Raw genomic sequence first — 57,044 nt, 5'->3', positions numbered from 1 at the left:
CACGGCAGCATCACGAACGAGCTATGGCTGAATGAAGCTGCGCGCGATCCGCTTGCCGCCGACATCGATCGAGGCTTGACGGTTTACCGCCGCACCATGCTGCTGCTCGCCGGCATCCTTGCGATCCTGGCCTTCGCGTGAAAGAACAGCGCATGCGCGAGCACGGTGGAAATCTCGATCAGGCCCAGCAGCGCTTCGGCGGTCGCGCGGAGGACTGGATCGATCTGTCGACCGGTATCAACCGCCTGCCTTATCCCGTGGGCGAGGTGAGTTCGCGCGCGTGGAGCGCGTTGCCGTCGCGCGCCGAGATCGAGGCGCTGCATCAGGCGGCGCGGCACGCTTACCGCACGAGCGCGGCGGTTGTCGCGCTCGGCGGCGCACAGGCGGCGATTCAACTGCTGCCGCAACTTGCGCCACCCGGCCGCGCGCGCATCCTCGCCCCGACCTACAACGAATATGCCGGGGTCCTCTCGGCCGCGGGCTGGGAGGTCCAGGAGGTCGGGGACTTCGACGCATTGGCGGGCGCGGACCTCGCCATAGTCGTCAATCCCAACAATCCCGACGGTCGATGCCACCCACCAAGGGATTTGCTGACGCTGCTGCCGCGCGTCGGTCGTCTCGTCGTCGACGAGAGTTTCGCCGATGTAGCCCCGCAGCTATCGCTTGCATCCGGGGACCGGCCGGGGCTGCTGATCCTGCGCTCCTTCGGAAAGTTCTATGGCCTTGCCGGCCTGCGGCTAGGCTTCGCGCTCGGCAATTCGTCCGACATCGCCAGGGTCGCGGCGATATCGGGACCTTGGCCGGTCTCGGGAGCGGCGATCGCGATCGGCTGCCGCGCGCTGCGTGACGATGCCTGGGCCGAGGCCACGTCCGCGCGGCTCGCGCGAGACTGCGTTCGCCTCGACGGCATGGTGCAGTCGCAAGGCTGGACGCTCGTTGGCGGGACGCAGCTGTTTCGTCTCTACGAGACGCCTGACGCGCCTGCCGCGCAGGAGAAGCTGGCGCGTCGCCATATCTGGTCTCGCGTGTTCGCGCGAGAGCCGACATGGCTGCGCCTCGGGCTTCCGGGCAGCGAATCCGAATGGACCCGCCTGGCCGAGACTCTAGCGCGCTAGAGCGAGCAGGCCGTCGACATCGAGATGGGCTTCGATGTGATCGGCGAGCGCATCGAGCGCGCTCTCGACCCTTGCGTGATAGGGCTCGTCGCCGGCGGGAATGTCGAGCTTCGCCAAAAAGGCCTTGCGGAAATCATCCGACGTGAACAGGCCGTGCAGATAGCTGCCCTGCACGCGTCCGTCGCGCGAGATCGCGCCTTCCGGTTCGCCATTCAGCCTTGCGAATGGCCGCGCGCGATCCGGCCCATCAGTGCGGCCGATGTGGATTTCATAAGCCTCGATCGGCTGATTGGTGGCGGCATGCAGCGCCGCGACGCGTGTCAACGTCTTCTCCGAGCTCATCACCGTTTCCACATCCAGAAGTCCGAGACCCGGTGTGTCGCCGGCGGGGCCCTCGATCCCCTCGGGATCAGCGACGCTGCGTCCGAGCATCTGATAGCCGCCGCAGAGGCCGAGCACATGGCCGCCTCTGCGGTAATGCGCCAGGAGATCGATGTCCCAGCCCTGCGCGCGCAGAAAGGCGAGGTCGCCACGAGTGGATTTCGAGCCGGGAATGATGACGAGGCGCACGTCGCCGGGAATGGCCTCGCCCGGCCGCACCATCACGAGATCGACGCCAGGCTCGAGCTTGAGCGGATCGAGATCGTCGAAATTGGCGATTCGCGACAGCGCGAGACAGGCGATCTTGCATTGGCCCGGTTTGCGCGCATCGCTCAGGCCCAGCGCATCCTCGGCCGGCAGCTCGCCGGCGCGCGCGAACCAGAGCAGCACGCCGAGGCCGCGCCATGCGGTCTTTTCTTCGATCAGTCTGTAGCCGTCGTCGAACAATGTGGGATCGCCGCGGAACTTGTTGATGACAAATCCCTGGATCATCGCGGCATCGTCCGGGTCGATCACCGTCTTGATGCCGACGAGTTGCGCGATGACACCGCCGCGGTTGATGTCGCCAACCAGCACGACCGGCACGTCGGCCTTGCGCGCAAAACCCATATTGGCGATGTCGGCCTTGCGCAGGTTCACTTCGGCCGGACTGCCGGCACCCTCCACCAGAACGAGATCGGCGCGCGCCTTCAGCCGCTCGAAGCTCTCCAGCACGGCGCCCATCAATGACGGTTTCATCGCCGCATATTCACGCGCACGCGCGGTCGCGATGCGTTTTCCTTGCACGATCACCTGCGCGCCGACATCGGTCTCGGGCTTGAGCAGCACCGGGTTCATGTCGGTGTGCGGCTCGACGCCGGCGGCGAGCGCCTGGAGTGCCTGGGCGCGGCCGATCTCGCCGCCGTCAACGGTGACGGCTGCATTGTTCGACATGTTCTGCGGCTTGAACGGGACCACGCGCAGGCCGCGTCGCACAAAGGCGCGTGCGAGGCCGGCAACGATGAGCGACTTGCCCACGTCCGAGCCGGCTCCCTGGATCATCAATGCGCGCGCCATCGCGAGTTTCTTAGAACTCGACGCCGGCTTGCGCCTTGATGCCCGAGCGGAAGGGATGCTTGACCAGCGTCATCTCGGTGACGAGATCGGCGATCTCGATCAGCTCGTCCTTGGCGTTGCGGCCGGTGAGCACGACATGCGTCATCGGCGGCTTCTGCGTCGTGAGGAATTCGACGACCTCCGCGATGTCAAGATAGTCGTAGCGCAGCGCGATGTTGATCTCGTCGAGCACGACCATGCGGAGATTCTGGTCGAGGATCAGCTCCTTGGCCTTCTCCCAGCCGGCGCGCGCGGCGGCGATGTCGCGGGCGCGGTCCTGCGTCTCCCAGGTAAAACCCTCGCCCATGGCGTGGAATTGGCATAGGTCGCCGAAATGGCCGGTCAGCATGCGGCGCTCGCCGGTGTCCCAGGCGCCCTTGATGAACTGCACGACCGCGCAGGGGAAGCCATGGGCGACGCAGCGGACGATCATGCCGAAGGCCGAAGAGGACTTGCCCTTGCCGGCCCCGGTGTGGACGATGATCAGGCCCTTTTCGCCGCTCTTGGTCGCCATGATCTTGTCGCGGGCGACCTTCTTCTTCGCCATTTTCGAGGCGTGGCGGGCGTCGGTTTCGTCGGCCGTCTGGGTATCCGGTTCGGGCGTCATCGGACGGGGTCCTTCGGCTTGACAAGAGGCGGTCGGGGGCAAATGGTGGCCCGGCGTTGGTTCCTGTCCTACGACAGGCGAAGAGGGAATGCGATAGGGTCCGAATCGGCAAGATTTGGTTCCAAAATGCAGCCGCCCCCGCGACCGTGACCGGAGAGATGCCCGAAGCCACTGATCCCCTGGGGATCGGGAAGGCGGGGATCGAAGGGGAAACCCTGCTCCGCAAGCCGGGAGACCTGCCAACGCGGACGATTTTGGACCGGCGGACGGGGTGTTCCGCGACGGGGAAACGGGCCTTCGCAAGAACGGTTCGTGGGCCTCATCGCTTCCCGCTGTTTATTCTGGAAGAAGCGATGACCGTCACACTTCATGTCTGCATTACCTGCCGCGCCGGCGAGACACTTGGCGAAGGCGAGACGACGCCCGGCAAGCGCCTGCATGGCGCGATCCTCGAGGCCGGCGTGCCCGACGGCGTCAGCGTGGTTCCCGTCGAATGCCTGTCTGCATGCAACCAGGGTTGCTCCGTCGCGCTCAGCGCGCCCGGCCGCTGGTCCTATGTCTATGGCCGTCTGTCGGATGCGAATGCGAGCGATGTGGTCGCGGGCGCCGCGGCCTATGCGGCCGCGCCCGACGGCCTCGTGCCCTGGCGCAGCCGCCCGGAGGTATTCCGCAAGCAATCGCTTGCCCGCATTCCCCCCATTTCCCCCTTGGCCGTCGTGCCGGAGGCCGCCGAATGAATTCGCTCGCAAAAGTCCCGGTCACGGTCGTCACGGGCTTTCTCGGCTCCGGCAAGACCACGCTGATCCAGCATCTGCTTGCCAATGCCAACGGCAAGAAGCTGGCGGTGCTCGTCAACGAGTTCGGCAGCGAGGGCGTCGATGGCGAGATTCTGAAATCCTGCGCCGATGCGAATTGCCCGGAAGAGAACATCATCGAGCTCGCCAATGGCTGCATCTGCTGCACCGTCGCCGACGATTTTATTCCGACCATGGAGAAGCTGCTGTCGCGGGCCGTCAAGCCCGATCACATCCTGATCGAGACCTCGGGCCTGGCGCTGCCCAAGCCGCTGCTCAAGGCGTTCGATTGGCCGGAGATCCGTTCGCGCATCACGGTCGACGGCGTGATCGCGCTGGCCGACGCCGAAGCTGTCGCCGCCGGCCGTTTTGCGCCCGACCCTGACGCCGTCGAAGCGCAGCGCGCGGCGGACGGCAATCTCGACCATGAGACGCCACTGTCGGAAGTGTTTGAGGACCAGATCGCCTGCGCCGACATCGTGCTGCTGACCAAGGCCGATCTTGCGGGCGCGGCAGGCCTCGAAGCAGCCAAGGCGGCGATCACCGCCGAGATATCGCGCCGCGTGCCGATGCTGGCGATCACCGACGGCGCGATCGACGCGCGCCTCATCCTCGGCCTCGGTGCTGCCGCCGAGAACGATCTCGCCGCGCGTCCCTCGCATCACGACGGCGAAGAGGATCACGAGCACGACGATTTTGCGTCCGTCGTGATCGATCTTCCTGAGGTCACCGATATCGAAGCGCTGGTTGCATCCGTTCAGCGTCTGGCGCGCGAGCAGAATGTGCTGCGCGTCAAGGGTTACATCGCGGTGCAAGGCAAGCCGATGCGCCTCTTGCTGCAAGCGGTGGGCGAGCGCGTGCGCCACCAGTTCGACAAGCCCTGGGGCGCGGGCGCGAGGCAGTCAAAGCTGGTCGTGATCGGCGAGCACGGCGATATCGACGAGGCCGCGATCAAGGCGGGACTCGGTCTTTCAGGATCCGGTATCTGATGCACGTCGTCTTCCGCGAGAGCCGCGGTCTCGAGGAGACCGCGATACCAAGGGACATTGGCCAGGACCCGGCCGATCTCGTGGTGCTCTCGTATTCGGATTCCGATCTTGCCGCGTTCGCGGCCGGCTGGCGCCGTGGCCGCGACAGCCTGCCGTCGCTGCGGCTCGTCAATCTCGCAGAACTTCGTCATCCCCTCTCGGTCGACACCTATGTCGAACGCACGCTTGCGCACGCGCGCGGCATTCTCGTGCGTTTGATCGGCGGGGAATCCTATTGGCCGTATGGGCTCGCGGCCCTGCAGCAGCTGGCGAAGGAGCGCGGCATCGTGCTGGCCGTGCTGCCGGCCGACGGCCGCGACGATACGCGGCTGGACGCGTATTCGACCCTGCCGGTCTCGACGTTGCGGCGGCTCAAGGTGCTCTGCGACACCGGCGGCCCCGTCGCATCGCAAGCCGCGATCGCGCAGCTTGCGCTGGCTTCGGGCCTCTATGCGGGACCTGTTATCGGCGACATGACCGTGCCCGAGATGGGCTTTTACGATCCCGCGCGCGGCGTCATTGCAGCGCCGGCGTCGGGTGAGGGCAGGCCGCGCGCGCTCGTGACCTTCTATCGCTCCTATCTCACCGCTGCCGACACCGGCCCGGTCGATGCCCTGATCGCCGCATTGCGCGAGAAGGGATTCGACGTGTTTGGTGTGTTCGTCACCTCGCTGAAAGCCGCGGGGGTCGCGGATTGGTTGCGGGTGCATCTTGCGCAAAATCCTCCGGCCGCGATCGTCAATGCGACGGCGTTCTCGGCGATGGGCGACGACGGCACGACGCCGTTCGATGCCGCATCCTGCCCCGTGTTCCAGGTCGCGCTCTCCACGGCCCGCCGCGAGGACTGGGCGAGCTCGCTCCGCGGCCTGTCGCCCGGCGACCTCGCGATGCATGTGGTGCTGCCCGAGGTCGACGGCCGCCTGTTCGCGGGCGTGGTGAGCTTCAAGTCTGCGGCGATGCGCGATCCCGATTTGCAATTTTCGCATCTGGCACACAAGCCCGACGAGGAGCGCGTGAAGGCCGTGGCCGCGCGCGTTGCGGCCTGGCGGCGTCTTGCGAAGACGCCGGCCGCTGACAAGCGGATGGCACTCGTGCTCTCCAACTATCCGGGCCGTCCGCATCAGATCGCGCACGCGGTGGGTCTCGATGCGCTGGCGTCGGTCGAGGCCCTGGTGTCCGATCTCGCGGAGGCCGGCTTCGATCTCGATCCGGTCCATGCGCTCGGTGAGACGCTGCTCAAGCAGACCTTGAGCTGGAGCGTCGCCGATTACCGTGCTGCACTGTCGCGCCTTCCGCAAGTGTTGCAGGATGATCTCGCGCAAGCCTGGGGCGCGCTGGAGACCGATCCGGGTTGTCGCGACGGCGCGTTCCATTTCGCTGCGATTCAATGCGGCCGGTCGATCATCGCGGTTCAGCCGGAGCGTGGCGATGCGACCGCGCGCGATGCCGACTATCACGATCTCGCCCGCACGCCGCGCCATGCCTATGTCGCGTTCTATCTCTGGCTCCGCGAGCAGGGCTGTGATGCCGTCGTGCACATGGGCGCGCACGGCACGCTGGAATGGCTGCCCGGAAAATCCGTGGCGCTGTCGCAGGCGTGCTGGCCGGAAGCCCTGGTCGGCGATTTGCCCGTCATCTATCCCTTCATCGTCAACGATCCCGGCGAGGCCGCGCAGGCCAAGCGGCGCCTGGGTGCCGTCACGATCGGCCATCTGCCGCCGCAACTCGCCGCATCAGCGGTGCCGGACGGGCTGCGCAGGCTCGAACAGCTCCTCGACGAGTACTCGACGGCCGATGGCCTCGATCCCGCCCGCCGCCAGCGTCTGATCGCCGCGATCCGCGATGAGGCACGCGCGGCCGGCCTCGAAGACGATCTTGGCCTCGATGCAGCGGCCGCGCCGGCCGAAGCGATCCCGCGGATCGACCGTTTCGTTTGCGATCTCAAGGAAAGCCAGTTCGGCGACGGCCTGCACGTGTTCGGCCGCGGCGCCTGCGGCGACGCGGAACGCGACGCTTTGCGGGCCGCGCTTGCGGGCCGGCGCGTCGCGCCGGGGCCGTCAGGCTCACCCTATCGCGGCCGTCAGGACGTGCTGCCGACGGGTCGCAATCTCTTTGCCGTCGATCCACGCGCGGTGCCGACGCCGTCGGCGCACGTGCAAGGCATCAAGCTCGCCGAAGAACTGCTACGTCGTCATTTGCAGGATCATGGCGACTGGCCAAAGGGCCTTGTCGTCGATCTCTGGGGCTCGGCGACGATGCGCACCGCGGGCGAAGAGTTTGCCATGGCGCTGCATCTGGCTGGCCTCGCACCGCGCTGGGATCATGCTTCCGGCCGTGTGACCGGCTACGACATCATCGCGCCTGCGGAGCTTGGCCGGCCCCGCATCGACGTCACGCTGCGCGTCTCGGGCCTGTTCCGCGACGTCTTCTCAGGCCTTGCGCAATTGTTCGAGGCGGCAGCCGCGGCGCTGTCGGTCCGCGAGGACGAGGGCGACGAAAATCCATATCGCCATCGCACATCGCGCGTGTTCGCGCCGCGTCCCGGACAATACGGCGTGGGTCTCTCGGCAATCCCGGACGCCTTCACGCCCGAGACGCGCGAAGCCGCCGGCGAAGCGTGGCTCTCGGCATCGTCATGGGCGTTCTCGGCCGATGGCGAAATCAAGCTCGATCGTGCCGGTATCGAGAAGCGGATCGTATCGGCCGATGCTTTTGTTCACATGCAGGATTTGCCGGAAACCGATCTTCTGCTCGCGGCCGACTATGCCGCGCATGAGGCCGGCATTGCGGCTGCCGCGGCCCATCTCGGCGCGGCGGGACCATCGCTCTATCATCTCGATGCGACGCGCCCCGAGCAGCCGCATGCGCGTACGCTGACCGAGGAAATCTCCCGTGTCGTCCGCGCGCGCGCGGCCAACCCGGCCTGGATCGCGGGCATGATGCGCCACGGTTTTCGCGGGGCGGCCGAGATCACCGCGACGCTCGAGCACATGGCCGCCTTCGCGCATCTGGCCGGCGCCGTGCCGCCGCATCTGTTCGACCTCTACTACGATGCGACGCTCGGCCATGACGACGTCCACGCCTTCATGGCCCGCGAAAATCCGGCGGCACTCGCCGCGATGGAAACGTGTTTCACGCGCCTGCATGAAGCCTCGCTCTGGCGAACGCGCCGCAACTCGATTGCGGCTGCGCTGCGGGAGGCCTCATGAGTGCTTCCGTGGTCAAGGGCTGGTGTCCCGGCGCGCTGCGCCCGATGCAATCGGGCGACGGGCTGGTGGCCCGCGTGCGTCCGTTCGGCGGACGGCTCGACGCGGCGCAGATCTCCGGACTGGCTCATCTCGCCGAACGCCATGGCAATGGCCTGATCGACGTGACCAGCCGGGCCAATCTCCAGATCAGGGGCGTCAACGAGACCAGCCACAGGCTGCTGCTCGATGGCCTTTCCCAACTGGCGCTGCTCGACCCGGATGCGGAGACCGAATCCCGTCGCAACATTCTTGTGACGCCGTTCTGGCGTAGCGGGGACGAGACCCAATCGCTCGCCGCCGAGCTCGAGGAGGCGCTCGCCGACAGCCAGCTCGAACTTCCAACCAAGTTCGGCTTCGCCATCGACGACGGCACCTCACGCGTGCTTGCGGGCGATTCCGCCGACGTGCGGATCGAGCGCGATGGTTCCGGCGGACTGCTGGTACGGGCTGATGGCGACAAACTCGGCCGCTCGGTCCCACGTGGCGAGGCCGTGACCACCGCGCTCGCATTCGCCGGCTGGTTCGTGACCTCCGGCGGCGCGAGAGGCGGGCGAGGGCGGATGGCGGCGCATCTTGCAGCCGGTGCAATCTTGCCGGCGGCATTGCGCGGCGAGGCCGAGCCGGCGCCGATCATGGCCGCGGCGCGTCCCGGCCTCTATGCGCAAGGTGCGATGGTCGGGGTCGCCTTCGGACAGATGGCGCATGCAACGCTCAACCAGTTCGCCGGTTGCGGACATGCGCTGCGCATGACGCCGTGGCGGATGGTTTTGAGCGAAGCCAAGCGCGTGATGCCGAACGCGACCGGCCTGATCACCGAGGCCTACGACCCTGCGCTGCGCGTCATCGCCTGTAGCGGTGCGCCACGCTGTCGCGAGGCGCATGCCGATACCCGTGGCCTTGCCGCGGCCCTGGCGCCGAACATCGGCGCGGCCGCACGGCTACACGTCTCCGGCTGTGCCAAGGGCTGCGCCCATTCTGGTCCCGCCGCCATCACTCTGGTCGCGACCGGCGCAGGCTTCGATCTCGTGCGCGCCGGGTCGACGCGCGATGAGCCCATCCTGCGCGGGCTGAATCGCGACGACATCGTCAAAGATCCCTCCATCCTGATGGGAGGGCACTGATGCCGCACACGTACGAGACCGACGGCGCTGCGATCTACCGGCAGTCCTTTGCCACCATCCGGGCCGAAGCCGATCTTGCGCGCTTCACGCCGGACGAGGAGCAGGTGGTGGTGCGGATGATCCATGCCGCCGGCATGGTGGGCCTCGAAGCGCATATCCGCTTCACATCAGGCATGGCGGTCGCCGCACGCGCGGCCTTGCAGAAGGGCGCACCGATCCTGTGCGACGCGCGCATGGTCTCTGAAGGAATTACGCGGGCGCGGCTTCCCGCCGCCAACGCCGTCATCTGCACGCTGGGCGACGAGACCGTTCCCGCGCTCGCGCAGTCCATGCGCAACACCCGTTCGGCCGCGGCCCTGGAGCTGTGGCGGCCGCATCTCGACGGCGCGATCGTGGCGATCGGCAATGCGCCGACCGCGCTGTTCCATCTCCTCAACATGCTGGAGGACCGGGACTGCCCACGGCCCGCGGCAATCATCGGCTGTCCGGTCGGCTTCGTCGGCGCGGCCGAATCCAAGGCTGCGCTGATGGCCGTTTCCCCGGTGCCGGCGCTGACGGTCGAGGGCCGCCTTGGCGGTTCCGCGATCACGGTCGCCGCCGTGAACGCGCTGGCGAGCCGGAGCGAATAGCGATGGGACGCATCATCTGCTGCGGTCTCGGCCCCGGTGACCCTGATATGATGAGCGTGCGCGCCGATCGCACGGTGCGCGGCGCGAGGCATGTCGCCTATTTCCGCAAAAAGGGCCGGCCCGGCCAGGCGCGCCGCATCGTCGAGGGCATGCTGGCTGCCGACGTCACCGAATATCCGATGGAATATCCTGTTACGACCGAGATCGCCTTCGACACGCCTGAATATGTCCAGTTGCTTGCCGGCTTCTACGACGAATGGGCGGAGCGACTGGCGCGGCTGGCGCGCGCGGTCGACGTCGTCGTGCTCTGCGAGGGCGATCCTTACTTCTACGGCTCCTTCATGCATCTGCACATGCGCCTGCAGGGCCGCGTCGAGATCGAGGTGATCGCCGGCATTCCCGGCATGGTCGGCTGCTGGAATGGCGTGGGACAGCCGATTGCGCTCGGCGACGACGTGACGACGGTGCTCATGGGCACGCTCGCCGAGGACGAGCTCGAACGCCGCATGCGCGATTCCGATGCGCTCGTGATCATGAAGACTGGGCGCAATCTCGCGAAAGTGCGCCGCGCGCTCGCTGCCGCCGGACGGCTGGACGATGCGTGGCTGGTCGAGCGCGGCACCATGCCGGGCGAGCGCGTGGTGCGGCTTGCGGAGATCGACGCCGCCGACTGCCCCTATTTTGCGATCGTGCTCGTGCACGGCAAGGGCCGGCATCCGGACGCCGCCGAATGACGGGCACGCTGACCATCGCTGGCCTCGGCCCGGGCAGCGCTGCGCTGGTGACGCCCGAGGTCTCCGCCGCGCTTGCCGCCGCGACCGACATTCTGGGCTACGCGCCCTATGTCGCGCGCGTGCCAGCGCGGGCAGGGCTCACTTTGCATCCTTCCGACAATCGCGAAGAGCTGCAGCGCGCGAGCGAGGCGCTGCGGCTCGCGGCCGAAGGCGGCCAAGTCGTCATCGTGTCCTCCGGCGACCCCGGCGTCTTCGCGATGGCGTCCGCCGTGTTCGAGGCGCTCGAACAGGCGCCGCAATGGCAGGAGCTGCCGATCCGCGTGCTGCCCGGCGTCACTGCGATGCTGGCGGCTGCCGCGCGCGCCGGCGCACCGCTCGGCCATGATTTCTGCGCGATCAATCTCTCCGATAATCTCAAGCCGTGGGCGGTGATCGAGAAGCGCCTGCGGCTCGCCGCGGAAGCCGATTTTGCCATCGCGATGTACAATCCGCGCTCGGCGAGCCGGCCGGAAGGATTTGGCCGTGCGCTCGCGGTGCTGAACGAGGCCGGCTGTGGCGACCGTCTTGTGATTTTCGCGCGCGCGATCAGCGCCGCCGACGAAAAGATCGAGACCGTCAGGCTGAACGAAGCCCGGCCCGAGATGGCCGACATGCGCACGCTGGTGATCGTCGGCAACTCGCAGACACGCCGCGTCGGCCGCTGGGTCTATGCGCCGAGGCAGGCCCGATGACCGAGCCACTGCATGATCTCGGCCACGCTCTCGACCCGCAAGCGTTCCGGCAGTTGCGGCCGCGAGATCATGATCACGGGCAGGCCGAGCCTGCGGGCGGCGTCGATCTTGGCGCGCGCGCCGTCGCCGCCGGAATTGCGGGCGACGATCCGGGTGATGCCTCGCGCGCGCAGCATCTCCAGTTCGCCCTCAAGCGTAAACGGCCCACGCGACACGATGACGTCCGCGGCGAAGGGCAGCGGCGCATCGGGCGGATCGACGAATCTCAGCGTGTAGGCGTGCTGCGGCTTGGTCGCGAACGGCGCGATGTGCTGGCGGCCGATGGCGAGGAACACATTTGCCGGCACTTCAGGCAGTGCGGTGACCGCGGCGTCGACATCAGGTATTTCGATCCAGTTGTCGCCGGGCGCTTTGGTCCACGGCGCTCGCTCGAGAGCGATCAGCGGCGTGCCGGTTTCCGCACATGCCGCGACCGCATTGCGGCTCATCTCGGCGGCAAAGGGATGCGTCGCGTCGATTACATGCGTGATGTGTTCCCGACCAATGTAATCGACAAGTCCGCTTGCGCCGCCAAAACCGCCGATCCGCGTCGGCAACGGCTGACCGGCGGGCGCGCGGGTGCGGCCGCCATAGGAATACACGGCATCGACGCCGGCGCGCGCGATCTCCGCCGCGAGCAGGCTCGCGTCGGCCGTTCCGCCCAGAATGAGGGCGCGCGTCATGGCTGATCCCTGGCTGACCATCATCGGTATCGGCGAAGATGGCCTTGCCGGGCTGTCCGAGGCAAGCCGAAAGGCGCTCGATGATGCCGAAACTGTCTTTGGCGGTGAACGGCATCTTGCACTCGCCGGCATAACCGGGCGCGGCCGTCCATGGCCGGTGCCGTTCGATGCAGAAATCGTGTTGAGCTGCCGTGGTCGCCCGACGGCGGTGCTCGCCTCCGGCGATCCGTTCTGGCACGGGGCCGGCGCGAGCCTCGCCGAGAAGCTCCATGGCGACGAATGGATCGCGTATGCGGCTCCCTCGACATTCTCGCTCGTTGCTGCGCGGCTTGGCTGGCGTCTGGAATCCGTTGCCTGTCTCGGTCTCCACGCCGCGCCATTCGAGCGTCTCGTGCCACACCTGGCGCGAGGGGCACGCATCATTTGTCTCGTGCGCGACGCAAAGGCGGCAGGCGATCTCGCGAAATGGCTGACGGCGCGCGGATGGGGTGCCTCGGCATTCTGGACACTCGCTGCGCTTGGCGGGCCGCGCGAAAGGATCAACGCGCATCGCGCCGACAGCTTCGCAGGCGATCTTGCCGGAAATCTGGTCGCGGTAGCCGTTGAGGCGGCGGGCGCGCAGGGCATCCCCCACAGCTCGGGACTATCGGACGAACTCTTCGTCCATGACGGCCAGATCACCAAGCGTCCGGTCCGTGCGCTCGCGCTTTCGGCGCTGGCGCCGCGTCCCGGTGAACGGCTATGGGACATCGGTGCGGGCTCGGGCTCGATCTCGGTCGAGTGGACGCTGTGCGGGGGCACCGCGATCGCCGTCGAGGCGCGCGAGGATCGCGCAGCGAACATTCGCAGCAATGCGACGGCGTTCGGGTTGGCACATCGGATCACAGTCATCGCGGGAAAAGCGCCTGAAACCCTTGCTACGCTGGACGGGCCTGACGCCGTGTTCATCGGCGGCGGTCTCGACATCGCGATGTTCGACGCCATCTGGCCGCGGCTCTCGCCCGGTACGCGGCTGGTCGCGCATTCAGTAACGTTGGAGACGGAAGCGTTGCTCGGTGAGCTGCACCAGCGCCAGGGCGGCGAATTGATGCGGGTCGAGATTGCGCATGCCGCTTCGCTCGGCCGCTACCGGTCCTGGGAGGCCGTGCGGCCCGTGGTGCAATGGAGCGCGGTCCGATGAAGGTCGCCGGGCTCGGATTCAAGCGGGACGTCACGCTGGCCTCGCTGCGTGAGGCGCTTCTGGCGGCCGGTGGTCCCGAAGGCCTCGCAGCAGTGGCGACGGTCAGCGATAAGGCCGACGAGGAGGTGTTGAAGCAGCTCGCGCGCGAATGCGGCTTGCCGATCAAGGCGGTTGCCGCCGAAATGCTTGTTGGCATCGACACGCCGACGCAGTCAAAGCTCGTCGTGGAAAAGTTCGGGACGGGATCGGTTGCCGAGGCGGCGGCGCTCGCAGCGGCCGGACCTCGCGCGCGATTGATTGCGACGCGGGTGGTCTCGCAGGATCGCACCGCGACCGCGGCGATCGCGGAAGGAGACGGCGCATGACGGTGCATTTCATCGGGGCAGGGCCAGGCGCTCCTGACTTGCTGACGTTGCGCGGCCGCGATCTCATCGCCGCCTGTCCGGTCTGCCTCTATGCTGGCTCACTTGTGCCCGAGGGCGTCTTGGCGCATTGCCCGCCCGGGGCGCGGATCGTCAACACCGCGCCGCTGTCGCTCGATGAGATCGTCGCGGAGATCGCCGCCGCCCATGCCGATGGCAAGGACGTTGCGCGGCTGCATTCCGGTGATCTCTCGATCTGGTCGGCGATGGGCGAACAGCTCCGCCGCCTGCGCACGCTCGACATTCCCTACACGGTCACGCCCGGCGTTCCCTCTTTCTCGGCCGCCGCGGCTGCGCTGGAGGCCGAGCTGACGCTGCCCGGCCTTGCCCAGACCGTGGTGCTGACGCGCACGCCGGGCCGCGCCAGCGCGATGCCCGAAGGCGAGAAGCTTGCCGCCTTCGCCGCCACCGGCGCGGTGCTCGCGATCCATCTGTCGATTCATCTGCTCGACAAGGTCGTCGCTGAGCTGACGCCGCATTATGGCGCGGATTGCCCGGTCGCGATCGTCTGGCGTGCGAGCTGGCCCGAGCAGCGCATCATCCGCGCCACGCTCGCAACACTCGACGCTGCGGTCGGGGGCGAGATGGAGCGCACCGCGTTGATCCTGGTCGGCAAGACGCTGGGCTCGGCGGATTTTTCCGAGAGCCGTCTCTATGCTGCCGACTATGACCGCCGCAATCGGCCGGTCGGCGCCGAGCCGCGCTTTCCGGAGGTGTCGTGATGGCGGCAGGGCTCGTTATCTCCGCGCCGGCCTCCGGCGTCGGCAAGACCACACTGACGCTGGCGCTTGCTCGCGCCTGGCGCAACAGCGGATTGCGGGTGCAGTGCTTCAAGAGCGGCCCCGATTACATCGATCCCGCGTTTCATGCCGCCGCGACGGGACGCGCCTCGGTCAATGTCGACAGTTGGGCGATGGATCGCGGGACAATCTCGCATCTCGTCAGTCGCGGCATTGACGCCGATGTCGTGCTGGCCGAAGGCTCGATGGGTCTGTTCGACGGCGTCGCCGCGCGTGGCGTCTGCGGCACCGGGGCGACCGCCGACATCGCGGAGATGCTGGACTGGCCGGTGCTGCTGGTGATCGATCCCTCAGGACAGGCACAAACGGCGGCCGCGATCGCGGCGGGCCTTCGCGACTACCGCCCCGGTGTGCGCCTTGCAGGCGTCGTGCTCAATCGCGTTGCCAGCCCGCGCCACGAAGCCCTCGTGCGGCGCGCGCTGCTGGATGCCGGCATCGCCGTATTCGGCGCGCTGCCGCGCCATGCCGAGATCAGCCTGCCGAAGCGGCATCTCGGACTGGTGCAGGCCGAGGAGCAGGCGGAAATCGGCAAGCTGATCGACGAGGCCGCGCGCTTCGTTGCCGAGCATGTCGATCTCGACGCGGTGCTGCGTTCGGCGGCCACCTGGTCGCCGCAACCTGCCGCAAGCGGCGTCAACGTGACGCCGCCCGGCCAGCGCATTGCGCTTGCCCGTGATGCCGCGTTCTCCTTCGTCTATCCGCACATGCTGGAAGCGTGGCGCGCGGCGGGTGCGGAGATCTCGACATTCTCGCCGCTCGCCGATGAAGCCCCTGATCCGGTCGCCGATGTGTGCTGGCTGCCTGGCGGCTATCCCGAGCTGCAGGCCGGCAGGATCGCTGCCAATGCGCGCTTCCGCAGCGGATTGCGCGCCTTCGCCGAGACGCGCCCGGTGCACGGCGAATGCGGGGGCTATATGGTGCTGGGCACCGCTTTGACCGACGCCGATGGCATCAGCCACGAGATGACGGGCCTGCTCGGCCTGGAGACGAGCTTTGCCAAGCGCCGCATGCATCTGGGCTATCGTCTGGCCGAGCTCGCCGCGCCGATGCCGGGTCATCAGGCGGGTGCACGCCTGCGTGGCCATGAATTCCACTATTCGACCATAGTCGCGCAGCCCGACACGGCGCTGGCGGTCGTGCACGACGCGACAGGTGCGGTCATTGCCGAGACCGGCTCGCGGCGGGGACAAGCCACCGGCACGTTCTTCCATCTGATCGCGGAGGACCGGTGAGCGGTTTTGTCTCCTTTGTCTCCGCCGGGCCCGGCGATCCCGAGCTGCTCACGCTCAAGGGTGCAGCGCGGCTGCGCGAGGCCGACGTTGTGCTCTATGACGATCTTGCTTCAGGCGCGATCCTCGATCTGGCCCGGCCCGGCGCCAATCTCGTCGCGGTGGGAAAGCGGGCAGGGCGGGCCTCGACCAAGCAGCACCATGTCAACCGCCTGCTGGTCGACTATGCCGTGACAGGCGCGCGCGTGGTCCGGTTGAAGTCGGGCGATGCCGGCATCTTTGGCCGGCTCGAGGAGGAGCTCGAGACGCTGCGTGAAGCGGGCATCGGCTACGAGATCATTCCCGGCGTCACCTCGGCCTGTGTCGCCGCCGCGCAAGCCGGCATTCCGCTGACCCGGCGTCACACCTCGCGCCGCGTGCAGTTCGTGACCGGGGCGGACGTCACCGGCGAGCTGCCGCCAGATCTCAATTGGGCGGCGCTGGCCGATCCGGAGGCGACGACCGTGGTCTATATGGGCCGGCGGACGTTTCCGGCGTTGGTCGTCAAATTGATCGAGCACGGGCTCGCCCCAACCACGCCGGCGTTGTTTGCCGAATCGCTCGGCCGTCCCGATGAGCGGCTGGTCCGCACCACCATTTCGGAACTTGCAGAGCAGCTTGCGCGGGGCGGAGCGGCCTCCACGGCGGCCGTCATCCTGTTCGGCGCGCTGGCGGGGAATTATCCGTCATGACCGCCTCGTCCGCCCGTCGCCCCTTGACGCCCGGCCGGCGAAAGAGGCACACAGGAGACGCATGGTGCTCGATGCGGCGCAAAGCGCCGGAGCATAATCGGGAATGGGGATGGGCGGACCCAGTTGCGGCGCCCAAAACCCCAGCCGCCCCCGCGACTGTAAGCGGTGAGGGACTTCGATCAGCCACTGGGCCGCGAGGCCCGGGAAGGCCGGAGACTCCCAGTGAACCGCGAGCCAGGAGACCGGCCGTGCATGTTTTGAGGCCAAGGCCGTCGGGTGTGACGGCAAGAAGGATCTGAGCCATGCATATCGAACCCGGACTAGTCTCGGACGCCAAGCTCGTGCTGAGTTATGCAACCGGCATTGCCGTCGGCGGCGTTGCCTTGAAGCTCGCGGTTGAGACCGTGCGCGAGCAGGGCATCACGTCGTTCGCGGCGCGGACGCTCGCCACCACGGGACTTGTGTTTATCTTCTTCGAGATCCTGCCGCACTTCCCGGTCGGCGTCTCCGAAGTGCACTTCATCCTCGGCTCGACCTTGTTCCTGCTGTTTGGCGCGGCGCCTGCGGCCTTCGGCCTCGCGTTTGGCCTGCTGTTCCAGGGCATCTTCTTCGAGCCGCCCGACTTGCCGCAATATGGCATGAACGTCACCACGCTATTGGTGCCGCTGTTCGGAATCCAGGCGATCGCCACGCGGATCATTTCGAGCAACACGGCCTATGTCGATCTGAAGTACCGCCAGGCGCTGGCGCTTTCGACGACCTATCAGGCGGGCGTCATCGCCTGGGTGGCGTTCTGGGCGATTTATGGCTCCGGCTTCGGCGCGACCAACCTCGCCAACATCGCGACCTTCGCGGCGTCCTATGCGCTGGTCATCGTGATTGAGCCGCTCGCCGATCTCGGCGTGCTTGCGCTGGCAAAGTCGCTGCGCGGCGTCACCGCGCCCGGCCTCGTCACGCCGCGTTTGCACAGCGCGGCCTAGAGACAAGCGAACGGGCGGCCATGATGGCCGCCCTTCGCAGCCACCATGCTCACGCTCTCTCTGATAGGCATCGGTTGCGGCGATCCCGAGCAGCTCACGCGTGCCGCGATTACTGCCATCAACGCGGCCGATCTCGTCCTGATCCCCCGCAAGGGGACGGCCAAGTCCGACCTCGCCGATCTCAGGCGGACGATCTGCGCCGATCTGCTCACCAGCGACACGACCCGCATTGCCGAGTTCGATCTGCCCGTGCGGGACGCCGCTGAAGCGGACTATCGCAAGGGCGTGGACGATTGGCATGATGCCGTGGCCGCCGTCTGGTCGCAGACGATCGGGGATCATCTCGAAGGAGAGGGCAAGGTCGCGCTGCTGATCTGGGGCGATCCCTCGCTTTATGATTCCTCGCTGCGCATTGCGCGGCGGCTCAATCCCTCGCCAAAGATCGAGGTCGTGCCCGGCATCACCTCGATCCAGGCGCTGTGTGCGGCGCATGCGTTGCCGCTCAACGACATCGGCGAGCCCTTTCTAGTTTCGACCGGACGCCGCTTGCGCGATGGCGGTTGGCCGGCAGGTGTCGATACCGTGGTGGTGATGCTCGACGGCGGCACGGCGTTCCAGTCGCTTGATCCGGCGGGCCTGCACATCTGGTGGGGGGCCTATCTCGGCATGCCCGATCAGATCGTGATGTCCGGCGCGCTGGCCGAGATCGGCCCGCGCATCGTCGCCGTGCGGCAAGAGGCGCGCGAACGGCACGGCTGGATCATGGACAGTTACATCCTCAAGCGCAGGCTGTGAGGCAAGCGAGGCAGCATGCTCCCCGAATGGGTCACCCAACAATGCCCCGATATCTCCGCAGTCCATCGCGGGGCGGCGGTGGCGCGGCAGGCGCAACTGACGAAACCGACCGGCGCGCTCGGCCGGCTCGAGCAGCTCGCGATCGAGCTTGCGGGCCTGCAAGCAACCGAGCAGCCGCGCGCGGCGCGGGTGCCGATCATCATCTTCGCCGGCGATCACGGCATCGTCGCGCAGGGCGTCTCGGCCTATCCGCAGGAAGTGACGATCGCGATGCTGGCGAACTTCGCCTCCGGCGGTGCCGCAATCTCGGTGCTGGCGCGTGAGCTGGGCTCCAGCCTGGAGGTCGTCGACGCCGGCACGCTGGCGCAGGAGGAGATGGCTGGAATCGTGACCGACAAGCCGCGCAGCGGTACGCGCGATTTCAGCGTCGAAGCTGCGCTCACCCCCACGGAGCTGGCATTTGCGTTCGAAGCCGGCCGACGTGCGGTGACGCGCGCACAGGCCGGGCAGCCCGATCTTCTGATCTTCGGCGAGATGGGCATCGGCAACACCACGACATCGGCGGCGATCGCGGCCGGCTTGCTCGGCGTGAGCGCCGCGGAGATCGCGGGCAGCGGTACCGGCATCGACGCGGCCGGCCGTGCGCACAAGGCGCGGGTGATCGACGCTGCAATCGCACGCCATGACATTGCGGGCGCTGCGCCCGAAAAGATCCTGTGCGCCGTCGGCGGTCTCGAGATCGCCGCCATCTGCGGTGCCGTTATCGCGGCTGCACAGCACCGCATCCCCGTGTTGATCGACGGCTTCATCGTGTCGGTCGCGGCGCTGGCGGCGGTGCGGCTCAACCCTTCGTGCCAGCTGTTCCTGCTGGCCTCGCACCAGTCGGCGGAGCAGGGGCATCGGCTGGTGCTCCGCGCGCTGAACGTGCAGCCGCTGATCAGCCTGGATCTCAGGCTCGGCGAAGGATCGGGCGCGGCCATCGCGCTGCCGCTTGTGCGGTCGGCCTGCGCGCTCCACAACGGCATGGCGACCTTTGCGCAGGCCAATGTGCCTGATCGTCCGGCCTGATCAAATCGTCCGCTGATTGACGGAGACGACGCGCCAGCCGGTCGCGAGCCGGTCAATCCTGGTCAGCGACAGCGGATCGATCACGAAGCGCAGGGCCGCTTGTGGCGTCAGGTCGAGCGCGATGCACAGCGCCGCCCGGATCGTGCCGGAATGCACGACGAGCGTTGCGGCCCCGGTGCCGATCTTCGACAAACCCAGGCGGACCCGCGCGACCTGTTCCTCAAAGCTTTCGCCGCCGGACGGCCGTCCGCGCGCCGGATCGCTCCAGAACCGTGCATAGGCCTCGCCACCGGTCGCGGCGAGTTCGTCATGCCGACGGCCGGTCCAGTCGCCAAAGTCTTGCTCGCTGAATTCGTCCAGCTGCAGCGGCTCGAGCCCCAGCGCGCGGGCCGTTTCGACGGTGCGCCGCGACGGGCTCGCATAGCTCGCGGCGTCCCGTGGCAGGCGCTGCCGCAGTGCCTCCAGCTGCGCCCGAGCGCCGAGATCGGCCGGTGCGTCGGCCGCATGGATCGTCCCCGCGACGCCATCGACGGGCGCGTGCCGTATCAGCCAGAGGAAGGTCTCGCCTCCCATGCTTATCTCCAAGGAAACTGGTCGTTGTGGCAATAACGCCGCAACTGGCACATTGACTCTGTCTGGATCGTAATCCTAGATGCTCGCGACGGTTTCCCCGAGAGGGGATGAAAAGGGAATGCGGTGCGGGGAGTTTGTCCCCAATGCCGTGGCTGCCCCCGCAACTGTAAGCGGCGAATCTTGCGTCACGAGCCACTGGGTATCTCGGTCCCGGGAAGGCGATGCAAGGTACTGACCCGCGAGCCAGGAGACCTGCCGTCAGCCGTGGTCACACGCGAAGATGTCGGTCGGGGAGTACAGACATTCGGCTTCATCGGAAGGCTGCAAGCCGGACGATGGGACCCTGGTTCGCGGTGACGTGCCACTGACGTCACTCCGAGGTCCAAGACCGTGTATTCCCTTCGTATCGTACGACCACGCCGTTTCCTACTGGCATCCGCCGCTCTCACATCTTTCGTCGCCATCGACATGCCAGCGGCCTTGGCGCAGCAGGCCCGCGAGCCACTGCCGCCCGTCGAGGTGTCGGCGCCACAATCCCGCAGGCAGTCCAGCCCGGCCGGACGGGACGCGCAGAGCTCACGCCGCGCAGCAGCGCGCCGGCCGGGGACTGCATCCGCAGTGCCCAAGCCCGTCGTGCCGACCACGGCGGCACAGACGCCGCTCAACACCAATGCCGTCGCCGAAAGCGCTTCGCGCCTCGGCCTGACCGTGCGAGAAACACCCGCGACCGTGGAGGTGATCTCGGCCGCAACCATGCGCGAGCAGGGCTACCGCACAGTCTCCGACGTCGCGCACGGAGCGGTGGGCGTCACAGCCGGCGACAATCCGGCCGAGCCTTCGGCTTTCTCCATGCGCGGCTTCACCAACAGCCAGATCAACACGCTCTACAACGGCATCAAGATCGGTCCGCAGAACATGACCTCGCGGATCATGGACACGGCCAATCTGGAGGCTGTCGAATTCCTGAAGGGTCCGGCATCACTGATGTCAGGCGAGGGCGCCGCCGGCGGCGCGATCAACTTCGTCACCAAGCAGCCGCACACCGGTCCGATCCGGAACGAGGCGGATTTCTCCTGGGACTCGCTGAACTCGTTCCGGGCGCATTACGGCTCGGGCGGCAGCACCAATGTGCAGGGGCTGGACTACCGCTTCGACGTCAGCCGTTCCTCGCTCAACGGCTTTGCCGACGACACCAACACCAAGACGCTCAATGTCTCCGGCCAGCTCAACTACCGCATCTCCGACAGCCTCAAGGTCTGGGGCGCGATCGAGTATCGGGAAGATCGCTCGAAAGCCTATTGGGGTGCGCCGCTGGTGCCGATTGCCTTCAGCGGCTCGCATGCGACGACGGGGATCGTTTCCGGCAATTACGTCTCGAACTACAACAAAACCGATCTCGGTGCCGTCACGATCGACGACCGCACCTTCAATACTAACTACAACGTCCTCGACAACAGGAACGTAGCGAAGGAGGTGTGGCTGCGCGGCGGTTTCGAGCTGAATCTGGCGCCCGACCTGACGCTGAAAAGTCAAGCCTATGCTTACGGAGCTGAGCGCACATGGTTCAACAATGAGATCGAGGCGTTCAATTCCGGGACCAACATGGTCGATCGTGAGCGCTTCTATGTCGCGCACAGCCAACGCTTGGTCGGCAACGTCACCGATTTGATCTGGGATGCGAATATCGCCGGCTTTGACAACCGTTTGGTCACGACGCTTTCCTCAAGCTACCTTGATTTCGTGAGGCCGGGCGCCGCAAATTTCCCCGGCGATTCCGTTCCGCTGGTCGATCCGCCTCGCGGCTATTACGGCCTGCTCACCATTCAGCAGCAGACCGCGCGCATCGACAATGAGGCGCTGTCGTTCGAGGACCGGTTGAAGTTGACACGGACCTTTGCGCTGGTCGGCGGCCTGCGCGTCGAGCATATCGGGCTCGACCGCAATTCGACCGACAAGTTCGGTCTGGAGAAGGCGAACTTCCCGTTCTCGCAATCCTGGGTCCCGACCACGGGCCGTATCGGCTACACCTGGGAAGCCGTACCGGGCCTGACCTTTTTCAGCCAATACGCCACCGGCGCAGACATCTCGGCCAACAACATCTTCCTGCTCAATCCGACCGATCCGCTGAACCTGACCACCGCGCGCACCTACGAGACCGGCGTCAAGCACCTGTTCTGGGACAACCGGGCGGAGTGGTCGTTCTCGGCCTACGACATCCTGCGCAAGAACGTCTATGCCGCGGCCGGCGGCATGCAGCTCAACCTTGCCGGACGGCAGGAATCGAAGGGCGTCGAGCTTGCCGCGTCCGTGCGTCCGATCGGTCCCCTGCGTCTCTGGGGCAACATCGCCTATGTCGATGCGCGCTACGCCGACTTTAATTTTGTCGGCGGCTCGTTCTCCGGCAACACGCCGCCGAACGTGCCGCGCGTCGTGGCGAATGCCGGAGCGTCGTATCGGTTCTTCACGCCGTGGCCCGTGGAAGTCGGCGTCACCGGCCGTCACGTCGGCGACCGCTACAACACCGATGCGAATGTCGTGACGATGAAGGCCTACACTGTCGCGGACGTCTATGCCTTCGTCGACATCCCGAAGACGGTGTTCAACGCGGTCGACCAGGCTCGCCTGACTTTCCGGGTGCGCAACATCGCCGACAAGCGCTATGCGATCTGGGGCGATCCGTTCTATCCCGACCAGATCCTCTTGGGTGCACCGCGCACCTATGAACTCTCGGCCGCATTCAAATGGTAGGATGCTGATCGATGATGCGCGCGATCGTCCTGCTGCATCGATGGCTCGGGATCGCGTTCTGCCTGCTGTTCGCGATGTGGTTCGCGACGGGAATCGTGATGCACTTCGTTCCGTTTCCGTCTCTGACGGAAGCGGAACGCTTCGCCGGGCTTGGGCCGCTGGATGGCGCCGAGACGAGGCAGCTTGCGGTCGCCGATGCCGTGGCCGCGAGCGGCATTGCTGATGCGACTCGCGTTCGCCTGATCCAGCGCAGTGACGGACCGGTCTATGTCGTCTCGGGGCCGTCGCGCGCGGGCGCAGTGCGTGCCTCCGACGGAGCCGGCGCCTCGGTCGCATCTTCCGACGTCGCGCTGGCCATCGCGCGAGACCACGCGCGCAGCCGCGGGCTGGATGCCGCGCGGGCCGCAATCCTTGCGCGCGCGGACTATGACCAATGGAGCGTGCCGAACGGCTTTGACCGCCACCGGCCCTTGTTTCGGGTTGCCCTGGGCGACGCCGCTGGAACGGAGGTCTATGTCTCCTCGCTCACCGGCGAGATCGTCCTGGATACGACGCGCAGCGAGCGGACCTGGAATCTCGTCGGCAGCGTGCTGCACTGGATCTATCCAACGATCCTGCGAAGCAATTGGTCGCTGTGGGATCGCGTGGTCTGGACCTTGTCGCTGCTGGCCCTGATCGCGGCCTTGCTGGGCGCTGTGCTCGGCCTTGCGCGGATCAAACCTCGAAGCGGTCTGATCGGCTCGCCCTGTCGCGGCTGGCATGCGCTGCATCATCTCATCGGCCTCGCGGCGATGGTGTTCGTGCTGACCTGGATTTTCAGCGGCTGGCTCTCCATGGATCACGGGCGGCTGTTCTCGCGTGGGCAATTGATCTCCGCTGAATCACGCGTGATGAACGCCTCACCGAACTGGACGACGGCTCCATCGTTCGATCGGCAGCCTGTATCGCCGTCGGCCCGTGAGATCGAATGGTTTGCCTTCAACGGCAATCTCTATCGGCGGGATCGGATCGCCCTTGCCGGTCAGACCTTGATCGAGGCAGGGGATGCGCCCCGCGATGGACCAACGAGATCTCTGGATGTGCACGAGGTCCAGGGGCTGACCGCGCGCCTCGCGGCCGGCTGCGGCGGTCCGTCTGTACTTGCCGAGGACGACAACTATCCCGCGCGGTCCACTGTCCCGGGCGCCCCGGTCTACCGCTCGTATTGCGGTGACCTCTGGTTCGACATCGACGGCGCCGACGGCAATTTGCTGCAAAGGCTGGATTCATCGCGGCGAGCTTATCGCTGGTTCTACGGCGCGCTGCATACGTTGGATTTTCCGGTTCTCGTCGCGCATCCGTTGCTGCGCGACGGCTTGGTCGTCGGGCTCTGCTCCCTTGGCTTTCTGTTCTCCATCACGGGCATCATCATCGGCTGGCGCCGCCTGCGTCCGTCCTTCGCGGCCTGAGAGCCGGAGCGGGCAAAACCACCGCTTACTGATCGTACAATAAAGAGAGGCTGAGCCGACTGCCATGCATAGCTCATAAGCAATCGCATGGTCCGTAGGGCCGGTCGATCGCCTGCAAATTAGACAGTGCGTGCGGGGCGCGTGGATTGCGCTGCAGCGGATGTGGTGTTTCGTCCGGGAAAATTCGTGGTGCGCCGCACTTATGTCGCGTCGAACGATCCACACCGACGTGCTCTCCATGCGGGCAGGGCTGCACTAAAATGTGCCTCGCCGCGCCGCGCCGGTCGCGGGCTGGTCCAGTGCATTGCGACAACTCTGGCCCTATCCCGAGGCCATCGCTCTGTCCCACGCTCGCAAGCGGTGGCATGACAGGGGATGATGATGAGCGCTCTCGGTTTGCGATTGAACCTCGCGAAGGACGGGAACCACCCGGCGTCCGGTTCGAATGTCGTCCGCAGCTGACCCACACATGAGCACTGACGAAAATCACTGGGAAGTTGGCACCGATATCGGCGGCACCTTCACCGACATCATCGCGATCCGACACTCCCCCGCGGAGGCACGGATCGCGAAGGTGCCGTCGCGACCTCAAGCTCCGGTTCAGGCGATGCTGGAGGCGATCGAGGCGGTCGGCCTGCGCAAGAGCGAGGTCAAGCGCTTCGTCCACGGCACCACGCGCGTGACCAACGCCATCGTCGAAGGACGGCTGCCGAAAGTGGCACTGGTGGCGACCGAAGGCTTTGCCGACGTGCTGGAGATCGCGCGCTATCGCCGCCGCGATCTCTATCGTCTCGACGTCCCGCCAAAATCGCTGCCGCTGGTGCCGCCGGAACGATGCTTCGGGCTTGCTGAGCGCCTCGATCACGAGGGCCGGGTGCTGAAGGCGCTGGATGACGCGGAGATCGAGCGTCTGGTGGCCTGGCTGAAGGGGACCGGCGTGCAGAGTGTCGCGGTCGCGCTGCTGCATGCCTATGCCAATCCGGTGCACGAGAAGATGCTCGGCGAGCGGCTCAAGGGCGTCGTTGCCCACGTCTCGCTGTCGCACGAGGTCAATCCCGAGGCGCGCGAATACGAGCGGACTTCGGCGACCGTGTTCAACGCCGCGGCGATGCCGATTGCGGTGGAATATCTCAGCGAACTGGAGCTGCGGCTGCCGATCGGTCCCGGCCTGCAGGTGTTTCATTCGGCCGGCGCCATGGTGCCGATCTCGGCCGTGAAGCGGCGGCCGCTGGTGATGGCGATGTCGGGCCCCGCGGCCGGCGTCTCCGCATCGGTCAGCATCGCGCGCCAGCTCGGCACGTCCCGGATGCTGACGTTCGATATGGGCGGCACCACGACCGACGTGTGCCTGATCGTCGACGGTCAGGCCGAGATGACCGACGGCCGCATGCTCGGCGACAAGCCGCTGCGCCAGCCGATGCTCGCGGTGCACTCGATCGGGGCGGGCGGCGGCTCGATCGTGCGCAACGGCTCCGGTGGCCTGACGGTCGGACCGGAAAGCGCCGGCTCCGAGCCTGGACCGGCCTGCTACGGCCGCGGCGGTACCGAGCCGACCATCACCGATGCCAACGCCGTGCTCGGCTATCTCAATCCGGACGCCAAACTCGGCGACCGGATCGGAATTGACATCAAGGCAGCCAGTGATGTCATCGCGCCGATCGCGCGCACTCTGGGGCTGAGCCTGACCGAAACCGCGCTCGGCATCATCAAGGTCGCGAACGCGACAATGGCGCGCGCGCTCCGCCGCGTCACCGTCGAGCGCGGCATCGACGGGCGCGACTGCACGCTGCTCGCCTTTGGCGGTGGTGGCCCGATGCATGCCGCGGGCCTTGCAGATCTCTACGGGATTGCCGAGGTCGTCGTTCCCAGCGCGTCGAGTGCGTTTTCGGCACTGGGCTGTCTCACTGCCGATTTCAGCTTCCTCCAGCAGCAAACTCTGCGCGCTGCGCTCGATGGCATCGACCTCGCCCGTGTGTCGGAGCGGATCGGGGTGCTGATCGACGATGCCTCGGCGCCGCTGATCGCCAACGGGGTTGCCGCGACCGAGATTCAGATCGAGCTGGTGGCCTTGATGCGCTACGCGGCGCAGAACGACGCCATTCCGGTGCCGTTCGCGCGACCGCTCGACGTCATCACGCTGAAGAAGGATTTTCTGGCCCGGCACCACGAGCTGTTCGGCTATGCGACGGGCGAGAGCTGCGTCATCGAGTCCGTGCGGGTGCAGGCGCGCCGTCCATCGACGACCGTCGTGAGCCGGCCGGCCATCGCGGTCAGAACGGTCTCCAAAGGCGAGCGCATCTGCTCGTTCGATGGCTTTCACGACATCGCCACAAGCATCATCAACCGTGCCTCGCTGACCGAAATCGTCAGCGGCCCGGCCATCATTGAAGACGCATGGTCGACCGTGGTGGTCCCGCCCGGCTGGCAGGCGAGGCCTGATGTTTCAGGCAATCTGTTCCTGACGCGGGGGGCCGCATGAAGCTCGATCCGTTCGTCGTCGAAGTCATCCGGCACGGGCTTTCGGCCGCCGCCGAGGAAATGAGCCTGGTGATGACGCGCTCGGCGCGCTCGCCGCTGCTGCGCGAGGCCGGCGACCTGTCGTCGGCGATCACGGACGCCCGCGGCGACCTGGTCGGGCAGGGCCGCGACATCCCGATCCATCTCGGCGCGATGGCCTACACGGTCCTCGAATTGCTGAAAGTGGTGCCGCGCGACAGCCTGAACGACGGCGACGCATTGATCTACAATGTCGGCCCGCTCGGCGGCAATCATCTCAACGACGTCAAGGTCGTGCGGCCCGTCTTCGTCGATGGCGAGATCGTCGCGTTCGCGGTCAGCCTCGCACACTGGCCCGATATCGGCGGCACCTGGCCCGGCAGCTATTTTGCGAAAGCCATCGACACCTTCCAGGAGGCGATGCGCATTCCGCCGGTTCTGATCGCCACGGCAAGCGGCGTCAATACGTCGATCGTGCAGCTGCTCAAGGCCAATGTTCGCGATCCCGAATCCTGCGAGGGCGATCTTCTCGCACAGATCGCCGCAACGAAAGCCGGCGAGAAGCGCATCGTCGAGCTCTGCCGCGAGCACGGCAAGGCGGTCTTCACGGCGGCGCAGTCGCGCCTGCACGATCTCTCCGAAATCGAGATGCGCGAGGCGTTGCGCGATCTGCCTGATGGCGTCTACGAGGGTGAGGACTATCTGGACGACGGCGGCGTCGACGACGCGCCCGCGCGCATTCATGTCAAGATCACCATCGCCGGCGACGAAGCGACCTTCGATCTTTCAGGAAGCTGCGACCGCGTCTCGAATTTCTGCAACACGACGCCGTTCATGGCGCGCTCGGCGGTGGCCTATGCCGCGCGCATCATGAGCGGGCGCGACATGAACCAGAACGCGGGCGCGTTGCGGCCGCTGACCATCATCACGCGCCCTGGCTCGATCCTGGAGCCGGGCTGGAATGCCTCGGTTGCTGCCGGCAATCATGAGACCTCGATGCGCATCGTCGATGCGATTTTTCGGGCAATGCAGGACACTATTCCGGAGCGCCTGTCTGCGGGCGGGGCGACCACGGCGGGCGTCCTCTTCTTCGCCGAACCGCGGCAGAACGGTTCGTGGAAGATGCTTTACGAGGTGCACGGCGGTGGCGAGGGCGCGCGGCATGATCGCGACGGCATCTCGGCGACGCGGGTGCATCTGTCCAACACCTCAAACACGCCGGTCGAGGTGATCGAGGCGAATTACGCGATCCAAATCGAGCAGCAGGCCATTCGCTGGCAGTCCGGCGGCGCGGGCGCCCATCGCGGCGGGGACGGCGTCATTCGTAGCTATCGCATCCTGGCACCCTCAATCCATCTGACCACCTGCATCGAGCGCATGGTGATGGCGCCGTTCGGCATGCAGGGCGGTAAGCCCGGCAAGGCCTGCCGCATCTCGCTGATCCGGCAGGGCGCGAACGTCGCGATCGACGGCAAGTCGAACCTGGTGCTGCAGCAAGGCGATCTCGTCACGATCGAGACCTGTGGTGGCGGTGGCTACGGCGCCGAGGCTGCGGAATGAGGGGATTGCAATGAGCAGATTGTTGCGAACCGGGCTGAATGCCGGCGACAGCGCGCCCATGGACGTGGTCGGCGGCGAGGGCGTCTATTTTCATCTCTCGGATGGTCGCAAGCTCATCGACGGCAGCAACACCGGCGGCGGTCTCGGACATCGTCATCCCGCGATGGTGGAGGCGATCCGCCGCGCCGCGGATACGCCCGTCGTGAACGAGGGCTGGACCTGGGTCGGCCGCGAGCAGGCGGCTGACGACTTGATGGCCACCGCGTTCAAGGGCGAAGACGATTGGGTCGGTGCGGTGCGCTTCTGCATCAGCGGCAGCGAGGCCAATGACATGGCGCTGTCGCTCTGTCAGGCCCTGACGCAGCGGTCCGCGCTGGCGACGCGCGAACGCGCCTATCACGGCATTACGGGCCTGTCGCGCAGCATGACCGTGCAGCCGCAATGGCATGGCGGCCTCGCGGTGCACTCAGGCGGCTCGAAGCTGCCGGCGCCGATGGCGCCGGTGCGGATATTGCCGGCGCCGCAGGGCGCGATCTACGGCGCGCCGGCCAACAATGTTCCCCCCAGCGAATATCTGGCCGATGCCACGCGCCTGCTTTCGGATACGGCAGCGACGATCATCGACTACACGCAAGGCGGCATCTACTACGATGGCGCCTATCAGGACGAGGTGGCGCGGTGCGCGCGGCAGGCCGGCTCCTACTGGATCGCCGACGAAGTGGTGACTGGTGCGGGCCGTGCCGGGCGCTGGTTCGCGTTCCAGGGAGCCGAAAGTCGTCCCGATATCGTGACGCTCGGAAAATCGCTCGGCGGTGGCGCGGCGGCGGTTGCCGCGGTCGTGGTGTCGAAAGACATCGTCGAGCGGCTCAAGGGCACGAGCTGGCAGAATTACGGCACGTTGCGCGGGCATCCCATCAGCATGGCTGCCGTCAGCGCCTATCTGAAAGTCATCAGCGATGACGAGATTTTGGAGCACGTCAGGGGTCTCGAAAAGCTGTTCACCCGCCGCCTTCTGGCCATCGCGCAGAAACATCCAAGCGTGCAGCGCCTGGCGGGGCAGGGGCTGCACTGGACCGTGGAGTTGCACGGGCCGGACTGGCGCTCCTGGCATGCCGACACCACCGAGGTGCCGATTGCCTCGCGCGTCGCGGAGCGGGCGCTGGAGGCGGGCGCCGTGATCGGGACCAGCGGCGAGCAGACTTCCCTGTTCCTCGCGCCGCCACTCGTGATTTCCGAGCATGAGGCCGGGCAGCTTCTGGACGCGCTGGACCACGGTCTCGATATTGCGGATGAGGAGCAGACATGAGGATGGAGCGTGCAGCGCACACGATGCCGATGTGCAGGCGCCGGCTGGCAAGTCCGGGCGATGCTGCGTTATGCTGCGCGCGCCGGCACGTGCTTGAAACTGTAGCTTAGCTCAAAGACATCACCAGGAAATCGCTGATGCGTATCGTCAATGTTGCCGCCGCCCAGATGGGCCCGATCCAGAAAGCGGACAGCCGCGAGGCCGTGGTCAAGCGCATGATCGCGCTGATGGATGAGGCCAAGAGCAAGGGCGCCGACCTAATCGTCTATCCGGAACTGGCGCTCACGACCTTCTTTCCGCGTTGGTACGTGGAGGACCGGGCCGAGTTCGACAATTGGTTCGAGCGCGAGATGCCGAACGCGGCGACGAAACCGTTGTTCGAGCGCGCGGCGCAGCACCAGATGGCGATGAATTTCGGCTATGCGGAGCTGACGCCGGACGGGCATCATTTCAACACTGCTGTTCTCACCGACAAATCCGGCAAGATCGTCGGCAAATATCGCAAGATCCATCTGCCGGGCCATGTGGAATACGACACCAAGCGCTCGCACCAGCATCTGGAGAAGCGCTATTTCGAGCCGGGCGATCTCGGCTTCAATGTCTGGCGCGAGCTGGGCGGCATCATCGGCATGGCCATCTGCAACGACCGGCGCTGGCCCGAGACCTATCGCGTGATGGGCCTGCAGGGCGTCGAGATGGTGCTGATCGGCTACAACACGCCGTCGGTGAATGCGGAGAGGAGCGATGAAGGCGTCGAGAAACGGTTGTTCCATAACCGCCTCTCGGCGCAGGCCGGCGCCTATCAGAACGCGACCTGGGTTGTCGCGGTGGCCAAGGCCGGTAACGAGGACGGACACCCGCTGTTCGGCGGCAGCCTGATCGTCGATCCCAACGGCGAGATCGTCGCCGAAGCGAAGACGGAGGAGGACGAACTGCTGGTCCATCCTTGCGACCTCGATGCCACCACCTTCGGCAAGACCACGATCTTCAATTTCGCGCAGCACCGCCGCATCGAGCATTACGGCCTGATCACCAGCCGTACCGGCGCGGTGCCGCCGCCGGAGACGTGACGTCGATGACTGGCCAGAGCACATCCGGCATATCCTTGCGCGAGCTCGATCCGCGCGACCGCTACAAGCTGCTCTGCGGCGTGGTGGTGCCGCGGCCGATTGCGCTGGTGACGACGCTCGATGCCAACGGGGCGGTCAACGCCGCGCCGTTCAGCTTCTTCAACGTGTTTTCGGAGACTCCGGCGCTGATCGTGCTCGGGCTTCAGCACAAGCCGGATCACAGCCCGAAGGACACCACCCGCAACATCCATCGCGACGGCGAGTTCGTCGTTCACATGGTTGATGAGGCGCTCTCCGCGGCGATGAATGACTGCGCGGTCGATTTCCCGTCCGGTGACAGCGAGGTCGCCGCGGCAGGGCTGGCGACGCTTCCCTCTGTAGACGTGAAGGTGCCGCGCCTCGCCGCGGCACCCTTTGCGCTCGAATGCCGGCGCCATGTCGCCCTAAATTTTTCGCCCGATCGCGAACTGCTGGTCGGCGAGGTGCTCCGGGTTCACGCCCGCGAGGGCCTCGTCGACGAGGCCAACATGTATGTCGATCTCGACGCCTACCGGCCGATCGGCCGCATGTTCGGCAATCTCTACACGACGCAGCGGGATACGTTCGCGCTTGTCCGGGAGAGCCACGCGCAATGGCTCGCGCGGCAGGACGCCAAAGAGCTGAAGGACGCCTAGTGGTTCGAGAACTGCACCGTACCCAGCGCCATGGTGACGGCCGCCTGTGTCGGGTCGATCACGGCAATGCCGAGCGCCTCTTCCAGCGGGCGGCGGTGCCGTGCCATGCCGGCGCAGCCCATCACGATGGCACGGGCGCCGTCCTCGTCGCGCAGCGCGCGGCCGATTTCGATCATTTTGGCCAGCGTGCCTTCGCCCGAGGCGGTTTCCGCGACGCTCATGTTGAGCGGCCGCTCGCCGGCAAGACGTTCGGTCAGTCCCATCTGCCTGAGATAGCGCATGTGACGCGGGATCGAGCGCTGGGCGATCGCGATGACGCCAAAGGTCTCGGCGCGGGCCATCGCGGTCAGCACGCCGCACTCGGCAATGCCGAACACGGGCCGGTCGGTGCCTTCGCGACAGACCTGAAGCCCGGGATCGCTGTAGCAGGCGATGACAAAGGCCGCCGAGCTGTTGTCGCCCTCGACCAGCCGGCGCAGCGGCATGGCGACGCCATCGACATCGGCCTGGCTTTCGATGCCGAAGGGACCCTCGGCCAGCGTCTGGCAGACCAGTTCCGGCCCGCCCTCGAAACCGAGCGGCTTCAGCGCGTCCTCCAGCCCTCGCGTGACCGCAGGGTTGGAATTTGGATTGATGACGAGAATGCGCGGTCGGGACATGCTGGTCTTCCTGCAAAATTTCGATCACTTAACTTGAGCCTATCATGGAGTGCCTCATGACTGAACCCGCTTACGACCTGATCATTCGCGGTGGGCGCGTCGCGACGACGACCGACGTCTTTGAAGCCGATGTCGCCATCTCCGGTGAGACCATCGCCGCTATCGGCCGCGGGCTTCCGGCTGCGAAGCGCGAGATCGACGCGCGCGGGAAACTCGTTCTACCCGGCGGCGTCGACAGCCACGCCCATATCGAGCAATTGTCCGCTGCCGGCATCATGAACGCCGACACCTTCGAGAGCGCGACCGTCTCGGCGGCCTTCGGCGGCACGACCACGGTGATCCCGTTTGCGGCCCAGCATGTCGGCATGAAGCTGCCGCAGGTGGTGGAGGATTATCACGCCCTCGCCAAGAAGGGCGCAGTGATCGACTACGCCTTTCACATGATCATTGCGGATGCGACCCGGGAAACGGTCGAGGAGCACATTCCGGCGCTGGTGAAGCAGGGCCACGCCTCGATCAAGATTTTCATGACCTACGACCGGCTCAAGGTGGATGATGAGCCGCTGCTGGACATCCTTCTTGCCGCGCGCCAGTCCGGCGCGATGTTGTGCGCCCATGCCGAAAACCACGGCATCATCGCCTGGATGGTGAAGCGCCTGCTCGCGCGCGGCTACACAATGCCGAAATATCACGCCGTCAGCCACGCCCGCGTGTCGGAGGCGGAAGCCTTTACCCGGTTGATCGGCATGGCTGCGCTGATCGACCAGCCCATCATGATCTTCCACGTCTCCACCGCCGAAGGCGCCAAGGTGATCCGCGATTCGCGCGGGCAGGGGTTGAAGGTGTTTGCCGAGACCTGTCCGCAATACCTGTTCTTCACCGCAGCCGATCTCGACAAGCCCGAGGTGGAAGGAGCCAAGTGGATGTGCAGCCCGCCGCCGCGGACGCATTCAGACCAGGAGGCGCTGTGGCAGGCGCTGTCGCTCGGCGATCTCCAGACCATCTCGTCGGATCACGCGCCGTATCGCTATGACGAGACCGGCAAGCTGCGCGCCGGCCCCAATCCGAACTTCAAGCAGGTCGCGAATGGCCTGCCGGGATTGGAGCTGCGCCTGCCGCTGCTGTTCGACGCGATGGTGTCGAACGGGCGGCTGGGCCTGGAAAAGTTCGTCGAACTGACGTCGACGGCGCCGGCCAAGATTTACAATCTGCATCCGCGCAAGGGCTCGATCGCGGTCGGCGCCGATGCCGATATTGCAATCTGGGATCCTAATCGCGAGGTCGAGATCGCCGATGAGATGATGCACGACCTTGCCGGCTACACGCCGTTTGCAGGCCGCAAGCTGAAGGGCTGGCCGGTGTCGGTGCTGTCGCGTGGCCGAGTGATCATCGATGGCAACAAGTGCCTCGCGAGCGCAGGCAGCGGCCAGTTCCTGGCACGCAGCGGCGGCGAGGCGGCCATGCCGACGGGGCGGCTCGTGGCCGACATGGATCCCGAGCGCAATTTCGGAGCGAAGCTACTGTGACGGTGGATCGCGCGCGATGAAGATCGTCATCTTCGGCGGCACCGGCTTTGTCGGGCTCAATGTTGCGGAGGCGCTGCTCGCGCGCGGCCATGACGTGACGCTGTACGACCGTGCAGAGTTGCCGCCATCCGCGCGGCGGTCTCTTGCCGACTACGGCGCACGGCTCAAAGCGGTGCAGGGCGATATCACCGACGCAGATGCCATCGATGCCCTCATCGCCGAAGGAGTTGATGCGATCGTGCTCGGCGCGGCCATCACCGCCGGTGATGAACTGGAGAGGGCATCGACCGCGCGCGTTCTCGAGATCAACGTGATGGCGCAGATCCCGATCCTGCTCTCCGCGATCCGGCATGGCGTGCGCCGGGTCGTCAATCTCTCCTCGGCATCGGCCTATGGCGCCGCGGGCGCGCGGGTCGAGATTCTGGACGAGGACACGCCTTGCGATCCGGTCTCGTTCTACGCGATCAGCAAGTTCACATCGGAGCGATCGGTTGCGCGTCACGCCGAGCTCTTCGGCGGTGATTTCCTAAATGTGCGGCTGAGCGCGCTATTCGGACCGTGGGAGCGACCGAGTTCCGTGCGCGACACGCCAAGCCTCCAGTTCCAGATCTTGGCCGCGTTCGCGCGCGGCGAGCCGGCGATCATGCCTGAAGCGGGCATGCGGGACTGGATCTACGCGCCGGATGCGGCCGAGGCCGTCGCACTGCTGATCGAAGCCGAGCGGCCGCGCCACCGGCTCTACAACATCTCCCGCGGAGAACTTTGGCCTGCGCTGCAATGGGGCGAGGCCTTTGCGGCGTTGCATCCCGGCCTGGAGTGCCGGGTCGCGGCGCCCGGCGAGAAAACCGTCATCAAGCTGCATGGGCCCTATCGCGCGCCGCTGTCGGTGAACCGGATGGCGGATGAATTCGGCTGGCGCGCGCAGTTCGGCTGCGCCGAGTCGGCGGCCGCGATGAGCGCCTGGTTGACGCAGCATAAGGAGTGGATCTGAGATGCGGCTGCAGGGGCGCACGGCCATCATCACGGGCGCAGGCTCCGGCATCGGCCGCGCCAGTGCAAAGCTGTTCGCGGAAGAGGGCGCACGTCTTGCTCTGGTCGATCGCGATCCAGCCGGACTTCAGGAAACGTTGAGCTTGGTCGGCGAGGCCATGACGCATATTGGCGACGTCGGCGATGCCGATTTCGCCGAGGCGGTGGCAAATGATGTGGTAGCACGGCACGGCCAGCTCGATATCCTGATGACTGCCGCTGGCTTCTCCTGTGGCGGCACCGTGTTGACAACGGACCCCGCCGATTGGGATGCGGTGTTCCGCACCAATGTCGGCGGCACCTGGCTGTGGGCGAGGGCAGCCGTGCCGCAGATGCAGCGGCAGAACAGCGGTTCGATCATCACGCTGGCGTCGCAGCTTGCGATTGCCGGCGGCAAGGGCAACAGTGCCTATATCGCCGCCAAGGGCGCGATTGTCAGCCTGACCCGGACGATGGCGGTGGATTTCGCGGCGGACGGCATTCGCGTCAACGCCATCGCGCCCGGTGCGATCGACACGCCGATGCTTCGCCGCAGCTTTGCGCGCCACGCCAATGCGGACGAGGTGCGCGAAGCCTCCCGCGACCGCCATGCCATGAAGCGGTTCGGCCAGGCCGATGAGATCGCGCAGGCCGCGCTCCACCTCGCAAGCGATGCCTCCTCGTTTACGACCGGCACCGTGATGGTGGTCGACGGAGGCTGGCTCGCGGCATGAGTGATGCGCTGACAGAACTGGAAGCGAACGTTCGCGCCGATCTCGCGCGGATCGCGCATCCCGGTGCCGCCTGGCTCGAACCGAAGACGGGACCGGATGGCAAGCCGGCGCTGGATGTGCTCGTGATCGGCGCCGGCCAATCCGGCATCGCCATCGGCTTCGGCCTGCTGCGCTCCCGCGTCAGCAACATCCTGCTGCTGGACAAGGCCGAGGAGGGGAAGGAGGGGCCATGGCTCGCCTATGCCCGCATGCCGACGCTGCGCAGCCCGAAGGACTATACGGGACCTGACCTCGACATCCCCAGCCTGACCTATCAATCCTGGCATGAGGCCCGCTTCGGCACGGAGAGCTGGCAGACACTCGACCTGATCCCGCGCTGCCACTGGGCTGAGTATCTGCTCTGGCTGCGGCGCACAGTCGGCTTGCCGGTGCGCAACGGGAGCGAGCTTCTGGAAATCCGGCCGGCGCGGGATGGTTTGCTGGCCGCACGCGTGAAACGTGGCGATGGCGTCGAGACACTCCATGCGCGCAAGATCGTGCTTGCGACGGGGCAGGAGGGGATGGGGAACTGGATGATCCCCGAGCCGCTGAGCCATCTGCCCATGAGCTCGGTCGCAACCGTCGCCGACGACATCGACTTCGAAAACCTTCGCGGCAAGCGCGTCGCCGTGATCGGCGCCGGCGCATCCGCCTTCGACAATGCGGCAACCGCGCTGGAGGCTGGCGCGGCGGAGGTGCACCTGCTGTGTCGTCGTGCGCAGATCCAGCTGATCCAGCCCTATCGCTGGCTGACCTTCCGCGGCTTCCTGCGCCATTTCAGCGATCTCGACGATGCCTGGCGCTGGCGCTTCATGCGCACCATCCTCGAGATGCGCGAGGGCTTTCCGCAGGCAACTTACGATCGCTGCGCAAATCACGCCAATTTCACATTGCACGAGGGCGCGCCGATCGAGGCGGCCCGCGAGACCGATCGTGGTGTGGAATTGCAGACGCCGCGCGGCGCCATACCTGCGGATTTCGTCATCTGCGGCACCGGCATCGACATGGATTTTTCCGGCCGTGGCGAGTTGCGCGCATTTGCCGGCAATATCGCAACCTGGGCCGACCGCTACCAGCCCCCGGAGAGCGAGCGCAGCGCGCGGCTCGGTCGCTTTCCCTATCTCGCAGACGATTATGCCTTCACCGAGCGTGTCGCGGGCGATACGCCGTGGATCTCGAATATCCATCTCTTCGCCATCGCCTCCACCATGAGTTTCGGTCCGTCGGGATCGTCGATCAACGCGATGACGACCGCGGCGCCGAAGCTGGTGAATGGCCTGACGCGCGGCCTGTTTCGTGCCGATGTCGAACGGCATTGGGCCTCGCTTCGCGCCTATGACGTGCCGCAGGCCGTGGTGACGCGGGCAGCGCGAAACTTGGAGGAATCGCGATGATCGTCCATGCGCCGCCGCGACAAAGCGTCCACAAGAGCGCATCAAGAGACTGGCGCGCAACTTGCTTCTTTCTTAACCTGTCCTGTCGGCGTTCTTGTCGAAAATTTTGGGGAAAACGAATGCGTTTTGTGTCTTTCAGGATGGCATCCTCCGTGCTCGCCACCACTGCGCTTCTGCTTGTCGCCGCTGCGCCTGCGCAAGCGCAAACCAGGGTGGAGACGCTGCGCTATGTCACCGGTGCATCGGTCAACACGCTCGATCCCAACATCCCGGGCTCGACGCGGGAATCCTTCGCACTGAGCATGAGCACTTACGACCGCCTTGTGGCGTTCGGCCGCAAGCAGCTCAACGGCAAATGGGTGTTCGATCTCGACAAGATCGCCGGCGAGCTCGCCGAATCCTACGACGTCAGTCCGGACGGACTGAAGCTGACATTCCGTCTGCGCAAGGACGCCAAGTTCCAGGACGGCTCGCCCGTGACCGCCGAAGATGTGAAATGGTCGCTCGATCGCTGCGTCACCGCGCCGATCCTCGGCAAGGCGCAATTGCTGACGGGATCGCTGACGTCGGCCGACCAGTTCAAGGTGATCGATCCCCTCACAATCGAAGTGACGCTGCCGAAACCCGACAAGCTCGCGCTGCCGAATCTCGCGACCGTCTACCCGCTGATCATCAACTCGAAAGTCGCAAAGGAGCATGCGACACCAGAGGATCCATGGGCCACGGCCTGGCTGAAGGAGCACACCGCCGGCAGCGGTGCTTATGTGATCGAGAGCTTCAAGCCCGGCGAGCAGGTGATCATCAAGCGCAACGAGGCCTGGAACCGCGGCTCGCCCGACAAGCCAGCCTTTTTCAAGCGCGTGATCGTGCAGTCCGTGCCGGAGCCCGCGACCCGGGCCAATCTGGTCGAGCGTGGCGATGCCGATCTCGTCGTTGATCTCCAGGCCAGCGACGTGCAGTCGCTCGAAGTCAAGGGCAAGCTCAAGGTGATCTCGACGCCGCAATACAATTCGATCACCTTCGTCTCGATGAACAACCAGATCCCGCCTTTCGACAACGTCAACGTCCGCCGCGCCGTCGCCTTCGCGCTGCCCTATGAGGACATGTTCAAGGCTGCCCTGTTCGGTCGCGGAGCCCCGCTGTTCGGTGCGACTTGGCCGGATGGCAAGCCGTTGAACGGCATCTATCCGTTCCAGGCGCCGGTGAAGACCGATCTCGACAAGGCGAGGGAGTATCTGAAAGCTGCTGGACTCCCGGAGGGTTTTTCGACCACCTTCAGCTTCAACGTCGGCCAGGCCTCGACCGCCGAGCCGATGGCGGCCCTCGTGAAGGAATCGCTTGCCAAGATCGGGATCAAGGTCGACATCCAGAAGCTGCCGGATGCGCAGATGTCCACGCAAATCAACGAGAAGAAGCTGCCCTTGTTCACGGAAGGCATCGTCGCCTGGCTGCCCTCGACCGATTACTTCTACCGCAATTTCTACACCGGCAATCAGCGCTGGAACTACAGCTCGATCAACAATCCGGAGCTGGCGACGATCGCGCAGGAAGCGCGCTTCGAGCCCGACAAGGCCAAGTACGAGGAAGCCGGCCGCAAGCTCAACGCGATCCATTTCAGCGAGATGCCGCAGATCCCGCTGTGGCAGCCCAACCAGGACGCCGTGATGGCCTCGTCGATCGAGGGCTACACCTATGAATTCCATCGTCAGGTCGACTATCGCGACGTCAGCCGCAAGTGACTTCAAAAAGTAACTTGAGCAAGAAATCATGTCTGCAAACCAGAGGCTCTGAAGGTGATGACAGGTCTTGGTGCGACGGTGGCGCGGGCGGGGAGGCGGCTTCTGTCGTCGCTGCCGGCGTTGTTCGGCGTGCTGGTCTTCACCTTTCTACTGATGCGGGTCCTCCCCGGAGATCCCGCGGTGTTCTTCGCCTCGGGGCCCAATGCCGGCAAGGAAGAGATCGAGCAGATCCGCAAGCAGATGGGGCTCGACAAGTCGGTACCGGAGCAGCTCGTGTTCTATCTGTCCGATATCGGGCGCGGCAATCTCGGCCGCTCCATGATGACCGGCCAGCCGGTCCTGAAGGACCTTCGCGAACGGCTGCCGGCCTCGCTGGAGCTCACCTTCACGGCGCTGCTGATCGCGCTGATCGCGGCGGTCCCGCTCGGCGTGGTCGCAGCCTTGAAACCGGGATCGCTGGTCGATCACGGCGTGCGGCTGTTCTGTGCGCTCGGCGTCTGCGTGCCGACCTTCGTCTCGGGCCTGCTGCTGATCTATGTGTTCTACTATCTGCTCGGTCTTGCGCCTGATCCGACCGGGCGGATCGACGTCTTCACCTCACTGCCGCCGCAGCGCACTGGGTTCCTGTCGATCGATTTCCTGCTCGCGGGGGACATCGAAGGCTGGTGGGCGGCCTGCAAGCAGTTGATCCTGCCGGCGCTGAGCATGGCCCTGTTCGTCATCGCGCCGCTGGCGCGGATCACACGTGCCTCGATGCTGGTCTCGCTCGGTAGCGATTTCGTGCGCACCGCGCGCTCCGTCGGATTGTCCTGGCAGAAGGTCGTCGTCACCTATGCGCTGCGCAATGCGATCCTTCCCGTCATCACCATTGCAGGCATCGTGTTCTCGACCATGCTTGGCGCGAATGTCCTGGTGGAGAAGGTGTTCTCCTGGCCGGGCGTCGCCTCCTACGCGCTCGATGCGCTGCTGTCGTCCGACTATGCGCCGGTGCAGGGTTTTGTGCTGCTGATGGCTGGCATCTTCGTGCTGGTCAATCTGGTCGTCGATATCTGCTACGGCATCGCCGATCCCAGGGTGTCGATCGGATGATCAGCGCAACCCTCCGCCATTCGGTCTGGATTTTGCGCGGCAACCCGCTGACCGGCGTCGCCGCGGCCGGTGTCCTGCTGTTCGTCCTGGTCGCGATCTTCGGACCGTGGCTCGTGCCCTATGATCCCATCGTCTCCAATGTCTCGGAGGCCTTGCAGCCGCCGAGCGCGGCGCACCTTGCCGGCACCGACCAGCTCGGGCGCGACGTGTTCAGCCGCCTCGTCGTTGCGGCACGGCTCGACCTCGCCATCGCGGTCTCGGCGGTCGGCATCTCCTTCGTCATCGGCGCCGTCGTGGGCTCGTTCTGCGGCTATGCCGGCGGCAGGCTCGACCGCTCGGTCGGCCGCTTCGTCGATGTCATGATGGCCTTTCCGCTGTTTGTGCTGGCGATGGCGATGGTTGCGGCGCTCGGCAACCGGATCGAGAACATCGTGATTGCGACCGCGATCATCAATCTGCCCTTCTACATCCGCTTCGCCCGTGCCGAGGTCAACGTCCGGCGCAATGTCGGCTGGGTGGAGGCGGCGCGTTCCTGCGGCGAGAGCCATTTCTCGGTGGTGCTGCGCTTCCTGTTGCCGAACATCCTGCCGGCGATGGCGGTGCAGATCTCGCTCAACCTCGGCTGGGCGATCCTGAACGCCGCCGGCCTGTCCTTCATCGGCCTTGGCGTCAAGCCGCCGACGCCGGAATGGGGCATCATGGTCGCGGAGGGCGCGCGCTTCATTTCGACGGGGCGGTGGTGGCTGGTGGCCTTTCCGGGCCTCGCGTTGATGATGGCCGTGCTGTGCTTCAACCTCCTCGGTGACGGGATGCGGGACATTCTCGATCCGCGCATGCGCACATGAGCGAGGAATTGCTCAGGATCGACGACCTCCACGTCGAATTCTCGACGCGACGAGGGATGGTCGAGGCCGTGCGCGGTGTGACGCTCACGGTCGAAGCCGGCGAGATGCTTGGCCTCGTCGGCGAAAGCGGCTCTGGTAAGTCGGTCACCGGTTTTGCCACGACGCGGCTGCTCGATGCGGCCGGCCGCGTCACCGCAGGCAAGATACTGTTTCGCGGGCAGGACGTCACAAAACTCAGGGGTGACGATCTCCGGCAGCTCCAGGGCGCCGCGATGTCGATGATCTTCCAGAACCCGCGGGCGGCGCTCAATCCGATCCGCGCGATCGGTTTGCAGATCGCGGACGCGATCCTCACGCACAAGCGGATATCGAAGGATGCCGCCCGCGCCGAAGCGCTGGAGCTGTTGCGCGCCGTCCAGATCCGCGACCCCGAGACGCGGATGAACGCCTATCCGCACGAACTTTCCGGCGGCATGTGCCAGCGCGTCATGATCGCGATCGCGATTTCCTGCAATCCCGTGCTCTTGATCGCCGATGAGCCAACGACCGGACTCGATGTCACCACGCAGAAGGTGGTGATGGACCTCCTGGCGGAGATTGCCGCCGCGCGCGGCATGGCGACGATCCTGATCACGCACGATCTCGGGTTAGCGGCGCGATATTGCCGCCGTATCGCGGTGATGGAACGCGGCCGCATCGTCGAAGAGGCAAGCCCCAGGACGCTCTTCGGCGCGCCGCAGCACGCCTATACCAGGCGGCTGGTGGCGGCGTCGCCAACCGCGACCTCCGGGATCGCGGACCTCGTGACGGAAGAGGAGCGGGAAGGCTACGCGGCTGTCATCGGCAGGCCCAGACGGGAGCCCGTCCACGGGACTCCGCCGCTGCTGGAGGTGCGCAAGCTCGCAAAACGCTTCGACGAGGGCGCTGCGGCGGTGGCGGACTTCTCGATGACGATGGCGGGCGGCGAGAGCGTCGGCCTCGTCGGTGAATCCGGCTCCGGCAAGAGCACGACGTCGCGCATGATCTGCCGCCTGATCGACCCGAGCGAGGGCGAGATCGTGTTCGACGGCCAGGCGATCGGCCATGTGGCGTCGCGCGACTTTCACCGCTCGCAGTTCCGCAAAGATATCCAGATGGTGTTCCAGGACCCGAACGAGAGCCTCAATCCGCGCTTCACCGCCTTCGACTGCATCGCCCATCCCCTGATGCGGCTCGATCGTATGCGTGGGGGCGATGCGCTGCGCAAGCGGGTGGAAGACTGCGCCGATCGCGTGGGGCTGCCGCTGGATCTGTTGCCGCGCTTTCCGCATCAGCTCTCCGGCGGCCAGAAGGCGCGCGTCGGCATCGCCCGTGCCATCGCCTGCCGGCCGCGCCTTCTGGTGCTGGACGAGCCGACCGCTGCGCTCGACGTCTCCGTTCAGGCCGTGGTGCTGCAACTGCTCGACCGCCTGCGGCGCGAGAACGACATCGCGCTGCTGTTCGTCAGCCACGATCTCAACGTGGTGCGGATGCTCTGCGACCGCACCATCGTGCTGCGCAATGGCGGCATCGTGGAGCAGGGCGAGAGCCGGGCGTTGTTCGACAATCCCAAGACCGACTACACGCGCAAGCTGGTCGAGGCGATCCCGCATATCGAGACCGGCCCGGTGCTGGCGGCCGCGCTTTGAGGTCTCGACTGGCCCAGCTAGTGCGGATATCGCGCTGGCGAAGGTCTGGTTAGTGGCATACCATTTGCACGCCAATGAGCTCTGGTTTCACCTGTTCTTGGCCAACGATGGCCGGCATCACGGCACTATTGGGAGGATTTCATGGATCGCAGGACCGTATTGAAGGGACTGGCCGGCGCGGGCGGTCTGGCATTGAGCGGCCTCTCGGCCCCTGCGATCGCACAAGGCGCCTCCGCGCGCACCCTGCGCTTCGTGCCGCAAGCAAATCTCGCCAATTTCGACCCGATCTGGGGCACGCAATATGTCGTGCGCAATGCCGCCGCGCTGGTCTGGGATACGCTCTACGGCGTCGATTCCGCGCTGCAGCCGCAGCGGCAGATGGTCGAGTCCGAGGAAGTGACCGACGACGGCACCACCTGGACGTTCAAAATGCGGCCGGGGCTCAAATTCCACGACGGCGAGCCGGTGCTGAGCAAGGACGTCGTTGCGAGTCTCACTCGCTGGGCGGCACGCGATCCGATGGGGCTGATGCTCAAGGCGCTGCAGCAGGAACTCACCGCTGTCGACGACCGCACCTTCAAATGGGTGCTGAAGCAGCCGTTCCCGAAGATGCTCTACGCGCTTGGCAAGAACAATTCGCCTTGCGCCTTCATCATGCCGGAGCGCATTGCGCAGACCGACCCGTTCAAGCAGATCGGCGATTATGTCGGCTCGGGGCCGATGAAGTTCGCCAAGGGTGAGTGGGTCCCGGGCGCCAAAGCCGTGTTCGAAAAATTCGCCGACTATGTGCCGCGGCAGGAGAAGGCATCGTGGCTCGCCGGCGGCAAGCAGATGCTGCTCGACCGCGTCGAATGGATCGTGATGCCGGATCCGGCGACCGCCGCGGCCGCGTTGCAAAACGGCGAGATCGACTGGTGGGAGAACCCCATCGCGGACCTCGTCCCGGTCCTGAAGAAGAACAAGAACATCAGCGTCGACATCGGCGATCCCCTCGGCAATGTCGGCTCGTTCCGCATGAACTTCCTGTATCCGCCCTTCAACGACGTGCGGGCGCGGCGCGCAGTGCTGATGGCGATGAGCCAGGAAGACTATATGCGTGCGCTCGTCGGCGACGACAATTCGCTGTGGAAGTCGCTGCCGGGCTTCTTCACGCCCGATACGCCGCTCTACACCGAGGCGGGCGGCGAAGTCTTGAAGGGCAAGCGCGATCTCGACGCCGCCAAGAAGCTGCTCGCGGAGAGCGGCTATTCCGGCCAGCCGGTGACGTGCCTGGTGGCGCAGGATCAGCCGATCACCAAGGCGTTCGGCGATGTGACCGCCGATCTCCTGAAGAAGCTCGGCATGAATGTCGACTTCGTCGCGACCGATTGGGGCACCGTCGGCTCCCGCCGCGCGCAGAAGACACCGCCCGGGCAGGGCGGCTGGAACATGTTCCACACCTGGCATGCAGGTTCGGACTGCATCAATCCGGCGCCCTACACCGCCATTCGCGCCAACGGCGACAAGGCGTGGTTCGGCTGGCCGAGCAGCCCCGGCACCGAGAAGGAGGTCACGTCCTGGTTCGAGGCCAAGAACCTCGACGAGGAGAAGGCCGCGGTCGCTCGCCTCAACAAGGTCGCGCTCGAGGACGTCGTCTACGCGCCGACCGGCTTCTTCCTCAGCTACACGGCCTGGCGCAAGAACGTCTCCGGCATCACGAAAGGGCCGCTGCCGTTCTTCTGGGGCGTGTCGAAATCCGCATGACCCTGCGCTGAAGCCAGATGCTCTCCTACATCCTCCGGCGTATCGCCTCGACCTTGCCCGTGATGGCGATCGTCGCGCTGTTCGTGTTCAGCCTGCTCTACATCGCGCCGGGGGATCCCGCCGTGGTGATCGCGGGCGATCAGGCAAGTCCGGAGGATGTGGAGCGCATCCGTCAGAGCCTCGGGCTCGACCGACCCTTCCTGATCCAGTTCGGCAGCTGGGTCTGGCGCATTCTGCACGGCGATCTCGGCACCTCGATCTTCACCAATCTGCCGGTCTCGACCATGATCGGCCAGCGTCTCGGGCCGACGCTGTCGCTGATGATGGTCACGCTCCTGCTCACGATCGTGGTCGCGGTGCCGCTCGGCGTGCTGGCGGCCTGGAAGGCGGGAAGCCTGATCGACCGGGCCATCATGGCCTTTGCCGTGTTCGGCTTCTCCCTGCCGGTCTTCGTCGTCGGCTATGTCCTCGCCTACGTCTTTGCGCTGGAGCTCGAATGGCTTCCCGTGCAGGGCTATACGCCGCTCGCCCAGGGCCTCTGGCCCTGGCTGCAAAACCTGATCCTGCCGTCGATCGCACTCGGCTGTGTCTACATCGCGCTGATCGCGCGTATCACGCGCGCCACCATGCTCGAAGTGCTGCAACAGGATTATATCCGCACCGCGCGCGCCAAGGGCCTCGGGCAGGGCGGCATCCTGTTCGTCCACGCGCTGAAGAACGCGGCAGTGCCGATCGTCACGGTGATCGGGATCGGCATTGCGCTTCTGATCGGCGGCGCGGTCGTCACGGAAAGCGTGTTCGCGATTCCCGGCCTCGGCCGGCTCACGATCGACGCGATCCTGCGCCGCGATTATCCCGTCATCCAGGGCATCGTGCTGCTGTTCAGCTTCGTCTACGTCCTCGTCAATCTGATGATCGACGTCGTTTATACGCTCGTTGACCCGAGGATCCGCTATTGACCGACACGACCGTCAATCCGCAAGCGCTGCCGGCGGGCTTCGTCCTCGCGCCGCAACTGCCGGAGATTCTTCGGCCCGTCGTGATCCGGCGCGGCTTCATCGGCCTGCTGCGGGGCCATCCCACCGTCGCCATCGGTGGCACGTTGCTGCTGATACTCGTCCTGATCGCGATTTTTGCGCCTTATCTTGGCACGGTGGATCCGACCGCACTTGCGCCGGCCAAGCGCACCCGCGCGCCGTCGGCGCTTTACTGGTTTGGCTCCGACGTGCTCGGTCGCGACATCTATTCACGCGTGCTGTTCGGCGCGCGCGTCTCGCTCACGGTCGGCTTGTCCGTTGCGATCTTCGCCTCCGCGGCCGGTCTCGCCATCGGCATCGTCTCCGGCTTCATCCGCTGGGCCGACGGCATCTTGATGCGCTTCATGGACGGCCTGATGTCGATCCCGCCGATCCTGCTGGCGATCGCGCTGATGGCGCTGACACGCGGCAGCGTCGGCAACGTCATTCTGGCGATTACGGTTGCCGAAATCCCGCGGGTTTCCCGTCTTGTCCGTAGTGTGGTGCTGTCGCTGCGCGAGCAGCCTTACGTGGATGCAGCGGTAGCCTGCGGCACGCGCACACCGATGATCATCCTGCGCCACATCCTGCCGAACACGCTGGCGCCGATGCTGATCCAGGCGACTTACATTTGCGCCAGTGCGATGATCACGGAAGCGATCCTGTCCTTCATCGGCGCGGGAACGCCGCCGACCATTCCGTCCTGGGGCAACATCATGGCCGAGGGGCGGGCGCTGTGGCAGGTCAAGCCCTACATCGTGTTCTTTCCGGCGGCGTTTCTGTCCGTCACCGTGCTCGCCGTGAATTTGCTCGGCGATGGCCTTCGCGATGCGCTCGATCCGCGCATGGCCAAGAGCCTGTGATGGCGAGGGGTTGATCGCGATGGCACTGCTTGAAGTCGAAAATCTCCAGACCCACTTCCGCACGCCCAGCGGCATCAACCGCGCGGTGGAAGGCGTGTCGTTCCATGTCAACGAGGGCGAGATGCTCGCCATCGTCGGTGAGTCCGGTTGCGGCAAGTCGGTGACCTCGATGTCGCTGATGCGGCTGATCCCGGAACCGCCCGGCAGGATCGCCGGCAGCATCCGCTTCGCGGGCAAGGACCTGCTGCAAATGTCGGATCGCGAGATGCGCGCGATCCGCGGCAACGACATCTCGATGATCTTCCAGGAACCGATGACCAGCCTCAACCCGGTCCTGACCGTCGGCCGTCAGATCCGCGAAACGCTGATGATTCACCAGGGGCTGGACAAGCAGGCCGCCGAGGCGCACGCGATCGAGATGCTGATTCTGGTCGGCATTCCCGAGCCGAAGCGGCGCGTGCGGGAATATCCGCATCAGCTCTCCGGCGGCATGCGCCAGCGCGTCATGATCGCCATTGCACTCGCCTGCAATCCAAAGCTTCTCATTGCCGACGAGCCGACCACAGCCCTCGACGTGACGATCCAGGCGCAGATCCTGAAATTGATGCTGGATCTCAAGCACCGGGTTGGCGCGGCGATCATCCTGATCACCCACGATCTCGGTGTCGTCGCCGAGATCGCCGAGCGCGTCATGGTCATGTATGCCGGCCGCAAGGTCGAGGAAGCGCCGGTGGCGGACCTGTTCCGGTCGCCGCGTCATCCCTACACGCAGGGCCTGCTCGGCGCAGTGCCGCGGCTCGGCTCGTCGCTGACCGGCACCGCGAGGCGGCTTGCAGAGATTCCGGGGCAGGTGCCTGATCTGCGCAAGCCCATCGTCGGCTGCGTCTTCGCCGGACGTTGTGCGCTCGCGACCGATCTCTGCCGGCAGTATGCGCCGGGGCTCGAAGAGAAGGGGCCACGTCACGTTGCGGCCTGCCACTATGCGGCCAAGGGAGCGGTCGCGGCATGAGTCCCCCGCTGCTCCAGGTCAACGACCTCAAGAAGCACTTCCCGGTCAAAAAAGGCTTGTTCAGCCGCAAGTCCGAATGGGTCTATGCGGTGGATGGCGTGTCGTTCGAGATCGCGCGCGGCGAGACGCTGTCGCTGGTCGGCGAGTCCGGTTGCGGTAAATCGACGGTCGGCCGCGCGATCCTGCGCCTGTTCGACATCACGGCGGGGCAGGTCATCCTCGACGGCCAGCGAATCGACGACGCCCATCCGAGCACGATGCGCCAGATGCGCCGCCGCGTGCAGGTGGTGTTCCAGGACCCGTTCTCGAGCCTCAATCCGCGCATGCGCGTGCGCGACATCCTGGCCGAGCCGATCCGCAATTTCGGCCTCGCCAAATCCGCGATCGATCTCGAGACACGCGTGACGGCGCTGATGGACACCGTGCGCCTGCCGCGCGAGGCGCTGAACCGCAGGCCGCACGAATTCTCCGGGGGCCAGCGCCAGCGCATCGGCATCGCGCGTGCGCTCGCCGCCGAGCCCGAGCTGATCGTCTGCGACGAGGCGGTGTCGGCGCTCGACGTCTCGGTAAAGGCCCAGATCGTCAATCTGCTGCAGGATCTGCAGCGCGAGTTCGGCCTGGCGCTGCTGTTCATCAGCCATGACCTCGCGATCGTCGAGCACATGACCCATCGCGTCGCGGTGATGTATCTCGGCAAGATCGTCGAGGTGGCGCCGCGCTACGAGATCTTCGCCGCGCCAAAGCATCCTTACACCAAGGCGCTGCTCTCGGCGGTGCCGCTGCCCGAGCCTGGCGCTCAGCGCAATCCCATCATCCTCAAGGGAGACGTGCCGAGTCCGATCAACCCGCCGAGCGGGTGCCGCTTCCACACCCGTTGCCCATACGTATTCGATCGCTGCCGGACCGAGGAGCCGACATTGCGCGCGGCTGGACCCGAGCAGTGGGTGGCCTGTCATCTCGAAGAAGGTGCGACGGTGACGAGCGGCTAGCGGTCTGGGCGGTCGCAAAGCTCTGGATCGAGGCGCAGGGGCGTCAATCGGGCGAGGATGACACTCTGCTCCTGTTTTGCCCGACGAGTCAAAAACGTTTGCGACGAAAATTCATGTGTAAAAACAACCTCATTCTACTGTGCATGGGGTTGTTTTCGCGTTTTTTGTTTTAGCCGCCTTCAACCCTGGCGGCGCAGGAAGCCCGTGATCGTGACCTTTTCCCAGATGTCGGCCGCGGCAAACGGATCGGCTTGGTTGAAAGCCTCGACCTCGCTGCGGCCGGGCGCCTCGATCAGGAACAGGCTGCCAATCATCCTCTCGCCGTCGTCGGAGACCAGCGGCCCTGACATCACGATCTTGACGCCGAAGCGCGAGGTGTCGCTCAGGAAAGCCTTGTGGGCGTCGTAATTGGCGAGCCGGATCGGCAGCGCGCCGGCGCGGTCGAGGGCGTGAATGGCGAACAGCATGATGGTCTCCGTTTATATCACGTTTTCTTGGGACGGCCGCGGCTGCGGCCGTCCGGGCTTGTCGTGATGGCGGCGGTTGGTTACTTGCCGCCGAGCTTGCTGGCTTCTTCGAAAGTCGGGCAGCTCCGTTGCTCCAGCGGCACGTCGAACGGCTGGTAATTGTCCTTGGTGATCACGGTCGGCTTCAGCACGATCTCAGCAATGACGGGCTGGTTGCGCAAGGAGCGGATCGCCATCATGGTGCCGAGGCAGCCTTGAAAGAATCCGTTGTAATCGCCGCTCGCGAGCAGCTTGCCGGACTTGATCGCGTCGATCGCTTCCTTGGTGCCGTTGATGCCGATCACCTGCGCCTTGCGGTTGGCGCCGTCGAGGGCCTCGATCGCGCCGACCGCCATGGCGTCGTTGGCGGCGAGCACGCCGTCGATCTGCGCGTTCGACTGCATCAGATTCTCCATCACCTGGAGCGCCTGGAGCCGCTGGTAATTGCCGGGCTGCGAGGCCAGCAGTTTCGCACCGGCGTTTTCCTTCAACGCGTCGTTGAAGCCGCGGACGCGGTCGACATTGGTCAGCGAGCCCTTGACGCCCTCGATGATGACGATGTTGCCCTTGCCGCCGAGCGTCTTGAGCAGGAAGCGCGCGGTCTCGAGCCCGAGGCTGTAATCGTCGGCGCCGACGAAGGACAGGAACTTGCCGCCGGCCGAGCGGTCGGTGATGTTGACGACGGGGATCTTGGCGTCGTTGATCTTCTCGACGCCCGGCACCATCGCCTTGTAGTCGACCGGCGTGAAGACGATGGCGCTCGGCTTCTTCACCACGACGTCTTCGATCTGGCTGAGCTGCTCCGGAATGCTGTCGGGCTTGGTCGGGATGTACTGCAGCGTCTTGGCGTTCAGCGTCTTCGCCATGTTGTCCGCGCCGACTCGCACCGTCTGGAAGAACGGGTTGGTCTGGTTCTTGGTGAAGACGGCGATGGTCTCGCCGTCGGCTCGCGCTTGCGTGGTGAGCGCAGCCGCCATCAGCAGCGGCAGCGCCAAATAGCCCAGTGTCTGTTTCATGTTGCCTCCATCCCTCGTTTTGCTTGTTGGTCGTTCAAGAACTCATTGCGCGCGGCGGCGGGTCTTCATGTCGAGCCAGACCGCGAGAATGACGATGATGCCGGTGACGATCGGCTGCCAGTTGGCGCTGACCGACAAGAGGTTCATGCCGTTCAGCACCAGCGTCAGGATCAGTGCGCCGATGAAGGTGCCGAACACGGTACCGACGCCGCCAAACAGCGAGGTGCCGCCGATCAGCACCGCGGCGATCGCGGGCAGCGTCAGGCTTTCGCCGATGTCGGCCTCGGCCGAATTGAGCCGCGACAGGAAGATGATCGAGGCGAGCCCCGCCATGGTGCCGGAGACGGCGTAGACCAGCAGCAGGCGTCGGGCGACCGGAATGCCGGAGAGCCGCGCCGCGACCGGATTGGCGCCGATCGCGTAGATCTCCTGGCCCCAGATCGTTCGCTGCGCAAACAGCGTTCCGATCCCGAGGAACACCAGCAGCAGATAGACCGGGATCGGCAGGCCGAATAGATAGCCGCTGCCGATCTGGCGGAAGCCGGCCGGGAAGCCGTGAAGGGTTTCGCCCGCCATGTACCAATAGGTGAGGCCGTTCAGCACCCAGAGCATGCCGTAAGTGGCGATGAAGGAGGGGATGCGCAGCGCGGTGACCATGACGCCGTTGAGGAGCCCAACGATGCCGCCGCAGGCAAGCCCCGTGAGTATGCCGAGCGCCGGCGAGCCGGTCTTGTGGATCACGGTCCCGGCGATGCAGGCGGACAGCGCCACATTGGCGCCGACGGAGAGATCGAGGCCCGCGGTCAGCACCACCAGGGTCAGGCCGGAGGCGATGAAGAAGGTCAGGCTCGCCTGCCTGAGCACATTGAGAATGTTGCCGAGGCTCAGGAAGGAATCGCTGAGCACGGCGAGCACCGCACAGATCAGCAGCGCCGCAAGCAGGCGATAGAACATTTGGATCGCGTCCTGCGACAGGAACGAGCGGGGCGGCGCGATGGCGTCTTTGCTGATGTCGGTCATGCGCGGCTCCGCAGGCCGTCAAGGAAGAGGGCAACGATGACGAGGACGCCGACGCTTGCGACCTGCACCGAGGACGGCAGCGAGATCAGGTTCAGCCCGTTGCGCAGCACGCCGACCGAGAGCACCCCGAGCAGCGTGCCGAGCAGCCAGCCATTGCCGCGCTCGAACGACGTGCCGCCGACGGCGACGGCCGCGATCGCATCGAATTCGAGACCGAGGCCCGCGGTTGGATGCCCGGAATTCATCCGCGCAGTCATCAAGAGGCCGGCGATGCCGGCCATGGCGCCGCCGATCGCATAGACCGCGATCAGCAGCTTATTCGGTGAGAGGCCGGCGTAGCGCAGCGCCTCGCGGTTGCCGCCGAGCGCGAAGATGTAGGTGCCGAAGCGGGTGTGATAGAGCAGGCCGTGGAAGACCGCGTAGGTCACGAGTGCCATCACGATCGGCACGGGAATTCCCAAAAGCGTCGCCGAATAGATGTCGCGCACGCTGTGGGGGATGCCGACCACGCTCTGGCCGTCGCTGACGATCAGCGATAGGCCCTGCGCCATGCCGAGCGTGCCCAAGGTCGCAACGAAGGGCGGGATGCCCACGATGGCGACCAGCCAGCCATTGGCGAAGCCGAAGGCCGCGCCGACGAGGAGCCCGGCACCGAGGCCGAGCAACATCGAGTGGGTGGTGAGCGAGACGATGGCGACGCAGAGCGAGGTCAGCGTCAGCACCGCGCCCATCGACAGGTCCAGCCCCTCGGTCATGATGATCAAGGTCATCGGCAGCGCGAGCATGGTCAGGATCGTCGACTGCACCAGCACGTTGGAGAGGTTGGCGACCGACAGGAAGCCGGGCGCGATCGTGCTGAACAGCGCGATCAGCAGCACCAGCACGATGGCAACGCCGGGAATCCGTTGCAGCGGATTCGGTTGAGAGACGACCGCGGCCTCACGCATGATGCATCCCCAGTCGCACGATGTTCTCCTCGGTCAGCTCGCTACGCGCGAGATGCCCGGCGATGCGCCCTTCGCGCATCACATAGGCGCGGTCGCAGACGTGGCAGATCTCGACCTGTTCGGACGAGATCATCAGCGCCGCCGCGCCTTCCGCGACAAGGCGGTCGATCAGGGCGAAGATTTCGGCCTTGGCGCCGATGTCGATGCCCCGGGTCGGCTCGTCGAAGATGAAAAGCTTTGAGCCGGCGGCGAGCCACTTGCCGATCACGACCTTCTGCTGATTGCCGCCTGAAAGCAGGCCGACGGTCTGCCGTGCGCTAGGCGTCGCAATGCGTAGCTGACGGATCAGGCCGTCGGCAGTGCGCTGCGCACTGCGCTGGTCGAACAACCCGCTCGGGAACAGTTTTCGCAGCGCCGACACTACCAGATTGTCGCTCACCGATCGCAGCAGCGCGAGACCTTCGCTCTTGCGGCTCTCCGGGATCAGCGCAATGCCGCGGCGGGCGGCGAGGTCGGGCTCACCGGAAATGACTTTGCCGTCGAACACGATCTCGCCTGATGTCACGGGATCGGCACCGAAGATCGCGCGCGCGACTTCGCTGCGACCGGAGCCGACCAGGCCACACAGGCCGACAATCTCACCGCGGCGCACCTCGATGTTGATGTCGGCGATCCCCGTCGATGAACTCAAGGCCTTGACCTCGAGCAGCAGCTCGCCGGGCTTGTCGGCAAAATTGCGCGGGTAGGTCATGTCAACGTTGCGACCGACCATCATGCGGACGAGCTGGTCCGGCGTGACGTCAGCAGGTTTGACGCCGTCGATGCGGCGGCCGTCACGCAGCACGGTGATGCGGTCGCCGAGCGCGAACACCTCCGCCATGCGGTGCGAGATGTAGACGATCGAGACGCCGTCGGCCTTCAGCCGCGCGATCAGCGCGAACAGCAGCTCGGTCTCGCGATCGGATAGCGCCGCAGTCGGCTCGTCCATCACCAGGATGCGGGCGTTCTGGCTGATCGCCTTCGCGATCTCGACCATCTGCTGCTGCGCCACCCCCAGCTTGTCAACGATGGTGGAGGGATCGATGTCAAAGCCGATCGTGCCGAGCACGCGCGCCGCGTCGGCCAAAATCTTGCGGCGATCGATCGTGCCGGGGATGCGGCCCTTCGGCTCGCGGCCGAGAAAAATGTTCTGGGCGATATCGAGATGGGGGACGAGGGAGAATTCCTGGAAGATCACGGCAATGCCGAGCTTCTGCGCGTCCGCGGCCGAGTGGATCGCGACCGGCTCGCCTCTGTAGTAGAACTCGCCGGCATCGGCGCGATAGGCGCCGCACAGCACCTTCATCAGGCTCGACTTGCCGGCGCCGTTCTCGCCCAGCAGCATGTGGACTTCGCCGGGGAAGACGGCAAAGGAGACGTCGTCCAGCGCCTTGACGCCGGGAAACTCCTTACTGATGCCGCGCAGCTCAAGGAGCGGGACAGGTGAGGCGGGCTCGACGGCTAATGCGGCGGTGCTCATGCCTGCGCTCCGCCTGCAAAGATCTTTCCGGGGTTCATCAGTCCGTCAGGGTCGAGCGCGCTCTTGATCGACCGCATCACATCGACGGCCTCGCCGAGCTCGTCGGTGAGATAATCGATCTTGCCGAGCCCAATGCCGTGCTCGCCGGTGCAGGTGCCGTCCATGGCAATCGCGCGGGCGACCATGCGGGCCTGCAGCGCCTTGGCGCCTTCGGCTTCCTCGGGCCTGGCCGGGTCGACCAGGATCAGCATGTGAAAGTTGCCGTCGCCGACATGGCCGACGATCGGCGCGGTGAAGCCGTGCGCGTCCGCGTCGCGCCGCGTTTCGGTCAAGCATTCGGCGAGCCGCGAGATCGGCACGCAGACATCGGTGATCACTGCGCGCGCGCCGGGTCGCAGGCCCAGGCCGGCATAGAGCGTATTGTCGCGGGCGTGCCAGAGCCGACTGCGATCCTCCGGCGCCTTGGCCCAGGCAAAACCGTGGCCGCCATGGTCGGCGGCGATCGCCTCTGCGGCCTCGGCCTGTTCGGCAACAGAGGCCTCGGAGCCGTGGAATTCGAAGAACAGCGTCGGGGCTTCGCGATAGCCGAGCTTCGCATAGGCGTTGATGCCGCGCATCATGACGTCGTCGAGCAGCTCGATACGCGCCACGGGGATCGCGGACTGGATCATCGAGATCGCGCTGTCCACGGCGTTGGGCAGGGTGTCGAAGCTGCAAACCGCGGCCGAGATCGCCTGCGGCACGGGATGCACCTTCAGCGTGATTTCGGTGATTAAACCGAGCGTGCCCTCGGCGCCGACGAACATGCGCGTCAGGTCGTAACCGGCGGCTGACTTGCGCGCGCGTCTGGCGGTCCGGATCACGCGGCCGTCGGCCAGAACCACCTCCAGCGCCATGACGTTGTCCTTCATGGTGCCGTAGCGCACCGCCATCGTGCCGGAAGCTCGCGTGGACGTCATGCCGCCGATCGAGGCGTCGGCGCCGGGATCGATCGGAAAGAAAAGCCCAGTGCCGCGCAGCTCCGCATTGAGCTGCTTTCGTGTGATGCCGGGCTGCACGACGACGTCCATGTCGCTATCGTGCACCGTCAGCACCTTGTTCATGCGTGCGAAGTCGAAGCAGACGCCGCCCGCGACCGCGGCCGCATTGCCTTCGAGCGAGGTCCCGGCGCCGAACGGTACGATGGGCATATTCGCGCCAGCGCACAGCTTGACGATCTCCGCGACTTCCTGCGTGGTTTCAGGGAAGACGACGATGTCGGGCGGCAGGTTGCGATAATGCGACTCGCTCTGCCCATGCTGATCGAGCACGCCACGCGCGACGCTCGCGCGCGGGCCGATCATGCCTGTGAGGCGATCGGCCAATATGCTCGTGCTGACTCGCGGTCCCATTCTTACTCCCTGTCTGGCCCTGTTGTCGGACTCTTGTCTGGTCCGCCGTCGTTCAGCTTAAGCGGCTCTTGCGCTGCTAGCGACCTGCTTCAGGCCGAAATCATAGTTGAGGTGAAAATACTCGATGTCTACCATGCGACCATCGGGCGCACGGCCGGGCGGGCACTGCACAAATTCGCGGATCAGGCTGTCCTTGACGCCGAACACCACGTCGCTGTCGAGATACTGGTCGCCGGCCACGAACACATGGGTCACGAGTTGCTCGAAGCCGGGCGCCGAGATCATGAAATGCACGTGCGCCGGGCGCCAGGGATGGCGGCCCTGGACCGCCAGCATGTCCCCAACTGTGCCGTCATGTGGGATCGGATAGGCAGCCGGCTTGATCGACCAGAAATTGAAGCGGCCGTTCTGGTCGGTGTGGAAGCGCGCCCGCATCGCAAGGTCGCCGATCTTGTCGAGCTGCTGCACGTCGTAATAGCCATCATCGTCGGAATGCCAGACATCCACGACGGCGCCGGCAAGCGGCCGTCCGTCGACGGTCGACACCGAGCCGGTGACGAGCATCGGATCGCCTTCCATCGGGCCGGAGATGTCAGCGCCGTTGTCTTTCTCGGGCGACGCCTGCACGAAGAACGGACCGAGCACCGTGGTTTCGGTGGCGCCTTCCGGCACGGGATGATTGATCGCGTCGACCAGCATGGAGACGCCGAGCGCGTCCGACAGCAGGATGAACTCCTGGCGCTTGTCGTCGCACATGTGGCCGGTGCGGGTCAGGAACTCGATGCCGTATTCCCATTCCTTCTGGGTCGGTCGCACCTCGCGGACGAAGGCATGAAGGTGGCGCACCAGCGCTTCGCTGACCTGCTTGATCCGCGGATCGGTCGCGCCTGCGATCCGATCCAGCACCGCGTCCGTGATCGTGTTCTCGTTGAAATTTCGCATAGGTGCCTCCGTGAATCAGAGTTTGGGCTCGCCAAGGCCGGACAGCCGCTCGAGGTGCTTGACGGTCGCGATGAAGTCGGCGTCGCCGTCGCCCTGCGCGACCAGCGAGCCATAGGTCTCGCGCACCTGGGCCGCGAGCTGAAGCGGCACGCCGACGGCGTGGCCGGCACCGAGGATCAGATCGAGATCCTTGGCCATCTGCCTGCAGGAGAAAGTCGAGTCGAAATCGCGGCTGCGCAGCGGCGCGGTCTTGTATTTCACCATCGGCGAGGCGACCGCGCTGTCGTCGAGGACTTTCAGAATGTCCTGCCAGCCGATGCCGCCCTTGCGCGCCAGCGCCAGACTCTCCGCCATCATCGCGGCCGACACCGCGATCATCAGATTGACCGCAAGCTTCGCATATCGCGCTTCCTCGCCGGGCCCAAGATAGGTCTGGGCGCGGGTGAAGGCGGCAAGCAGCGGCTTTGCGTTTTCGTAGGCGTCCTCCGGGCCCGAGACGAAGCAGCTCAGCGCGCCGGTGTGGACGATACTGGCATTGCCCGAGACCGGCGCCCGCAGGTAGAAGACACCGCGCGCCTGGGCGGCGGCGTCGACCTCTGCGGACGCCTCGACGCTCACGGTGCTGGTCTCGATCACAACAGATCCAGCCGCCATCGCGGCGATGAGGCCGGTTGGGCCGAGCAATGCGCCGCGCAAGGCAGCGTCATCGGGCAAGGACGTGACGATCGCGGCCTTGCCGTCCACGGCCTCGGCCGGTGAAGCGGCAATCGAAATGCCTTGCGTGCGAGCCTCCTCGAGCCGTGCGGCGCTCCGGTCGAACGCGGTCACCGCATAACCGGCCTTGGCGACGAGCACCGACATCGGCAAGCCCATCTTGCCGATCCCGATGAAAGCGATGTGTTTCGAAGCGTCCGTCATTGTTGTTGTCCTTGACGCCCTCAGGCGGCGTGTCCCTGTCGTTCGATGTCGTGCACCAGTCGCCGGCCGGATTGCACGAGCAGTTCCTTCTTCGCCCCCAGGCCCTCGGCCAGCAGCCGACCATTCCGCTTCTTCCACACGCCGCCGATCATCACGGCCTCGATATTGGCAAGGCTCGTCTGCATCACCACGGTGGAAACGGGATCGTGCACCGGGACGAGGTTGAGATCGGAGCAATTGATGATGACGAGGTCGGCGAGCTTGCCCGGTGTCAGCGAGCCGATCTGGTCCTCGCGGCCGAGCATGCGGGCGCCTTCCGTCGTGATCCAGCGCAGCGCCTCGCGGACGGGGATCGTGGTCGTCGCCGGAATGGTGCCGCTGGCCTTGCGCGACTCGGCGTTGTCGAGCGCCCGCTGCATCGAGAGCGCAACGCGCGCGGCGGAGAAGAGGTCGCCCGCCAGTACGGATTCCAGATCGATGCCGATGGTCGGCCGCACGCCGCGCTTGAGCAGCCGTCCGGTGATCGGAAAGCCGTGGCCCTGGATCATTTCGTTCTCCGGCGTCACCGAGAAGGAGACGCCGAGATCGACCATCCGGTCCAGCAGTTCGTCAGGCAGGTCATTGCCATGGACGATGTTGATTCCGGCGCCCACGAGACCCGCCTCGATCAGCTTCTCCCAGCCACCGGGCGTCTTCGCAGGACCACCGCCCTGATGCATCGATGCGATCAGCTTGAGTTCCCGCGCCATGCGAAAATCGTGCATGGCGACGTCCAGCGTCGAATAGTGCGGGCCGAGGATCGCGAGTCCAAGCGTGACGAGGCCGTCGCGGTCGGCGAGGGGCCCCGCCAGCAGTCGCTCGACCTCACGGCGTGGATGCGGGATCTCCGAGAAATGCGGTTCGCCCGGTTTCGGTTCGGGCTTGGGCGAGCCGTGGAAGAAGGCCGCCCGGATACCGCATTCGATCAGGCCACGCACCGCGGCGTCGGTATGATCGGGCGTCGGATTGTTGTGGCACCAGTCGACCAGCGTGGTGGTGCCGTGATTGATCTGGTTCAGCACACCCACCAAGGTCGCGATATAAATGTCCTCGGGCCTGAAGACCGTAGCGAGACCAGCATGCATGCGGCGGAAATATTCCAGCAGCGTCCAGTTGGCGGCATAACCGCGCAAGCCCGTCT

The 57,044-nt window shown here is 65.8% G+C and carries 51 protein-coding genes and 3 riboswitches (2 of these 54 only partly in view); of the genes, 37 read left to right on the top strand and 14 right to left on the bottom strand.

The genetic code is table 11. The features are described from left to right. Window positions 1-141, top strand: the final stretch of a protein-coding gene (gene cbiB, locus IVB36_RS33135; RefSeq protein ID WP_247394385.1) for an adenosylcobinamide-phosphate synthase CbiB. The gene continues 801 nt to the left of window position 1, outside the view; the window shows 141 of its 942 coding nt (coding positions 802-942); its start codon lies off the left edge, out of view; its stop codon occupies window positions 139-141. 11 nt (window positions 142-152) lie between these two features. Next, window positions 153-1,115: a threonine-phosphate decarboxylase CobD gene (gene cobD, locus IVB36_RS33130; protein WP_162496361.1), complete on the top strand. Its 963-nt coding sequence runs from the start codon at window positions 153-155 to the stop codon at window positions 1,113-1,115. Here cobD and IVB36_RS33125 read toward each other — a convergent pair. Then, entirely contained in the window at window positions 1,104-2,552 is a 1,449-nt protein-coding gene (locus IVB36_RS33125) for a cobyric acid synthase (RefSeq protein ID WP_247394384.1), read from the bottom strand. The two genes, cobD and IVB36_RS33125, sit on opposite strands and share 12 nt — an antisense overlap. 10 nt (window positions 2,553-2,562) lie before the next feature. Continuing rightward, a complete protein-coding gene (gene cobO / locus IVB36_RS33120; protein ID WP_247338640.1) occupies window positions 2,563-3,198 on the bottom strand; it encodes a cob(I)yrinic acid a,c-diamide adenosyltransferase in 636 nt (211 codons plus the stop codon). Window positions 3,199-3,238: 40 nt separating this feature from the next. Continuing rightward, a riboswitch (cobalamin riboswitch) is annotated at window positions 3,239-3,457 on the top strand. A 94-nt stretch (window positions 3,458-3,551) separates the two neighbouring features. On the opposite strand from cobO, the gene IVB36_RS33115 reads away from it, so the two are divergent. The 7 genes from IVB36_RS33115 to cobJ are packed head-to-tail and all read left to right on the top strand — an operon-like array spanning window position 3,552 to window position 11,483. Then, a complete protein-coding gene (locus IVB36_RS33115; RefSeq protein WP_247338643.1) occupies window positions 3,552-3,935 on the top strand; it encodes a DUF1636 domain-containing protein in 384 nt (127 codons plus the stop codon). Continuing rightward, on the top strand, window positions 3,932-4,981 hold the full coding sequence (gene cobW, locus IVB36_RS33110) for a cobalamin biosynthesis protein CobW (protein ID WP_247338645.1): 1,050 nt from the start codon (window positions 3,932-3,934) through the stop codon (window positions 4,979-4,981). Before IVB36_RS33115 ends, cobW begins: the two co-directional genes overlap by 4 nt. Next, window positions 4,981-8,229 carry a cobaltochelatase subunit CobN gene (cobN, locus tag IVB36_RS33105; protein WP_247394382.1) on the top strand — a complete coding sequence of 1,083 codons (3,249 nt, stop codon included), beginning with the start codon at window positions 4,981-4,983 and terminating at the stop codon, window positions 8,227-8,229. The genes cobW and cobN overlap by 1 nt, the downstream gene beginning before the upstream one ends. Next, window positions 8,226-9,389 carry a precorrin-3B synthase gene (gene cobG, locus IVB36_RS33100; RefSeq protein WP_018458661.1) on the top strand — a complete coding sequence of 388 codons (1,164 nt, stop codon included), beginning with the start codon at window positions 8,226-8,228 and terminating at the stop codon, window positions 9,387-9,389. Before cobN ends, cobG begins: the two co-directional genes overlap by 4 nt. Then, window positions 9,389-10,018, top strand: a complete 630-nt coding sequence (locus tag IVB36_RS33095) for a precorrin-8X methylmutase (protein ID WP_018458662.1) — start codon at window positions 9,389-9,391, stop codon at window positions 10,016-10,018. The genes cobG and IVB36_RS33095 overlap by 1 nt, the downstream gene beginning before the upstream one ends. Before the next feature lie 2 nt (window positions 10,019-10,020). Continuing rightward, window positions 10,021-10,752, top strand: coding sequence for a precorrin-2 C(20)-methyltransferase (locus IVB36_RS33090; protein WP_026233633.1), 732 nt, complete (start codon window positions 10,021-10,023; stop codon window positions 10,750-10,752). Beyond that, window positions 10,749-11,483 carry a precorrin-3B C(17)-methyltransferase gene (cobJ, locus tag IVB36_RS33085; RefSeq protein ID WP_018458664.1) on the top strand — a complete coding sequence of 245 codons (735 nt, stop codon included), beginning with the start codon at window positions 10,749-10,751 and terminating at the stop codon, window positions 11,481-11,483. The genes IVB36_RS33090 and cobJ overlap by 4 nt, the downstream gene beginning before the upstream one ends. On the opposite strand, the gene IVB36_RS33080 is transcribed toward cobJ, so the two are convergent. Next, window positions 11,459-12,205 (bottom strand): cobalt-precorrin-6A reductase, encoded by a 747-nt coding sequence (locus tag IVB36_RS33080; protein WP_018458665.1) that lies wholly within the window; start codon window positions 12,203-12,205, stop codon window positions 11,459-11,461. The genes cobJ and IVB36_RS33080 overlap by 25 nt on opposite strands. Here IVB36_RS33080 and IVB36_RS33075 point away from each other — a divergent pair. The 8 genes from IVB36_RS33075 to cobT all read left to right on the top strand — a co-directional run bounded on the left by IVB36_RS33075 (window position 12,204) and on the right by cobT (window position 19,410). Then, on the top strand, window positions 12,204-13,385 hold the full coding sequence (locus tag IVB36_RS33075; protein WP_018458666.1) for a bifunctional cobalt-precorrin-7 (C(5))-methyltransferase/cobalt-precorrin-6B (C(15))-methyltransferase: 1,182 nt from the start codon (window positions 12,204-12,206) through the stop codon (window positions 13,383-13,385). The two genes, IVB36_RS33080 and IVB36_RS33075, sit on opposite strands and share 2 nt — an antisense overlap. Further along, complete coding sequence (locus tag IVB36_RS33070) at window positions 13,382-13,750, top strand: cobalamin biosynthesis protein (RefSeq protein ID WP_018458667.1); 369 nt, start codon at window positions 13,382-13,384, stop codon at window positions 13,748-13,750. Before IVB36_RS33075 ends, IVB36_RS33070 begins: the two co-directional genes overlap by 4 nt. After that, entirely contained in the window at window positions 13,747-14,529 is a 783-nt protein-coding gene (cobM, locus tag IVB36_RS33065) for a precorrin-4 C(11)-methyltransferase (protein ID WP_247394378.1), read from the top strand. Before IVB36_RS33070 ends, cobM begins: the two co-directional genes overlap by 4 nt. Beyond that, window positions 14,529-15,839 (top strand): cobyrinate a,c-diamide synthase, encoded by a 1,311-nt coding sequence (locus IVB36_RS33060; protein WP_018458669.1) that lies wholly within the window; start codon window positions 14,529-14,531, stop codon window positions 15,837-15,839. The genes cobM and IVB36_RS33060 overlap by 1 nt, the downstream gene beginning before the upstream one ends. Continuing rightward, window positions 15,836-16,567 carry a uroporphyrinogen-III C-methyltransferase gene (gene cobA / locus IVB36_RS33055; RefSeq protein ID WP_018458670.1) on the top strand — a complete coding sequence of 244 codons (732 nt, stop codon included), beginning with the start codon at window positions 15,836-15,838 and terminating at the stop codon, window positions 16,565-16,567. The genes IVB36_RS33060 and cobA overlap by 4 nt, the downstream gene beginning before the upstream one ends. A gap of 45 nt (window positions 16,568-16,612) precedes the next feature. After that, window positions 16,613-16,833: riboswitch (cobalamin riboswitch) on the top strand. Between the two features lie 36 nt (window positions 16,834-16,869). Beyond that, on the top strand, window positions 16,870-17,547 hold the full coding sequence (locus IVB36_RS33050) for an energy-coupling factor ABC transporter permease (protein ID WP_018458671.1): 678 nt from the start codon (window positions 16,870-16,872) through the stop codon (window positions 17,545-17,547). Between the two features lie 45 nt (window positions 17,548-17,592). Continuing rightward, window positions 17,593-18,342: a precorrin-6A synthase (deacetylating) gene (cobF, locus tag IVB36_RS33045; protein WP_018458672.1), complete on the top strand. Its 750-nt coding sequence runs from the start codon at window positions 17,593-17,595 to the stop codon at window positions 18,340-18,342. A 15-nt stretch (window positions 18,343-18,357) separates the two neighbouring features. Further along, window positions 18,358-19,410, top strand: coding sequence for a nicotinate-nucleotide--dimethylbenzimidazole phosphoribosyltransferase (cobT, locus tag IVB36_RS33040; protein ID WP_247300151.1), 1,053 nt, complete (start codon window positions 18,358-18,360; stop codon window positions 19,408-19,410). Here the strand turns inward: cobT and IVB36_RS33035 are convergent, their stop codons facing one another. After that, window positions 19,411-19,983: a histidine phosphatase family protein gene (locus tag IVB36_RS33035; protein ID WP_018458674.1), complete on the bottom strand. Its 573-nt coding sequence runs from the start codon at window positions 19,981-19,983 to the stop codon at window positions 19,411-19,413. It lies immediately after the preceding gene. Between the two features lie 72 nt (window positions 19,984-20,055). After that, window positions 20,056-20,258: riboswitch (cobalamin riboswitch) on the top strand. A 115-nt stretch (window positions 20,259-20,373) separates the two neighbouring features. Between IVB36_RS33035 and IVB36_RS33030 the strand changes: the two genes are divergently transcribed. The 7 genes from IVB36_RS33030 (at window position 20,374) to IVB36_RS33000 (ending at window position 31,285) form a co-directional block, all read left to right on the top strand. After that, a complete protein-coding gene (locus tag IVB36_RS33030; protein ID WP_026233635.1) occupies window positions 20,374-22,731 on the top strand; it encodes a TonB-dependent receptor in 2,358 nt (785 codons plus the stop codon). Between the two features lie 11 nt (window positions 22,732-22,742). Continuing rightward, window positions 22,743-24,179, top strand: a complete 1,437-nt coding sequence (locus IVB36_RS33025; RefSeq protein ID WP_018458676.1) for a PepSY domain-containing protein — start codon at window positions 22,743-22,745, stop codon at window positions 24,177-24,179. Between the two features lie 469 nt (window positions 24,180-24,648). After that, a complete protein-coding gene (locus IVB36_RS33020) occupies window positions 24,649-26,658 on the top strand; it encodes a hydantoinase/oxoprolinase family protein (protein ID WP_018458677.1) in 2,010 nt (669 codons plus the stop codon). Continuing rightward, entirely contained in the window at window positions 26,655-28,235 is a 1,581-nt protein-coding gene (locus tag IVB36_RS33015; RefSeq protein ID WP_018458678.1) for a hydantoinase B/oxoprolinase family protein, read from the top strand. Before IVB36_RS33020 ends, IVB36_RS33015 begins: the two co-directional genes overlap by 4 nt. Before the next feature lie 10 nt (window positions 28,236-28,245). Beyond that, window positions 28,246-29,541, top strand: a complete 1,296-nt coding sequence (locus tag IVB36_RS33010; RefSeq protein ID WP_018458679.1) for an aminotransferase class III-fold pyridoxal phosphate-dependent enzyme — start codon at window positions 28,246-28,248, stop codon at window positions 29,539-29,541. Between the two features lie 137 nt (window positions 29,542-29,678). Beyond that, on the top strand, window positions 29,679-30,611 hold the full coding sequence (locus IVB36_RS33005; protein ID WP_018458680.1) for an N-carbamoyl-D-amino-acid hydrolase: 933 nt from the start codon (window positions 29,679-29,681) through the stop codon (window positions 30,609-30,611). 5 nt (window positions 30,612-30,616) lie between these two features. Continuing rightward, the gene (locus IVB36_RS33000) at window positions 30,617-31,285 is read left to right on the top strand and encodes a flavin reductase family protein (RefSeq protein WP_026233636.1); all 669 of its coding nucleotides are present in this window, start codon (window positions 30,617-30,619) and stop codon (window positions 31,283-31,285) included. Here the strand turns inward: IVB36_RS33000 and IVB36_RS32995 are convergent. Next, a complete protein-coding gene (locus tag IVB36_RS32995; protein ID WP_094183570.1) occupies window positions 31,282-31,944 on the bottom strand; it encodes an aspartate/glutamate racemase family protein in 663 nt (220 codons plus the stop codon). The genes IVB36_RS33000 and IVB36_RS32995 overlap by 4 nt on opposite strands. 56 nt (window positions 31,945-32,000) lie before the next feature. On the opposite strand from IVB36_RS32995, the gene hydA reads away from it, so the two are divergent. The 13 genes from hydA (at window position 32,001) to IVB36_RS32930 (ending at window position 47,605) form a co-directional block, all read left to right on the top strand. Next, complete coding sequence (hydA, locus tag IVB36_RS32990) at window positions 32,001-33,470, top strand: dihydropyrimidinase (RefSeq protein ID WP_026233637.1); 1,470 nt, start codon at window positions 32,001-32,003, stop codon at window positions 33,468-33,470. Window positions 33,471-33,486: 16 nt separating this feature from the next. Continuing rightward, entirely contained in the window at window positions 33,487-34,461 is a 975-nt protein-coding gene (locus IVB36_RS32985) for an NAD(P)-dependent oxidoreductase (protein WP_018458684.1), read from the top strand. Between the two features lies 1 nt (window position 34,462). Then, entirely contained in the window at window positions 34,463-35,212 is a 750-nt protein-coding gene (locus tag IVB36_RS32980; RefSeq protein WP_018458685.1) for an SDR family oxidoreductase, read from the top strand. Beyond that, on the top strand, window positions 35,209-36,645 hold the full coding sequence (locus IVB36_RS32975; RefSeq protein WP_018458686.1) for an NAD(P)/FAD-dependent oxidoreductase: 1,437 nt from the start codon (window positions 35,209-35,211) through the stop codon (window positions 36,643-36,645). Before IVB36_RS32980 ends, IVB36_RS32975 begins: the two co-directional genes overlap by 4 nt. 119 nt (window positions 36,646-36,764) lie before the next feature. Beyond that, window positions 36,765-38,384 (top strand): ABC transporter substrate-binding protein, encoded by a 1,620-nt coding sequence (locus IVB36_RS32970; RefSeq protein WP_026233638.1) that lies wholly within the window; start codon window positions 36,765-36,767, stop codon window positions 38,382-38,384. Between the two features lie 54 nt (window positions 38,385-38,438). After that, on the top strand, window positions 38,439-39,473 hold the full coding sequence (locus IVB36_RS32965) for an ABC transporter permease (protein WP_007593101.1): 1,035 nt from the start codon (window positions 38,439-38,441) through the stop codon (window positions 39,471-39,473). Beyond that, window positions 39,470-40,318, top strand: coding sequence for an ABC transporter permease (locus IVB36_RS32960; RefSeq protein ID WP_247300147.1), 849 nt, complete (start codon window positions 39,470-39,472; stop codon window positions 40,316-40,318). Before IVB36_RS32965 ends, IVB36_RS32960 begins: the two co-directional genes overlap by 4 nt. Continuing rightward, complete coding sequence (locus IVB36_RS32955) at window positions 40,315-41,985, top strand: ABC transporter ATP-binding protein (RefSeq protein ID WP_247394376.1); 1,671 nt, start codon at window positions 40,315-40,317, stop codon at window positions 41,983-41,985. The genes IVB36_RS32960 and IVB36_RS32955 overlap by 4 nt, the downstream gene beginning before the upstream one ends. Window positions 41,986-42,126: 141 nt before the next feature. Next, the gene (locus IVB36_RS32950) at window positions 42,127-43,728 is read left to right on the top strand and encodes an ABC transporter substrate-binding protein (protein WP_247394373.1); all 1,602 of its coding nucleotides are present in this window, start codon (window positions 42,127-42,129) and stop codon (window positions 43,726-43,728) included. Window positions 43,729-43,745: 17 nt separating this feature from the next. Further along, window positions 43,746-44,687, top strand: coding sequence for an ABC transporter permease (locus tag IVB36_RS32945; protein WP_085352392.1), 942 nt, complete (start codon window positions 43,746-43,748; stop codon window positions 44,685-44,687). Then, window positions 44,684-45,607, top strand: a complete 924-nt coding sequence (locus tag IVB36_RS32940; RefSeq protein ID WP_018458693.1) for an ABC transporter permease — start codon at window positions 44,684-44,686, stop codon at window positions 45,605-45,607. Before IVB36_RS32945 ends, IVB36_RS32940 begins: the two co-directional genes overlap by 4 nt. A gap of 19 nt (window positions 45,608-45,626) precedes the next feature. Continuing rightward, window positions 45,627-46,616: an ABC transporter ATP-binding protein gene (locus IVB36_RS32935; RefSeq protein WP_026233639.1), complete on the top strand. Its 990-nt coding sequence runs from the start codon at window positions 45,627-45,629 to the stop codon at window positions 46,614-46,616. After that, window positions 46,613-47,605, top strand: a complete 993-nt coding sequence (locus IVB36_RS32930) for an oligopeptide/dipeptide ABC transporter ATP-binding protein (protein ID WP_018458695.1) — start codon at window positions 46,613-46,615, stop codon at window positions 47,603-47,605. The genes IVB36_RS32935 and IVB36_RS32930 overlap by 4 nt, the downstream gene beginning before the upstream one ends. A gap of 179 nt (window positions 47,606-47,784) precedes the next feature. On the opposite strand, the gene IVB36_RS32925 is transcribed toward IVB36_RS32930, so the two are convergent. The 9 genes from IVB36_RS32925 to IVB36_RS32885 form a co-directional block, all read right to left on the bottom strand. Further along, the gene (locus IVB36_RS32925; RefSeq protein WP_018458696.1) at window positions 47,785-48,072 is read right to left on the bottom strand and encodes a YciI family protein; all 288 of its coding nucleotides are present in this window, start codon (window positions 48,070-48,072) and stop codon (window positions 47,785-47,787) included. 80 nt (window positions 48,073-48,152) lie between these two features. Continuing rightward, the gene (locus IVB36_RS32920; protein ID WP_085352393.1) at window positions 48,153-49,127 is read right to left on the bottom strand and encodes a sugar ABC transporter substrate-binding protein; all 975 of its coding nucleotides are present in this window, start codon (window positions 49,125-49,127) and stop codon (window positions 48,153-48,155) included. A 42-nt stretch (window positions 49,128-49,169) separates the two neighbouring features. Further along, on the bottom strand, window positions 49,170-50,147 hold the full coding sequence (locus IVB36_RS32915) for an ABC transporter permease (protein WP_018458698.1): 978 nt from the start codon (window positions 50,145-50,147) through the stop codon (window positions 49,170-49,172). Then, window positions 50,144-51,094, bottom strand: a complete 951-nt coding sequence (locus tag IVB36_RS32910) for an ABC transporter permease (protein WP_018458699.1) — start codon at window positions 51,092-51,094, stop codon at window positions 50,144-50,146. The genes IVB36_RS32915 and IVB36_RS32910 overlap by 4 nt, the downstream gene beginning before the upstream one ends. Next, window positions 51,087-52,613, bottom strand: a complete 1,527-nt coding sequence (locus IVB36_RS32905; protein ID WP_018458700.1) for a sugar ABC transporter ATP-binding protein — start codon at window positions 52,611-52,613, stop codon at window positions 51,087-51,089. Before IVB36_RS32905 ends, IVB36_RS32910 begins: the two co-directional genes overlap by 8 nt. Next, window positions 52,610-54,004, bottom strand: a complete 1,395-nt coding sequence (locus IVB36_RS32900; protein WP_026233640.1) for an FAD-linked oxidase C-terminal domain-containing protein — start codon at window positions 54,002-54,004, stop codon at window positions 52,610-52,612. Before IVB36_RS32900 ends, IVB36_RS32905 begins: the two co-directional genes overlap by 4 nt. A 57-nt stretch (window positions 54,005-54,061) precedes the next feature. Further along, a complete protein-coding gene (locus IVB36_RS32895) occupies window positions 54,062-54,946 on the bottom strand; it encodes an intradiol ring-cleavage dioxygenase (protein WP_085352397.1) in 885 nt (294 codons plus the stop codon). 15 nt (window positions 54,947-54,961) lie between these two features. Next, the gene (locus IVB36_RS32890) at window positions 54,962-55,864 is read right to left on the bottom strand and encodes an NAD(P)-dependent oxidoreductase (protein ID WP_018458703.1); all 903 of its coding nucleotides are present in this window, start codon (window positions 55,862-55,864) and stop codon (window positions 54,962-54,964) included. A gap of 20 nt (window positions 55,865-55,884) precedes the next feature. Continuing rightward, window positions 55,885-57,044: the 3' portion of an amidohydrolase family protein gene (locus IVB36_RS32885; RefSeq protein WP_018458704.1), read on the bottom strand. 211 nt of this gene lie beyond the right edge of the window; only the last 1,160 of its 1,371 coding nucleotides appear in the window; its start codon lies beyond the right edge, outside the window — the gene reads right to left on this strand; its stop codon occupies window positions 55,885-55,887.

The organism is Bradyrhizobium sp. 35 (assembly GCF_023073215.1).
Taxonomy (GTDB): Bacteria; Pseudomonadota; Alphaproteobacteria; order Rhizobiales; family Xanthobacteraceae; genus Bradyrhizobium; species Bradyrhizobium canariense_D.
This window is presented reverse-complemented; position numbering and strand designations above follow the sequence as displayed.

Excerpts from the sequence above, each read along its gene's own strand:
- cobW (WP_247338645.1), top strand. The coding sequence starts at position 3,932 with ATGAATTCGCTCGCAAAAGTCCCGGTCACGGTCGTCACGGGCTTTCTC.
- IVB36_RS32970 (WP_026233638.1), top strand. The coding sequence starts at position 36,765 with ATGCGTTTTGTGTCTTTCAGGATGGCATCCTCCGTGCTCGCCACCACT.
- IVB36_RS32905 (WP_018458700.1), bottom strand. The coding sequence starts at position 52,613 with ATGAGCACCGCCGCATTAGCCGTCGAGCCCGCCTCACCTGTCCCGCTC.
- IVB36_RS33010 (WP_018458679.1), top strand. The coding sequence starts at position 28,246 with ATGAGCAGATTGTTGCGAACCGGGCTGAATGCCGGCGACAGCGCGCCC.
- IVB36_RS32895 (WP_085352397.1), bottom strand. The coding sequence starts at position 54,946 with ATGCGAAATTTCAACGAGAACACGATCACGGACGCGGTGCTGGATCGG.
- IVB36_RS32975 (WP_018458686.1), top strand. The coding sequence starts at position 35,209 with ATGAGTGATGCGCTGACAGAACTGGAAGCGAACGTTCGCGCCGATCTC.
- IVB36_RS32955 (WP_247394376.1), top strand. The coding sequence starts at position 40,315 with ATGAGCGAGGAATTGCTCAGGATCGACGACCTCCACGTCGAATTCTCG.
- IVB36_RS32950 (WP_247394373.1), top strand. The coding sequence starts at position 42,127 with ATGGATCGCAGGACCGTATTGAAGGGACTGGCCGGCGCGGGCGGTCTG.
- IVB36_RS32945 (WP_085352392.1), top strand. The coding sequence starts at position 43,746 with ATGCTCTCCTACATCCTCCGGCGTATCGCCTCGACCTTGCCCGTGATG.
- cobN (WP_247394382.1), top strand. The coding sequence starts at position 4,981 with ATGCACGTCGTCTTCCGCGAGAGCCGCGGTCTCGAGGAGACCGCGATA.
- IVB36_RS33115 (WP_247338643.1), top strand. The coding sequence starts at position 3,552 with ATGACCGTCACACTTCATGTCTGCATTACCTGCCGCGCCGGCGAGACA.
- IVB36_RS32890 (WP_018458703.1), bottom strand. The coding sequence starts at position 55,864 with ATGACGGACGCTTCGAAACACATCGCTTTCATCGGGATCGGCAAGATG.
- cobM (WP_247394378.1), top strand. The coding sequence starts at position 13,747 with ATGACGGTGCATTTCATCGGGGCAGGGCCAGGCGCTCCTGACTTGCTG.
- hydA (WP_026233637.1), top strand. The coding sequence starts at position 32,001 with ATGACTGAACCCGCTTACGACCTGATCATTCGCGGTGGGCGCGTCGCG.
- IVB36_RS32930 (WP_018458695.1), top strand. The coding sequence starts at position 46,613 with ATGAGTCCCCCGCTGCTCCAGGTCAACGACCTCAAGAAGCACTTCCCG.
- IVB36_RS33025 (WP_018458676.1), top strand. The coding sequence starts at position 22,743 with ATGATGCGCGCGATCGTCCTGCTGCATCGATGGCTCGGGATCGCGTTC.
- IVB36_RS32920 (WP_085352393.1), bottom strand. The coding sequence starts at position 49,127 with ATGAAACAGACACTGGGCTATTTGGCGCTGCCGCTGCTGATGGCGGCT.
- IVB36_RS32910 (WP_018458699.1), bottom strand. The coding sequence starts at position 51,094 with ATGCGTGAGGCCGCGGTCGTCTCTCAACCGAATCCGCTGCAACGGATT.
- IVB36_RS33070 (WP_018458667.1), top strand. The coding sequence starts at position 13,382 with ATGAAGGTCGCCGGGCTCGGATTCAAGCGGGACGTCACGCTGGCCTCG.
- IVB36_RS33080 (WP_018458665.1), bottom strand. The coding sequence starts at position 12,205 with ATGACGCGCGCCCTCATTCTGGGCGGAACGGCCGACGCGAGCCTGCTC.
- IVB36_RS33095 (WP_018458662.1), top strand. The coding sequence starts at position 9,389 with ATGCCGCACACGTACGAGACCGACGGCGCTGCGATCTACCGGCAGTCC.
- IVB36_RS32925 (WP_018458696.1), bottom strand. The coding sequence starts at position 48,072 with ATGCTGTTCGCCATTCACGCCCTCGACCGCGCCGGCGCGCTGCCGATC.
- cobJ (WP_018458664.1), top strand. The coding sequence starts at position 10,749 with ATGACGGGCACGCTGACCATCGCTGGCCTCGGCCCGGGCAGCGCTGCG.
- IVB36_RS32915 (WP_018458698.1), bottom strand. The coding sequence starts at position 50,147 with ATGACCGACATCAGCAAAGACGCCATCGCGCCGCCCCGCTCGTTCCTG.
- IVB36_RS33015 (WP_018458678.1), top strand. The coding sequence starts at position 26,655 with ATGAAGCTCGATCCGTTCGTCGTCGAAGTCATCCGGCACGGGCTTTCG.
- IVB36_RS32900 (WP_026233640.1), bottom strand. The coding sequence starts at position 54,004 with ATGGGACCGCGAGTCAGCACGAGCATATTGGCCGATCGCCTCACAGGC.
- IVB36_RS33000 (WP_026233636.1), top strand. The coding sequence starts at position 30,617 with ATGACTGGCCAGAGCACATCCGGCATATCCTTGCGCGAGCTCGATCCG.
- IVB36_RS32935 (WP_026233639.1), top strand. The coding sequence starts at position 45,627 with ATGGCACTGCTTGAAGTCGAAAATCTCCAGACCCACTTCCGCACGCCC.
- cobG (WP_018458661.1), top strand. The coding sequence starts at position 8,226 with ATGAGTGCTTCCGTGGTCAAGGGCTGGTGTCCCGGCGCGCTGCGCCCG.
- IVB36_RS33090 (WP_026233633.1), top strand. The coding sequence starts at position 10,021 with ATGGGACGCATCATCTGCTGCGGTCTCGGCCCCGGTGACCCTGATATG.
- IVB36_RS33035 (WP_018458674.1), bottom strand. The coding sequence starts at position 19,983 with ATGGGAGGCGAGACCTTCCTCTGGCTGATACGGCACGCGCCCGTCGAT.
- IVB36_RS32985 (WP_018458684.1), top strand. The coding sequence starts at position 33,487 with ATGAAGATCGTCATCTTCGGCGGCACCGGCTTTGTCGGGCTCAATGTT.
- cobT (WP_247300151.1), top strand. The coding sequence starts at position 18,358 with ATGCTCCCCGAATGGGTCACCCAACAATGCCCCGATATCTCCGCAGTC.
- IVB36_RS32995 (WP_094183570.1), bottom strand. The coding sequence starts at position 31,944 with ATGTCCCGACCGCGCATTCTCGTCATCAATCCAAATTCCAACCCTGCG.
- IVB36_RS33050 (WP_018458671.1), top strand. The coding sequence starts at position 16,870 with ATGCATATCGAACCCGGACTAGTCTCGGACGCCAAGCTCGTGCTGAGT.
- IVB36_RS33005 (WP_018458680.1), top strand. The coding sequence starts at position 29,679 with ATGCGTATCGTCAATGTTGCCGCCGCCCAGATGGGCCCGATCCAGAAA.
- IVB36_RS33075 (WP_018458666.1), top strand. The coding sequence starts at position 12,204 with ATGGCTGATCCCTGGCTGACCATCATCGGTATCGGCGAAGATGGCCTT.
- IVB36_RS33125 (WP_247394384.1), bottom strand. The coding sequence starts at position 2,552 with ATGGCGCGCGCATTGATGATCCAGGGAGCCGGCTCGGACGTGGGCAAG.
- cobD (WP_162496361.1), top strand. The coding sequence starts at position 153 with ATGCGCGAGCACGGTGGAAATCTCGATCAGGCCCAGCAGCGCTTCGGC.
- IVB36_RS32960 (WP_247300147.1), top strand. The coding sequence starts at position 39,470 with ATGATCAGCGCAACCCTCCGCCATTCGGTCTGGATTTTGCGCGGCAAC.
- cobF (WP_018458672.1), top strand. The coding sequence starts at position 17,593 with ATGCTCACGCTCTCTCTGATAGGCATCGGTTGCGGCGATCCCGAGCAG.
- IVB36_RS32980 (WP_018458685.1), top strand. The coding sequence starts at position 34,463 with ATGCGGCTGCAGGGGCGCACGGCCATCATCACGGGCGCAGGCTCCGGC.
- cobO (WP_247338640.1), bottom strand. The coding sequence starts at position 3,198 with ATGACGCCCGAACCGGATACCCAGACGGCCGACGAAACCGACGCCCGC.
- IVB36_RS33020 (WP_018458677.1), top strand. The coding sequence starts at position 24,649 with ATGAGCACTGACGAAAATCACTGGGAAGTTGGCACCGATATCGGCGGC.
- IVB36_RS33060 (WP_018458669.1), top strand. The coding sequence starts at position 14,529 with ATGGCGGCAGGGCTCGTTATCTCCGCGCCGGCCTCCGGCGTCGGCAAG.